A 57,671-nucleotide genomic window follows, 5' to 3' on the forward strand; every position below is an offset into this window, starting at 1 on the left:
GCGAGCGCGAGCTTGCCGTCGGCGCAGCCGGCCGCGGCCGCGCAGCAGGCCGTCCCTGGCGCGGCTAGCGAGCGTGCGGGCGCCGACGCCCAGGGCGCCACCGGCGGAAACGCCGCGCAGGCCCCTGAGGCCGGCATCGGCATCGCCGCGCCTTCCGCTTCTTCGGCTCCCGCAGCGGCGCGCGACAGCGGCACGTTGACACTGTCCGGCCCGCCGACCGCATGGCGCCAGAGCCTGCAGGAAGCGCTGGGCGACCGCCTGAACCTCCAGCTCGGCAAGAACGCCGAGCAGGCCGTGATCCGCCTCGATCCACCGATGCTGGGCCGGGTCGAGATCTCGATCCGTCACGCTGCCGGCAGCCTGGAAGTGAACATCACCGCCACCCACAGCGAAGTGCTGCGCCAGCTGAACACCGTCAGCGACAACCTGCGCAACGACCTGGCGGGCCGCCAGTACCTGGATGTCTCCGTGAACGTGAGCCAGGCGCCGCGTGCACAGGCGAGCGCGCAGGCGGGCGCCGGCTCTAACGCCGATGCACAGGGCCGCGAGCGCCAGCAAGGCCAGGACCAGGACGAGCGCACCCCGGGTGCGGCCCTGGCCGAAGCCAACCATTCAACCACCGCGTTTTCCCTGAGCGGACGCGCATAAGATCCGCACACTGAGCCATGAACAGCAAAGCCAAACTGATTGCCGCCTTCCTGGGCGTTGCCCTCCTCGCCGCCGGCGCCGCCGGCGGTGCGATGTGGTACCTGGCGCCGGCCCAGTCCGCCGGCTCGGCAGCGGCCGAAGCCCCGAAGAAAGCCCTGGAAAAGAAGCCGACCAAGTATGTCACCCTCGACAAGGTGATCGTGATGCTGCGCCGCGCCCCGAACGAGGCGGCGGCCCACTACCTGTCGGTCGACCTGGTGCTGGCCACCACCACCGAGCAGGAGAAGGAAGCAAAGGAACACCTGCCGCTACTGCGCAGCATCGTGGTGTCCGCGCTGTCCACCCACACGCTGGCCGAGGCCAACGCCATGACCGTGGACCAGTATGCCGGGCTGCTGAACAAGACCTTCAATGCCAATTATGAAAAGGAAAGCCACGAGAAGCCGTTTTCCGAAGTCATGATCGGCAAGCTGATCATCGAGTGAATCATCGAGTGAGAGCGCCGGGGACACCGTGGCCTATCTAGCTGACTATACCGATTCCAGTGGCGCCGCCATGTATGGCGAGGCGCCCGCCAACGCCGGGATGACGCCGGCCGAGGAGCAGCGCCACCTGCTGGCCTATGCGCCACTGGTCAAGCGCATCGTGCGCCAGCTGAATTCGCAGGTGTCGGGTGCGGTGTCGCGCGAAGACATGGAGCAGATCGGCCTGATGGGCCTGCTGGAAGCGCTGCGCCGCTACGGCGTGCCCGACACCGGTTTCGGCAGCTATGCGAGCCTGCGGGTGCGCGGCGCCATCCTGGATGAGCTGCGCCGCCAGGACTGGCGCCCGCGCGCGGTGCGCCAGGACAGCCACCGCGTGCGCGACGCCTTGCGCGACCTCACCCGCAAGCTTGGCCGCGAGCCGAGCGAGAAAGAGGCCGCAGCCGCGCTCGGCGTCACGCTGGAAGAATTCCGCCAGCACGTGCTGGACGACTGCGCCGAAGAGATGCTCGGCTTCGACGAAGTGCTGATGGAAGCCACCGAGCACGCGCACAGCACACCAGGCCCGGAAGAAGCCTTCCTGATGCGGCGCAGCCTGGAGCAAGTGCTGGGCAGCCTGAACGAAAAGGAACAGCGCGTGATCCAGATGATCTACGAGTTCGAACTGAGCTACAAGGAAATCGCCGCCGTGCTCGACCTGTCGGACGCCCGCGTCTGCCAGCTCAACAAGAGCGCCCTGGCGAAGATGAAGGCCGCGCTGCAGCGCGCCTGACCAACTAATAGATAAGCAACAAGAAAGGCAGCAAGCCATGCAGCAATTACTCGGTTTAGCGATCGTGCTCGGCGCCGTGTTCGGGGGCTTCACCCTGATGGGCGGCACCTTCGCCTCGATCTTCCACCCGATCGAACTCCTGATCATCGGCGGCGCCGCCTTTGGTGCGCTGGTGCTGGGCAATCCGAAGCACGTGCTGGGCGAGATGGCCCACCAGCTGAAGAAGGTCGCGGCGCGCAAGAAGCACGATTCGGAATTCCAGCGCCAGCTGCTGCTCTTGATGTACGAACTGCTGCAGACCGCCGCCGGCGGCCTGAAGGCGCTCGACGCCCACGTCGAGGCCCCCGCGGAGAGCCCGCTGTTCCAGCGCTATCCGCGCATCCTGGACGAGCCGAAGCTGCTGGCTTTCATCGTCGACAACTTCCGCCTGATGGCCATGGGCAAGATCAACGCCCACGAACTGGAAGGCGTGCTGGAGCAGGAACTGGAAGCCATCCACGAAGAACTCACGCAACCGGCCAAGTCGCTGCAGAAAATCGCCGAAGCGATGCCCGGCTTCGGCATCCTGGCGGCGGTGCTCGGCATCGTGATGGCGATGTTCTCGGTGTCGGGCGGCGCGGACTCGGGCGAGATCGCCGAGAAGATCGGCGCAGCGATGGTCGGCACCTTCATCGGCATTTTCGCCTGCTACGGCCTGCTGGAACCGCTGGCCAACCTGATGAAGCAGTCGGTCAATTCCGAAGCCTCGACCATGGAAACCGTGAAGGTGGTGCTGTGCACCCACGTGGCCGGCAAGCCGGCCCTGCTGGCGATCGACGCCGGGCGCCGCCTGATTCAATTGAACACCAAGCCCAGCTTCGCCCAGCTGGAACAGTGGATCAATGCCATGGGCGGCGAAGACGAATCGCAGAACAAGCGGCGCCGCGGCAGCGACCGCATGGCGGGTTGATCGTGTCCAGCATGTCGAGCCAAAAAGACAAGCACCACGAAGCCACCATCGTCAAGCGCGGAGGCGGCAAGCACGCGCACGACGAACACGGTGGCGCCTGGAAGGTGGCCTTCGCCGACTTCTGCCTGGCGCTCATGGCGCTCTTCCTCGTCTTGTGGCTGATTGCTTCGCGCGAACAACAGAACCTCAAGAAAATCGTGCGCGACATCACCGACAGCGGTATGCTCGAGGGCATGGGCCAGAAGCCCGAGATCGCATCGGAACCCAGCGGCAGCATGATCGAACGCTTCCAGCTGCCGACCTCCGGCCGAAGCGGCAGCAACGACCCGGGCGCCCCCAGCCAGCCGCGCGTGGCCTACGAATCGCCGGCCGAACTGGCGGCACTGTCGAAGGCGCTGGGCGAAATGAGCCGCGAGGCCGGCCTGGCCGCCAACCTCGACGCCATTGTTACCCCGTACGGCCTGCGCGTGATGCTGCACGATACCGACAAGCAGGGCATGTTCATGCGCGGCAGCGCCCTGCCCACCGGCCGCTTCGTGAAGCTGCTGCAAAAAATGGGGCCGCTGTTCGCGCAGATGGAAAACCAGATGCTGATCGTCGGCCACACCGACTCGTCGCGCTTCGCCGGCCCCGACAAGGGCGGCTATTCGAACTGGGCGCTGTCGACCGACCGCGCGCTGTCCGCCCGCGCCGAGCTGCTGGGCGGCGGCATGCGCAGCGCCAGCGTGCTGCAGGTGGTCGGCATGGCCGACCGCGGACCGATCGATGCAGGGCAGCCGCTGGCGGGCGTGAACCGCCGCATCGAACTGCTGATCCTGACCAGCACGCAGTCGCGCCTGGTGGCAAACATGTTCGGCAAGCCCGGCGTCACGACCCCGCTGGGGAAAGAGGCGTCGATCGAGATGCCGGACGCGGCCGCCCTGGAGCGGCTGCGCGGCCAGTTGCCGAAATAGGGCCAGCGTATGAGCATTCAATCGAAAACCCGAGGTACCCGTATGAAAATCACCGGCGCGACTACCCCCACCGCTTCCACTGTTAGCGTCGGCACCCAGCGTGTCGCGGTGCAGGCGCCAAGCGAAGCTGCCTCCGGCACGGCCGCGCCCTTGCAGTCCGAGGTGCTGCAGCCGGCCGCCCAGGCCCTGCGCGCGATGCCGGACTTCGACGCCGCCCGCGTGGCCGAGCTGCGCGACGCCCTGGCCAAGGGCGAGCTGCCTTTCGATGCGGGCCGCCTGGCCGGGCTGATCCAGCGCTTCCACGGCGGAGGCCGCGGATGAGCCGGGAGTTGCCACGTATTAGCCGCCAGCAGGCCAACCTGCTGCTTGCCGACGGCGTGCAGGCCGACGTGCGCGACAGCGCCGAAGTGCTGGCCCTGCTGGAACGCCAGTTCGAGGCCGCGCTGCGCCACCGCAGCAGCGAGCTGACCGCGCTCGCCGACCAGCTCACGCCCCTGTTGGATGCCATGGAAGCACGGCGCCAGCAGCGCGTGTCCCTGGTACGCGCCCTGATGGGCGACGACGCGACCATGGCCGGGTTCATCGCCAGCCTGGCGCAACCGGCGCAAGCCGCGCTGGCGGCCGCCTGGGCCACCCTGGAAAGCACCGTACAGGCCTGCCGTGCGGCGACCAGCCGCAATGGCGGCCTGCTGGCGGAACAGTACACCGTGATGCAGCGCGTGCTGCACGGCGAGGACGATACCTATGCGCCACGCTGATTTCTCGATGCCGTCCATGCAGCCGACCGCGCCGACCGCCGGCACCCGCCCTACCGCCGACATCGGCGCGGGCAGCGGCGCCGGTGCCGGCTTCAGCAGCATGTTCAGCGAGCTGCAGGGCGAAGTGGCCGCCTACATCCAGAACGGCGATCGCGGCGAGGCCGCCGGCGCGGCCAGCTTGAGCGCCGAAGGCGCCATCTGGCGTGCGCGCGCTGCCGGCTTGATGGGCGGCGAAGCGGACGTCGACGGCGTCGACGGCATCAGCGGCGCGAACGGCGCCGGCACGCCGGAGCAGCAGGCCTTTTTGGAAAGTATCGCTCCGTGGGCGCAGCAGGCCGCGCGGCAGCTGGGCGTGGCGCCGGAACTGGTATCGGCCCACGCCGCCCTCGAATCGGGCTGGGGCCAACGGCCGCTGCGCAACGGCAGTGGCGAGTCGAGCCACAACCTGTTCGGCATCAAGGCTGGCGGCAAGTGGGATGGCGCGGTGAGCGAGTCCAGCACCACCGAATACGTGGGCGGCGCGGCGATCAAGACGCGCGAGCGCTTCCGCTCCTACCCGGACGCCGGCGCCGCCTTCCGCGACTATGCGCAAATGCTGACCGATAACCCGCGGTACAAGGATGCACTCGGCGCCGGCGGCGACGCGCGCGCCTTTGCCCAGGGCCTGGTCCGGGGCGGCTATGCGACCGACCCGGCCTATGCGGCCAAGCTCGAGCAAATTGCCACGAAACTGCAGCGTACCAAGGAGTGAGCTCAGCGACCGATTCAGCGGCTGATACCGGGCGCCATGTCGACCGGCTCGACGGTGCCCGCGCCCGCCACGCGCATCCGCACCACCTGCCCGCTGCCGGCGTTGCGTACGCGGACCACGGTGCCGCGCGCGCCTGCATCCAGCGCCTCGCCCGCCATGCTCACCTCGATGCCCTCGTGGCGCGCCACCATCAGCACCTGGTCGCCGCGCTTGACCAGGATGGGTGCGTTCAGCTGGCCGGAGCGCAGCACCTCGCCGCTGCGCAGGCTGCGGCGGCTGGTCTGGCCCAGCGCCAGTTCGGGGGCGCCGATGGCGTCATTGATGAGGGTAACGTCGCGCCGCTCGAGCGTGATGTGCTCGTCCAGCAGCGCTTCGCCCGCCTTCAAGGGCATGGCGGTGACCGCCACCACCGCGCTGACGCGGGCGCGCACCACGAAATCATGGCGCCAGCCCTTCGGAACAGGGCAGCGGGCGACGAAACGCATGCGCGCGAACTGGCGGGTGTCGAGGGCCTCGATTTCGACCGGGGCGCTGCACGGCGGGGCCGCACGCGCGCTGACCACCGTCAGCTCGACTTGTGGTTCGGATAAGCCGCTGCTTAGCAGTTGTTTATCAATTTGTCCACGGGCAGCTTGTTCTATCGCTAAGGAAATAGCTTGCGCAGCGTCGACTGTGGCGCATAAAAGACAGGTTACAATGCCGATGGTTGCCGTACGGAAAGCAATCATTGTTAAATAGAGGGTGGCGATCGAAACAAACGAATTGCCATTCTACAGAAACTCCGCCGAAACAAACTGCAGACCACCGACAGAGGATCGATATGACGATTAATTTCAAGGAAGCTCTCGGCGTGCACGCCGACGCGCTGCAAGTGCGCGCCGAACGTACCCGCGTGCTTGCCGCCAATATCGCCAACGAGAGCACGCCCGGTTATACCGCGCGCGACATCGACTTCGCCTCGGCCCTGCAGGAGCAGATCGATGCCGAAGCAGGCGAAGCGAGCCTCTCGAGCGACGGCCCGCTGTACCGCGTGCCCTTCCACCCGAGCGCCGACGGCAACACCGTCGAGATCGGCGTCGAGCAGGCCGCGTTCTCGCAGAACGCATCCGACTTCCAGACCAGCCTAACCTTCATCAACATGAAGCTGCGCGGCCTGGCCAAAGCCATCAATGGCCAGTAATGCGGGTCAATAACAAGGACGAATAGCATGGGTTTCAAGGACATCTCGAATATCGCCGGTTCGGCCATGGCGGCCCAGACCGTTCGCCTGAACACGATCGCCAGCAACCTGGCCAATGCCAACGCCGTGGCCGGATCCGACACCGAAGGCTACCGCGCGCGCAAGCCGGTGTTCGCCTCCGTGATGGGCGAGGACGGCGGCGCACGCGTGCAAGTGCTGGACGTGGTCCAGTCGAGCGAGCCGCTGCGCAAGATGTACGAGCCGGATAATCCGGTGGCCGACGCCGATGGCATGGTCTATTACGCCAACGTCAACGAAGTGGCCGAGATGGCGGACATGATGGCCGCCTCGCGCGCCTTCGAGACCAACGTCGAGGTCATGGGGCGCATCAAGAACATGCAGGCTTCCCTGCTCAAGATGGGCGAAGGCTGAACATGGTCACCACCACCAACAACTCTTTCGGCTTCCCGGCGTCCACGACGCCTGCGAGCGACAAGATCGCGACCGGCGTCACCACCAGCGAGAACAAGGACATGTTCACCAAGCTGCTGGTCGCCCAGATCCGCAACCAGGACCCGCTCGCGCCGTCGGACCCGAGCCAGTTCGTCAACCAGCTGTCGCAGCTGTCGCAGACCGAAGCGCTGCAGGGGCTGGCCCAGACCACCAGCGCCAGCGCCAGCGTGCTGCAAAGCCTGCAGGTGCTGGCGATGGGCGCCCAGGTCGGCAGCGAAGTCGCGGTCGAGACCAGCCGCGTGCGCCTTGCCGAGGACAAGGTCTCGGGCAGTGTGCAGCTCAGCGGCGCCAGCAGCGTGACCAACCTGGTCCTGACCGGCATCGACGGCAGGCAGACCCGCGTCAGCCTGCCCTCCCACGGCGCCGGCGCGCTGCCGTTCACGATCGATCCGGTGGCGCTTGGCCTGGCCCCGGGCAACTACAGCATCAGTGCCGAAGCATCCGACGGCACCAAACCGGCCGTCGAAGTCTCCGGCCGTCTCGACAGCGTGCGCATGTCGGCCGCCGGCGGCATCGTGCTGCAGGTTGCGGGCATCGGTGAGGTCGACCCAAGCATGATCAACGGCTTCAACGGCAAGGCACAGACCCTGGCCGCCACGGACAACTGAAAGGAATTCTCATGAGCTTCAATATCGCACTGTCGGGCATCAAGGCCATCAACGAAGAGTTGGTCACCGTATCGAACAACATCGCCAACGCCGGCACCTACGGCTTCAAGAGCAGCCGCGCCAACTTCGCGTCGGTGTATGCCGGCGAACAGGCCAACGGCGTCGAAGTCGGCTCGCTGACCCAGAACATCGGCCAGAACGGCAGCCTGGTCACCACCGGCCGCGGCCTCGACGCCGCGATCCAGGGCCGCGGCTTCTTCACCAGCCGCGACGCCCAGGGCGTGATGCAGTACACCCGCGTCGGCATCTTCAACGCCAACAAGGACGGCAACCTGGTCGACGCCTCCGGCCGCAACGTGCAGGGTTACGGCCCGACCGTGGGCGGCGTGCTCGGTACGATGGGCGACATCAAGATCCCGACCGGCCAGATCGCGGCCAAGGCCAGCACCGGCGTCGCATACGTGGGCAACCTGTCGTCGGACTGGAAAGCGCCGGCCGCCGCCTTTGACCCTGCCAATGCGGCGACCTATAACATGGTCAAGCAATCGGTGCTGTTCGATTCGCTCGGCAACCAGCACACCGTGTCGCAGTACTTCGTCAAGGCCGCGGCCCCGGCCCCGGTAAATACCGTGGACGTGCACTACGCCTTCGACGGCGCCGCGCCGATCGCGGCCACGACCCGCCTGACCTTCGATACCAACGGCAACCTGCCGCTGGCCTCCTCGAAGAGTGCGCCCATGACCGTGCCGGCCCCGGGCGCTGCCGCCCTGGCCTTCACCGTCGACTACACCGGCACCACCCAGTTCGCCGGCGAAGCCACCACCACCACCAACCGCAGCGACGGCTACGCCTCGGGCAGCTTCGTGGGCGTGGAACTGGCCGAAGACGGCTCGGTCGTGGCCAAGTACAGCAACGAACAGCAGCAGGTAGTGGGCACCCTGGCGATCGCCACCTTCCCGGACGAAGGCAGCCTGGTCCAGACCAGCGACACCAGCTGGTCGGCCAACACCACCTCGGGCGCGCCGCTGTACAGCACCCCGGGCATCGGCCTGGCCGGCAAGCTGAACAAGGGCACGCTGGAAGGCTCGAACGTGGACATCACCTCGGAACTGGTCGGCCTGATGACCTCGCAGCGCAACTACCAGGCCAACTCCAAGGTGATCACCGCCGAGAACCAGATGATGCAGGCCCTGATGCAGGCCCTCTAAGCTGAGCCATGGATAAACTGATCTTCACCGCCGTCAGCGGCGCCGAGCGCACCATGCGTGCCCAGCAGGTGCACGCCAACAACCTGGCCAACATCGATACCGCGGGCTTCCGCGCCAACCTCGAAGTGGCCGCGACCCAGTCCCTGCAGAAGGGCTATGGCTACGACAGCGCCCACCTGGCCAAGACCGAGGCCGACACCATCTCGACCCGCGCCGGCGCGGTGCGCGAGACCGGTCGTCCGCTCGACGTCGCCATCAACGGCAACGGCTACCTGGCGGTGCAGTACGGCGACGGCGAAGCCTACACCCGTGCCGGCGCCATCGACATCAGCGCCGATGGCGCGCTGTCGGTGAATGGCCATCCCTTGATGGGCGAAGGCGGCCCGATCACCCTGCCGCCGCACCAGGCGGTCGAGATCGGCCTGGATGGCACCATCTCGGTGCTGACCGAAGGCGCGACCACCATGCAGGCGATCGACAAGCTGCGCCTGGTGAACGCCGAAGGCGCGGAACTGACCAAGAACGAAGCCGGCCTGATCGTGTCGCGTACGGGTGATCCGCTCGAGGCGGACCCGAACGTCAGCGTGCGCGGCCGCGCCCTCGAGGGCAGCAACGTGTCGGCGGTGGAAGAAATGGTCGCCGTGATGAGCCTGAACCGCAGCTTCGAGATGCAGATGAAGCTGTTCAAGGCCAGCGACAGCATGAATGAAACCGGCAACCGCCTCATCGGCGCTTAAGCACGCCACTCACCATATTTAAGGAGCAATCATGAATCCAGCAATGTGGATCAGCAAGACCGGCGTGCAGGCACAGGATGCCAAGCTGCAGGCGATCGCCAACAACCTGGCCAACGTCAACACCGTCGGCTTCAAGCGCGACCGCGTCGTGTTCGAAGACCTGTTCTACCAGGTCGATGCCCAGCCGGGCGCCCAGAGCGCGGACAACACCGTATCCAACGGCGTCCAGCTCGGCAACGGCACGCGCATCGTCGGTACCCAGAAGGTATTCACCAACGGCAACATGCAGACCACCAGCCAGCCGCTCGACGTCGCCATCAACGGCGCCGGCTTCCTGCAGGTGCGCCGCCCGAACGGCGAACCGGCCTATACCCGCGCCGGCCAGCTGCAGGTCGATGCCAACGGCACCCTGACCAATGCCCAGGGCCTGGCGCTGGTGCCGCAGATCACGGTGCCGCAGAACGCCACTGCCATCACCATCGGCGAAAACGGCATGGTCTCGGCCACCGTCGCCGGCTCCACCACGCCACAGGAACTGGGCCAGCTCACGCTCACCAGTTTCGTGAACCCGGCCGGCATGCTGGCGCTGGGCGAGAACCTGTTCCAGGAAACCGCCGCCTCGGGCAACGCCAACGAAGGCCGTCCGGGTGACGGCGCGTTCGGCAAGCTGAAACAGGGCGCGCTGGAGGGCTCGAACGTGCAGGTGGTCGAAGAGATGGTCGACATGATCGCCGCCCAGCGTACCTACGAGATGAACACCAAGGTGCTGTCGGCTGCCGACAATATGCTGCAATACCTGGCACAGGCTGCACGCTGATGAAATTTGTTACCGCGGCGCTGTGCGCCACGCTGTTTACCTCCCTTCTGGGCGGCTGCGCTTCCGCGCCGCCGCGCCAGGTTGTGAACGACGACGATGTCGTGCCAATGGCACGCGCGGCGTCGCGCGGCGTCTCGGGCGGCGTCTTCACGGGTGAAGCCGTGTCGCTGACCTCGGACAGCCGTGCCTACCGCGTGGGCGACGCGGTCACCGTGATTCTCCAGGAAACCACCCAGGCCAGCAAACGCGCCGGCACCAGTTTTTCAAAAGGCTCGTCGGTCGCGGTCGACCCGATCACGGCGCTCGGCAAGGTCTACCCCAAGACCGAGATCGGGATCTCGGCCGACCGCAACTTCGAGGGCGACGCCACCAGCACCCAGCAGAACGCCCTGTCGGGCGCGCTGACCGTGATCGTGCAGGAAGTGCTGCCGAACGGCCTGCTGCGCGTGGCGGGCGAGAAGAACCTGACCCTGAACCAGGGCGAGGAATTCGTGCGCCTGAAGGGTTTCATCCGGGCCCAGGACATCGACAACGACAACCAGGTGTCGTCGCTGCGCGTGGCCAATGCCCGCATCGCCTATTCGGGCAGGGGCGCGCTGGCCGACGCCAACAACCCGGGCTGGCTGACCCGTTTCTTCACCAGCCCGTGGATGCCGTTCTGAGGACAACATGATTCATATTTCAAAGGCATCGCGCTCGATTCGAATCATGTTGTGCGCCGCCATGCTCGGCGCCGGCGCCCTGCCCCTGTCGGCTAGCGCGGCGCAGGCGCTGCGCAACCTGGTCAGTGTCGAGGGCGTGCGTGAAAACCCCCTGGTCGGTTACGGCCTGGTGGTGGGCCTGAACGGCAGCGGCGACTCGACCCAGGTCAAGTACGCCAGCCAGTCGGTCGTCAACATGCTCAAGCAGTTCGGCGTGCGCCTGCCGGATGGCGAGGACGCCAGAAACAAGAACGTCGCCGCCGTCATGGTCTCGGCGGTGTTCCCGCCGGGCTACCGCCGCGGCCAGGCGATCGACATCACCGTGTCCTCGCTGGGCGATGCGAAAAGCCTGCGCGGCGGCACCCTGCTGCTGACCCAGCTGCGCGCCGCCGACAACGAAATCTATGCGCTGGCCCAGGGCAACCTGGTGGTCGGCGGACTGAACGCCACGGGCAAAAGCGGCTCGTCGGTGACGGTCAACACCCCGACCACCGGCCGTATCCCGAACGGCGCCATGATCGAGCGCGAGATCGCCTCCGACTTCTCGACCCGCCCGCAAGTCATGCTGCGCCTGCGCCAGCCGCATTTCGAGACCGCCACCAACGTGGTCAATGCGATCAATGCCAGGTACGGCAAGATCGCCACCACCGCCGACGGCACCAGCGTCGAAGTGGTCGCACCGAGCAATCCGACCGAGCGCGTGGCCTTCATGGCCAAGCTGAACAACCTGTCGATCGAATCCGGCATCGAAGTGCCGAAGGTCGTGTTCAATTCGCGCACCGGCACCGTGGTCATCGCCGACGGCCTGCGCGTGAAAGCGGCGGCGGTCACCCACGGCTCGCTCAAGGTGATCATCTCGGAAAGCGCGCGCGTGTCGCAGCCGGCGCCGTTCGGGCGCGGCCAGACCGCGGTGACGCCGGAATCGAAGCTGTCGGTGGACCAGGGCTCGGGCCAGATGTTCCGCTGGCCCGCCGGCGCCAAGCTGCAGACCATCATCGACGTGGTCAACAGCCTGGGTGCCTCGCCCGACGACATCATGGCGATCCTGCAGGCGCTCGACCAGGCCGGCGCGATCGAAGGCGAACTGGTGGTGATCTGATGAAGATCGACCAGAACCAGCCGATTCCCCTGGCGCCGGACGCGCAGCCACCCGTGGCTGCCGCCCAGCCGGACCCTGCTTACGTTGCCAAGGCCACCAAGGCCGCCGTCGAATTCGAACGCTTTTTCGTCTCGCACATGCTCAAGGAAATGCGCTCCTCGACCCGCGCCATGGCCACCGAGGACAGCGTGTTCAACAACAAGGTCAACCAGGACATGCAGGACATGGCCGACGACCTGCTGGCCGGGAACATGGCCAACAACCGCGCCTTCGGCATCGCCGACGCCATCCTGCGCCAGCTGGTCCCCGCCAGTGCCCCGGTCCGCAAGCCTGAAGAAAAAGCTTAATAAACGGCAATAAACGGTCGCCTGTATCAGGTGTACCCCGTTCGAGGAAGAATCCGCACCATGGCCATCATCAATAACGCACTGTCGGGCGCACTCGCCGCCCAGGTGGCGCTGAGCGCCAGCAGCCAGAACATCGCCAACCTGCAGACCAAGGGCTACACCCGCCAGGCCGCCCTGCTCACCGCCCTGGGTCCGGACGCCAGCCCGCGCTCGAGCGGCAACGGGGTGCAGGTGAGCGCCCTGTTGCGCTTCTCGGACAACTACAAGAGCCAGGCCATGTGGCGCGCCGCCGCGGAGCTGGGCGCGCATTCGCAGACCCAGCCCTACCTGAGCCAGCTCGAGAACGTCATGGGCGACGAGACCGCCAGCCTGTCGGCCGGCCTCGACCAGTTCTTCGGCGCGCTCAACGCGGTTGCCGGCGACCCGGGCTCGACCCCGCTGCGCCAGCAGGTCCTGACCTCCGCCGGCCTGATGGCGGAGCGCTTCAACGGCTTGAACAACGTGTTCAACGCCCAGCTGCAGTCGGTGCGCAACCAGCGCGGCGCGATCGTCGATTCGGCCAACGCCCAGATCGCCACCATCGCCAAGCTCAACCAGAAGATCAGCGAAGCCCAGGCCGGCGGCCTGAGCGCCTCGGCCATGATCGACGCCCGCGACCAAGCGATCGACGAGCTGTCCAGCAAGATGGCGCTGGAGGTCTCGGACAATGCCGACGGCACCCGCGACGTCTCGCTCAAGACCGGCCAGGCGCTGGTGCTGGGCAGCATGCACGGCAGCCTGAAGGCGGCCCCGACCGCGACCTCGCCGCAGGAATTCACGCTGAGCTTCGCCGGCACCTCGTATGTGCTCGACGCCGGCAAGCTGGGCGGCCAGCTGGGCGGCCTGAGCAAGTACGAAACCGAAAAACTGGTGCCGCTGCAGACCGGCATCGCCGACATCGCCAACCAGATCGCCACCAAGGTCAATGCCCAGCTCGGCGTCGGCCGCAAGCCCGACGGCTCCCCGGGCACACCGCTGTTCGTCTACACCCCGGGCAGCAATGCCGACATGCTGAAGGTGGCCGGCGGCTTCGTGGCCGCCGACCTCGCCTTCTCCGCCGACGGCACCCCGGGCGACACCGGCAACCTGCAAAAGCTGCTGTCCATCAAGAGCGAGCCGATCACGGTCACCACCATCGGCAGCGTGCTGCTGAGCGACGCCGACGCCCAGCTGGTCGGCAAGCTCGGCGTCGACAGCCAGCTCAACAAGGCTGCGCTGAAGACCACCCAGACCGTGCGCACCCAGTCGGTGGACGACTGGCAGTCGACCAGCGGCGTGAACCAGGACGAGGAAGCGGTCAATCTCGTCGAGTACCAGAACATGTACCAGGCGAACATGAAAGTGATTGCCATCGCCAACCAGTTGTTCGACGCCACCCTGGCGATGATGGGCTAAAGGAATCACCATGCGTATCGCGACCACCCAGTACCAATCGACGATGAACCAGTCGCTCCAGACCAACCAGGAGCGCATTACCCACCTGACCCAGCAGCTGGCGGCCAACAAGCGCATCCTGGTGCCCTCGGACGACCCGGTCGACAGCGTGCGCCTGGCGCGCCTGGCGCGCGAGGAAGCGACCGTGCAGCAATACCGCAACAACATCGCCTCGATCAAGATCCGCCTGACCAAGACCGAAGGCACGCTGAGCAATATGTCGGACGAGATGATCCAGGGACGCGACGTGCTGGTCTGGGCGGCCGACGGCAGCAACGCGCCGGACGACCTGAAGGCCATGGTCTCCCCGCTCGAAGCGCTGCGCGACAGCCTGTTGTACAGCTCCAACTCGATCGACCAGGAAGGCAACTACAACTTCTCGGGCACCCTGACCAAGACCGCGCCGATCGCCTACGATGCCACCGCCGCGCTCGGTTCGCGCTACACTTACGTCGGTAATACGAATGCGCAGAACGTGGTGGTCGGCACCGGCATCACCCAGCCGGGCAACCAGAACCTGCAAGGCATCGAAAAACTGCTGAATCATCTCGACCAGGCCATTGCCACCCTGAAGTCGCCCGGCGCCTCGGCCAACGACCCGGCGGTGCGGTCGGTGCTGGCCGATGCCCTGGGCGGTTTCGACGAAGCGCTGAACCTGGTGGCCAGCAAGGTGGCCACCCTGGGCGGGGCCCAGAACATCATGAAGACCCTGGACGCCAACCACGCCAACGTCAGCCTGTCGAACAAGATGGCGATCACCGATATCGGCACGCTCGACGTCGGCGAGGCGGCCACCGCGCTCAACGGCTACTCGACCGCCCTGCAAGCCACGTACAAGGCCTATAGCCGCATCGGCACGATGTCCCTGTTCTCGGTGTTGTAACTCGGTAATTTGCTATGGACGCAGCCCTTCGCCCCACCAATCCCGCAGCCAATCCCACCGGCGCATCGATCGCCGGCGCCTCCTCGACCGCCTCGACTACCCGCGCCACCGCAATCAAGCCGGCGGACCCCGACAGCCGCGTGGTCACCCGAGCTGCGCCCGCATCAAGCCCGCTCCAGCGCGGCATCAAGTGGGATACCCGCCTGCAGGGCGACGTCGCACGCGCCCAGCAGGCGCTCGACTACCTGGAACGCGTCGCCTCGCAACTCGAAGCCCTGAAGGCCGACCTGAGCGCCAAGATTTCCGGCCGCAGCGACCCGGCGCGCCAGATCGAAGCGCGTTCGCAGCAGCTGGCCAGCACCCTGGCCGCGCGCAGCCGGCAGGCCGGCGGTGGCGTCGATGCCCAGCTTGATTTTCGCGACGGCCAGACCGCCACGACCCGCTTCCGCATCCGCGGTTTCGACATCGCCGCGCTGCAATCCGGCGGCCAGCAGACCTATGCCTTCTCGGTCGGCAGCAATGGCGGCCCGCAGCTGAGCGCCACCATCGAACCGGGCATGACGCCCGAAGAAATCGCCGCACGCCTCGACCGCACCCTGTCGCCCGTGAAGGTGCGCGTCGCGCTGGATAACAAGGGGCAGCTGGTGTTCGGTGCGCCCGAATCGGAATGGGTCGGCATCAAGGATGCGATCGCGATCTCGGGCCGCGGCCGCGTGGACGTGGCGGAAGATCCAGCCGGTCTCGCGCCAGAGCAATGGACTGTCGGCAACCCCGACGCCCTGCGCCAAAGCCTGCGCGAAGTGGTGCAGGCACTGGCCCGGGTCCGCCGTTCGCAGGACGCGGCCAGCGCGGCACTGAGTGCGGCCATGATGCGCACGCCCGTGTCCGATACGCCGGACGCGGAACTGGCCGTCATCACCGGCGATTTCGCGGCGACGGCGGCCAGCCACGACTACCAGTCGCTGCTGGCGATCACCTCGGCCCTCGTCGGCGTGAGCCGGGACCGGGTTCAGGCACTGCTCGGCCTGCGCTGATCTGTTTCGCCCATAAAAATAGCTCTCCCGCGCCACGCGCCGGAGAGCTTTTTTGTTGACCTAGCGTTGTTTAGAAGCCGTCGCTTCAGAAGCCATCGCTTTAGAAGCCGTACTTCAGGCCAGCACTCCACACATTGGCGCTGGCGCCGAAGTCCTTGGACTTGCCGTAGCGCTCATATTCGGCCACCAGCGCCGTGTTCTGGTTCAGCTTGTACTCCACGCCGAGACCGGCGTAGCCGCCCGTGTCGCTCTGCTTGAAGTCTCCCACGTTGGTGCGCATTTCACGGGTGCTGTGCGAGACGCCCAGCTTGCCATAGGTCGACACCTGCTCGTTGACCGGCATGGTGTACTTGGCGGCCACGTAGGAACCCCAACCTTCAACGTCGCCGCGCACGGCGCCGTTAGCGAAATCGGTCTTGTGGTGGTTGGTCGCGCCTACTTCAAGGCCAACACGCTCGTCGAACTGGTACCCGCCGAACAGTTTGCCATCAGCCTTGTTGGCGTCCAGGGTCGAGTTTTTCGCGGTCACGGCGGAGGCGCCGACATAGCCCTTCCCGGCCATGGTCTGGGCTTGGGCGGTACCGGCAACGGCGGCGGTGGCGATCAGTGCAATCATCAGCTTTTTCATACGAACTCCCTTTAATCGACTTCATCTGTGTCGCAATTCCCAATGAATCGCGTTAATGTCACAATAGCAAACGATCCCGCTCACGCCCAGCCGGAATCTCGTAAGAACTGTAACAAGATGCAAAATGAAGACCAGATCCGTACTTATGTTCGGCAGATGACCGACGATCGTTTATTGAAGCAGTGACATCACCATTGACGACATGCTGTTCGACTGTTTCAGCATGGCGGTGCCCGCCTGCATCAGCATCTGAGTCGCCGTCATCGTGGCACTTTCGCTGGCGAAGTCGACGTCCATGATCAGGCCGGCCGCTGCCTTGGTATTGGTGCTGACGTTCGACAGGTTGTTATAGACATGCTCGAGCCTGTTGGCCGTGGCGCCCAGCTTCGAGCGGATCGCGCTGACGCTGTCGATGGCCCCATTCAGGTCCGCGATGCGCAGGTTGGCCGATCCCGCCGCGGTCAGCTCGGTCCCGACACCGGGAATGATCAAACCGTTGCCGGTGTATTTCGCGCTGACCGGGATAAACGCGGTGTTCATCGCGGAGATTTCAGGAAACAGATCCATGCTCATGGTTTCCGACGCACTGGCGCCGATTTGGAAAACCGCCGGGTCCATGAAGATGCCGCGTATCGGTCCGGGGACCGAAATATTGAACACGTTTTTGCCCGCGAACGTGGTATTGCTGACGATATTTCCCATCTCCCGCGCCAGCGCATCGTACTCGGCCTGCATGGCATTCTTGTCGGCGGCGGTGGACGAGGCATCCGCGGCCTGGGTCGCCAGGTCCTTCATGCGCACCAGCACATCGTTCAGCTCGTTCATCGCGCCTTCCCCGATCTGCAGCAGGGACGTGCTGGCCTGGGTATTTCGCATGGCGACCGCCATGCCGCTGGCCTGGGACTTCAGGCGCGAGGCGATCTGCAGTCCAGCGGCATCGTCCATCGCCGAGTTGATCCGGTAGCCGGTCGACAGGCGGGTCATCGAGGTCGACAGGGTCTGCTGATTGCGCGTCAACGAATTTTGTGCCGACAGGGCGGCGTGGTTGGTATGTAAGCTGAGCATGCGATGGCTTTCGAGAGGGATACATGTATCAGGCGACCAAAAAGCGATGCTTATTAACCGGAAATAAAAAAACCCGCTGCCAGCAGCGGGTTTTTTGTTAGCACGAGAAGCGATTACGCTTCGCGGCTGGCCTTCTTGCGCTCGTGTTCCTTCAGGTGGCGCTTGCGCAGGCGGATCGACTTCGGGGTGATCTCGACCAGCTCGTCGTCCTCGATGAACTCGACGGCGTATTCCAGCGACATCTGGATCGGCGGCACCAGGCGCACCGCTTCGTCGGTACCCGACGAACGGACGTTGGTCAGCTGCTTGCCCTTGATCGGGTTGACGACCAGGTCGTTGTCGCGCGAGTGGATGCCGATGATCATGCCTTCGTACACCGGGTCGTTGTGCGACACGAACATGCGGCCGCGGTCCTGCAGCTTCCAGATCGCGTAGGCGACGGCGGCGCCGTCGTCCTGCGAGATCAGCACGCCGTTGCGACGGCCGGCCATTTCACCCTTGGTGTTGTCGACCGGTGCGTACTCGTGGAACACGTGGCTCATCAGGCCGGTGCCGCGGGTCAGGGTCATGAATTCGCCCTGGAAGCCGATCAGGCCACGCGCCGGGATCAGGTACTCGAGTCGCACGCGGCCCTTGCCGTCCGATTCCATGTTCTGCAGGTCGCCACGGCGGCGGCCCAGTTCTTCCATCACGCCGCCCTGGTTGACTTCTTCGACGTCGACCGACAGGCTCTCGAACGGTTCCTGGCGCACGCCATCGACCATCTTGAACACGACACGTGGACGCGACACCGCGAGCTCAAAGCCCTCCCTGCGCATGTTTTCCAGCAGAATGGTCAGGTGCAGTTCGCCACGGCCCGAGACTTCGAAGATCGTGTCGTCGTCGGTCGGTGCAACGCGCAGTGCGACGTTGGCCTTCAGCTCGCGTTCCAGGCGCTCGCGCAGCTGGCGGCTGGTGACGAACTTGCCTTCGCGGCCGGCCAGCGGCGAATTGTTGACCATGAAGTTCATGGTCAGGGTCGGCTCGTCGACGGTCAGCATCGGCAGTGCATCCGGCGTGTCCACGGCGCAAACGGTCGAACCGATGCCGATGTCTTCGATACCGTTGATCAGGCAAATGTCGCCGGCGACGGCTTCGTCGACCAGCACGCGCTCCAGGCCCTTGAAGTTCAGCACCTGGTTGATGCGGCCCTTGATCGGGGTCGAATCAGGACCGTTCAGGACGATCACGTCCTGGCCGGCCTTGACGCGGCCGCGCGAAATACGGCCGATGCCAATCTTGCCGACATACGACGAGTAGTCGAGCGAGGTGATCTGCATCTGCAGCGGACCGTCCGGATTGTCGTCACGGACCGGCACGTGCTGCAGGATCGCTTCGAACAGGGGCTTCATGTCGCCGCTGCGGACATCTTCGCTCAGGCCGGCGTAGCCGTTCAGGCCCGACGCGTAGACGATCGGGAAGTCGAGCTGCTCGTCATTGGCGCCCAGCTTGTCGAACAGTTCGAAGGTCTGGTTGATGGCCCACTCGGCGCGCGCGCCCGGACGGTCGACCTTGTTGACCACGACGATCGGCTTCAGGCCCAGGGCCAGCGCCTTGCGGGTCACGAAACGGGTCTGCGGCATCGGGCCTTCCTGCGCATCGACCAGCAGCAGCACCGAATCGACCATCGACAGCACGCGCTCGACCTCGCCGCCGAAGTCGGCGTGGCCAGGGGTGTCGACGATGTTGATGTGGGTGCCTTCGTACTCGACCGCGCAATTCTTCGACAAAATCGTAATGCCGCGCTCTTTTTCGAGGTCGTTCGAGTCCATCACGCGGGTATCCACCGCCTGGTTTTCACGGAAGGTACCGGATTGGCGCAGCAGCTGGTCGACCAGGGTGGTCTTGCCGTGGTCAACGTGGGCGATGATTGCGATATTACGAATCGCGCGTTTGGTGTCTGACATGTATATTTTCAACAGTGAATGTTGCGTGATGGATGGAGGCGGCGACGATGCAGCGCATTACCGATTTCCGTAACCCGCTACTATAGCACGCTTATCGGCGCTTGCTGCGCCGCAGCGTGGGAAAGCTCAGGAATTTCTGCACTACCGACCAGTATAGCGGCACACTGTTGAAGTTCAATGACAGCGCCGCCGGGCTCGGGCACGTTGTTTTACTGCTGTGCCGCGATCAGGCGTTCCGGCGCCAGCACCGCGTATTCCTGCAGGTTGGCCGTGCCGAGCAGCTTGCCGTCGTGATACACACGCACCCTGCCCAGCTCGGCCGGCACCTGCACCGCTTCCTTGCCGAGCGCCAGGCGCTGCCCGTTCAGGAAGCGTTTTGCCAGGTCCTGCGTCAGCTCGACCGACGGGAAGCTCGACAGCAGCGCGTCGACCGGGGCCAGCAGCGCGTGCGGATCCGGATGCGCCTGCAAGTCTTCCAGCGAGATCATCCGGTCGGTCGACAGCGCCCCCACCTGCACGCGGCGCAGCGCATTCAGGTGCGCGCCACAGCCGAGCGCGGCGCCGATGTCCTCGCCCAGCACGCGCACATAGGTGCCCTTGCTGCAGGTCACCAGGATTTTCAGGAAAGGCGCCGCGTACTCGACCAGCGACAGGCCGTGGATGGTCACCGGGCGCGCTTCGCGCTCGAGCGTGATGCCTTCGCGCGCGTATTCGTACAGCGCCTTGCCGTCGCGCTTGAGTGCGGAGTACATGGGCGGCACCTGGAAGATGGGGCCGCGGAAACGCGCCAGCACGGCTTCGACCTGCTCACGCGTCACATCAACCTCACGCTGCTCGATGACCTCGCCTTCGGTGTCGCCGGTGGTGGTCATGATCCCGAGATGAACGGTCGCCTCGTAGGTCTTGTCGGCCTCCAGCAGGTCTTGCGAGAACTTGGTCGCTTCGCCGAAGCACAGCGGCAGCAGGCCGGTGGCGAACGGATCGAGGGTGCCGGTGTGGCCGGCCTTTTTCGCATTCAGGACGCGCTTGGCCTTGATCAATGCGTCGTTCGAGGACAGGCCGACCGGCTTGTCGAGCAGGAGGACGCCGTCGACCAGGTCGCGCGGCTTTTTCGGCGGACGTGCGTTCACTCGGAATCCGCGTCTTCGTCACGATGTGCCGGCTCGTCCTCGGCATCGGCGGCGCGCACCGCGTTGGCCTGGTCGATCAGGGCCGACATGGCCAGGCCGCGGGTGGTCGAGGTGTCGTGCACAAAATGCAGCTGTGGCAGCGTGTGGATGTGCAGGCGCTTGCCCAGCAGGTTGCGCAGGTAGCCGGCGGCTTTCGACAGGCCTTCGAGGGTCTGCTTGATCTCGTCCGGGCTGTCCTTCAGCAGGGTGAAGTAGACCTTGGCGTGGGCATAGTCAGGGGTCAGCTTGACTTCGCTGATCGTGACCATGCCGACCCGCGGGTCCTTGAGTTCGAAGGCGATCAGTTCCGACAGGTCTTTCTGGATCTGGTCGGCGACGCGCAGGCCGCGCTGGGGGATGCTTTTGCTGTGTTTTGCCATGATGGTGCTGGTGTTCTTCTTTTGTTGGTACCGCTCAAAAAACAAGGGCCAGGCCCCCGCGGCTTTCGCCGCGAAGCGTCCTGGCCCCATCGTACTCCCAAGCGGGAAATTACAGCGTACGCGCCACTTCGGTCACTTCGAACACTTCCAGGACGTCGCCGACCTGGATTTCATTCATGTTCTTCAGCGACAGGCCGCACTCGAGGCCGGCGCGGACTTCTTTCGCATCGTCCTTGAAGCGCTTGAGCGAGTCGATCTCGCCGGTCCACACGACGATGTTGTTGCGCAGCAGGCGAACCGAAGAGGAACGCTTGACGACGCCGTCGGTAACCAGGCAGCCCGCAATCGCGCCGACCTTCGACACCAGGATGACCTGGCGAATCTCGACCTGGCCGGTGATGGTCTCGCGCTTCTCCGGCGCCAGCATGCCCGACAGTGCCGTCTTGATCTCGTCGATCGCATCGTAAATGATGCTGTAGTAACGGATGTCGACGCCGTTGGCTTCCGCCAGCTTGCGCGCCTGGCCGTCGGCACGGGCGTTGAAGCCGATGATGACCGCCTTCGATGCGACTGCCAGGTTGACGTCCGACTCGGTGATGCCGCCGACCGCCGCGTGGACGATCTGGACGCGCACTTCCGAGGTCGACAGCTTCTGCAGCGAACCGACCAGCGCTTCCTGCGAACCCTGCACGTCGGTCTTGACGATGAGCGGCAGGTTCTTGACTTCGCCTTCGGCCATCTGGTCGAACATGTTCTCCAGCTTGGCGGCCTGCTGCTTCGCCAGTTTGACGTCGCGGAACTTGCCTTGACGGAACAGGGCGATTTCACGCGCCTTGCGCTCGTCGGCCATCACCATCACTTCTTCGCCGGCGCTCGGCACTTCGGTCAGGCCCTGGATCTCGACCGGGATCGACGGACCCGCGGCAGCGACCGGCTTGCCGTTTTCGTCGAGCATCGCACGGACGCGGCCGAACGAGGAACCCGCCAGCACGACGTCGCCGCGCTTCAGGGTGCCCGATTGCACCAGGATCGTCGCGACCGGGCCCTTGCCCTTGTCGAGGCGGGCTTCGACCACCAGGCCACGGGCCGGCGCTTCCGTCGGCGCCTTCAGTTCCAGCACTTCGGCCTGCAGCAGGACTTGCTCCAGCAGGTCGTCGATACCGGTACCCACCTTGGCCGACACCGGCACGAATGGCGATTCGCCACCGTATTCTTCCGGCACCACGCCTTCAGTGACCAGTTCCTGCGTCACGCGGTCGGTATTCGCACCCGGCTTGTCGATCTTGTTGATCGCCACCACCAGTGGAACGCCAGCAGCTTTTGCGTGAGCAATTGCTTCTTTCGTTTGCGGCATCACGCCGTCGTCCGCCGCCACCACCAGGATGACGATGTCGGTTGCCTTGGCGCCGCGGGCACGCATGGCGGTGAACGCCTCGTGGCCCGGGGTGTCCAGGAAGGTGATCATGCCGCGCGGGGTGTCCACGTGGTATGCACCGATGTGCTGGGTAATGCCGCCGGCTTCGCCCGACGCCACCTTGGCGCGGCGGATGTAATCCAGCAGCGAGGTCTTGCCGTGGTCGACGTGACCCATGACCGTGACCACCGGAGCGCGCGAGGTCGATTCGAACTCGGCGTGCTCGCCCTGGTCGGCCAGCAGCGCTTCCGGATCGTCCTCGGCGGCAGCGAAGGCCTTATGGCCCATCTCTTCCACCAGGATCATCGCGGTTTCCTGGTCCAGCACCTGGTTGATGGTGCACATCTGGCCCAGCTTCATCAGCTGCTTGATGACTTCCGACGCCTTCACCGACATCTTGTGGGCCAGTTCGGCCACGGTGATGGTTTCCGGCACGTGGACGTCCTTGACGATCGCCTCGGTCGGCGCCTGGAAATTGGTTTCACGGTCGTCGCCGTGCGAACGACGGCCACCGCTGCGGCCACCGGCACGCCAGCCGTCACGGCCGCTGCTGGTGCCTGGACCGCCACGGCCTTTCGGGCCGCTCGGTGCGCCGCGCTTCTTGGCGTCGTCCGACCAGGTCGAGGACACGTTGGCCGACTTGATCGACTTCTTGTCGCCCGGCTTCTTGTCGCCCGGCTTGGCGTCTGCCGGCTTCTTGTCCGCCGAAGCGGCAGGCTTGTGCAGCGTGCCGGCCGGTGCTGCGGGAGCCGCCGGCTTGGCGACAGGTTCCGGCGCCTTGATGACGCGGCGCGGCTGGCTCATCATGAGCTTGATCTGGGCCACTTCGTCGGCCACGGCCTTGCGTGCACGCTCGGTAGCGGCCGCACGTTCGGCCGCTTCCTTGGCGGCTTCCTCGGCGCGCTTCTTGGCTTCAGCGGCAGCAGCCTGGGCTTTCTCGTCCACGGCAGGCGCGGCATTCGCATTCGCGCTTGCGGCAGAGCTCGCAGCAGCGGCGGCAGCAGCAGCCTTGGCGGCGGCGGCCTCGCGCTTGGCCTGCTCGGCCGCTTCGCGCTTGGCTTCTTCTTCCGCAGCCTTCGCGTTGGCGACTTCCTCGGCTTCGAGCTTGGCCAGGCGCTCCTGCTTTTCACGCAGGTCGGCTTCCTGACGAGCGATCAGCTCGGTCTGGCGGCGCGCGTCTTCTTCGCGGCGTGCCTGTTCGGCGGCGTCAATGACCGGCTCGGCCTCGACCTTCGGCGCGGTGACCAGGTCGTCGCGCTGCACGAAGGTGCGCTTCTTGCGGACTTCGACCTGGATGGTGCGCGACTTGCCGCTCGAATCGGCCTGCTTGATCTCGGTGGTTTCCTTGCGGGTCACCGTGATTTTCTTCTTCTCGCCGGTGTCGGCGGCGCCGTGGGTACGGCGCAGATGGTTCAGCAGCTTGTCCTTATCATCTTTTGACAAGGGATCTGACGTCGAACTTTTGTCGACGCCGGCCGAGCGCAGCTGTGTCAGCAGCAGGTCTGCAGGCATCTTCAGTTCGGTGGCAAATTGGGCTACGTTGTTACTCGCCATTCAGTCCTCTTTTCTATGTGTCGCAGAGATGATAAAGATTTGCAAATTACGCCTTGGCCGTTTCTGCCAGGCTCCAGGCTTTCGCCTGCAGCGCCTTGGCGCGGTCATCGTATTTACTGTCGACCAGCTTCATCTCATCGTCGGTCACATCATTAAATTCGTTCTTGATCAGTTCACCGGCACGCTCCGACGACAGGGCCAGGATGGCGCCGAATTCGTCGTAGGCGAGTGCCGAGAAGGCTTCGACCGTCTTGATGCCAGCCAGGCCAAGCTTGCCGGCCGTGGTGCGGTCCATGCCTTCCAGGTTTACCAGGGCTTCTTCCATCCCTTCGAGGCCTTCTTCGGAAGCGATCGCCTCCGTCACCAGCGCATCACGGGCACGGGTGCGCAGTTCGTTGACGGTGTCTTCGTCGAAGGATTCGATTTCCAGCATTTCGGAAATTGGCACATACGCGATTTCTTCAAGGCTGGAGAAACCTTCGTCCACCAGGATGTCGGCCACTTCCTGGTCGACGTCCAGTTTTTCCATGAACAGCACGCGGATCGCGGCGGTTTCCTGCTCCACCTTGTTGGCCGATTCCTCGGCCGTCATGATGTTGATCTTCCAGCCGGTCAGTTCCGACGCCAGGCGCACGTTCTGGCCCGAACGGCCGATCGCGATCGCCAGGTTTTCCTCGTCGACCACCACGTCCATGGCGTGCTTGTCTTCGTCGACCATGATCGACGAGACATTTGCCGGAGCCAGTGCGCCGATCACGAACTGGGCCGGATCATCCGACCACAGCACGATGTCCACGCGCTCGCCGCCCAGCTCGCCGGTCACGGCCTGCACGCGCGAACCGCGCATGCCGACGCAGGTGCCGATCGGGTCGATGCGCTTGTCGGCGGTGAACACCGCGATCTTGGCGCGCACGCCGGCGTCGCGGGCAGCCGATTTGATCTGCAGGAGACCCTGCTCGATTTCCGGCACTTCCAGCTCGAACAGCTTCATGATGAATTCCGGCGCGGTACGCGACAGGATCACCTGCGGGCCGCGCATATTGCGGTCCACGCGCAGGATGTAGGCACGGACGCGGTCGCCGATACGCAGGTTTTCCTTCGGGATCATCTGGTCGCGCGGCAGGCGCGCTTCGATCTTGCCCGATTCCACGATGGCATCGCCGCGCTCCATGCGCTTGATGGTGCCGGTCACGAGCGAGTCGCCGCGCTCGAGGAAGTCTTGCAGGATCTGCTCGCGCTCGGCATCGCGCACGCGCTGCAGGACGACTTGCTTGGTGTCCTGGGCGAAACGGCGGCCGAACTCGACCGATTCGATCGGGTCTTCGATATATTCGTCGACTTCGATGTCCGGAATCTGTTCCATGGCTTCGAAGTGCAGGATTTCCTGGTCGGGCAGCTGCAGGCCGGCTTCGTTCGGCACGACGTGCCAGCGGCGGAAGGTCTCGAATTCGCCGGTGTCGCGGTCGATGCTCACGCGAATGTCGACCTCGCCTTCATAGCGTTTTTTCGTGGCTTGCGCGAGCGCGAACTCGAGCGCTCCGAAGACCACTTCTTTATCGACATTTTTTTCGCGCGCAAGCGCATCCACCAGCAATAAAATTTCGCGACTCATGCTTTGCGACTCCTAAAATCCACCTGTGGCACCAAGCGTGCCTTGTCCAATTCGGCCAGCGTAAATTCCAACAACGCCGCACCATCTTTATTATCAAATTCCAGACCGACCTTGTCGCCTTCGACGCCGCGCAGGATACCGGTAAAGGTTTTCCGGTTCGCGCTGCCGGGCATGGCGACGCGCAGCTTCACCGTGCACTCGTGCCCGGCAAAACGCGCAAAGTCGGCCAGGGTCCGCACCGGGCGATCGAGGCCCGGCGACGATACTTCCAGCCGTTCGTAATCCACATTCTCGACGGTGAACACGTGCGTCAACTGGTGGCTGACCGTGGCACAGTCTTCGACCGTGATCAGGCCCTTCTCTTCCACGACGTCGGCGGGGAAATCGATGTACACGCGCAGGATGCCGCGCTCGCCCCGTTCGACATCCACGAGTTCGTAGCCGAGGCCACCCACTGTTTTGGCGATGAGTTCAAACTGCTGCACGACGTTTCTCCACGACTCGAAATCGAAATTACAAAAAAAAAATGGGCATCTGCCCATCTTTTTGTATTCACAACCCAACCAGATGAAAGCACTTGCACCAAGAAAATACTGGGAAGAACTTTGATTAGGCTGCAAATTATACAGGTTTCCTGCATCCCTCGCAATCGCCGGCCAAAAATGGCAGGCGACTAGAGCAAAAAGCAACAGTTGGCAGGATGACCACAGCAAGGCATGGGCGCCATTCTACGGCATTGCAGCATTGCGTGGCCCACGGCGAAAGAAAATTCCCGCCGTGCCGCCGAACTTAACCGCGGCGACCGCGTCGCGGCAGTCCGTGCTCCGAGCCGCGCGGACCCTGGCCGCCGCGGCGTCCGCCGCCGGTGCCGGCGAAGCCGAAGGTGGTCTGCAGCGGATCCGGCTGCTTCGGACGGCTGCTGCCGGCCTTGCCGCCAGCGCCACCGAACGGGCCGGCTTCCTTGCCGCCGCGACCCTTGCCGCCACCGCCACCCTTCGGCCCCTGGCCTTGCGGACGGCCACCCGCGAAACCACCCTGGCCCTGGCCACCCTGGCGCTGGGCCCCGACCCGCGCCACCGGCGGGCCGAACGGATCCACGTTGCGGTTGGCGTCGGCACGGTCGATCCGGTTGCCGTCGGAACGGCGATTGTCGTCACGCTGCGGCTTGGCGCCGGCCTTGCCCTTGGGCGCGTCGCCGCCCTTCTTCTCGACGCCGAAGGCGGCCATCAGGGAGCGCACGTCGTTTTCCTCGAGCTCTTCCCAGCGGCCGCGCTTGAGGGCGGTCGGCAGGGTCATGGCGCCGTAGCGGGTACGGATCAGGCGCGAGACGGTCAGGCCGACCGCCTCGAACATGCGGCGCACCTCGCGGTTACGGCCTTCGCCGATCACCACCCGGTACCACTTGTTGATGCCTTCGCCGCCGCCGTCCTGGACCTTCGAGAACGAGGCCAGTCCGTCGTCGAGCTCGACGCCGGCCAGCAGCTTCTGGCGCATGCCCTCTTCCAGCTCGCCCAGGGTACGCACCGCGTATTCGCGGTCGATGTTGTAGCGCGGGTGCATCAGGCGGTTGGCGAGGTCGCCGGAAGTGGTGAACAGCAGCAGGCCCTCGGTATTGAAGTCGAGGCGGCCCACGGCCAGCCACTTGCCGGTCTTCATGGTCGGCAGGCGGTCGAACACCGACGGACGGCCTTCCGGATCGTCGTGGCTGACGATTTCGCCGGCCGGCTTGTGGTACACCAGCACGCGCGGCGGCTTGCTGTTGTTCACGCGGCGCTGGATCAGCTTGCCGTTGATGCGCACCGCATCGGTCGGCAGGATGCGCTGGCCGATGTGAGCCGGCTCGCCGTTCACCGACACGCGGCCGGCGACGATCAGGTCTTCCATGTCGCGGCGCGAACCCAGGCCGGCCTCGGCCAGCACCTTGTGCAGCTTCGGTGCGTCGTCGTCCGCGGTCAGGTCGCGGCGCACGGGCTTGGCCACCCCTTTGCCACGGCCGCCTTCGTTGGCGTCGAAATCGTCCGAGGTGACGAAGGAGAATACGGCGTCGGCTTCATTGCCCTTGCCGCCCTGCTGCGGCTTGCCTTGCTGCTTGCCTTGTTGCTTGCCGTGCTTGCCCGGCTGTGGCTTGCCCTGCCTGCCCGGCTGCCCGTCCGCCCCCTGCTGCGGACGCTGGCTTTGCTGTCCGCGCGGACCCTGCCCGTTGCGCTGCTGGTTGCGGCCGCGTCCTTCGCGCTTGGCGCCAAGCTGCAAGCCCTCGCCCTCGCCCGCCGCCTCGGATTGCATCGGCGCCTGGTCCTCTTCGGCAGGCGCCTGGGCGGCGGCCTGCTCGTGCTGGCGCGCTTCGCGCTCCTGGCGCTTCTCGCGCATCTGGCGCGGGCCGCGCGGCTTGCGCTGCCCGACTTCCGGCGCCGCAGCGGATGCTTCAGCCACCGGCGCCGCCGGCGCATCGGCTGCCACCGGCGCTTCGGCCGGCGCGGCCTTGGCGGCACGCGGCTTGCGCGGCTTCGCCGCCGGCTCCGCCGCGCCTGCGGGCGTAGCGGCTTCGGCGGCCGGCGCTGCGGCTTCAGCTGCGGCCGCCGGAGCGGCTGCTTTGCGGGTGCGCTTCGGCTTGGCGGCCGCCGGCTGTTCGGACTCGGTCACGGGCGCGGCTTCGATTGGGGCGGCTGCGGCAGCCGGCTTGCGGGTGCGCTTCGGTTTGGCGGCAGCGCCTTCGGCCTCGACGGGCTTGTCGTTCGGTTCAGTTGGATTCATCGTTCGTGTCTTTATTGTGCTGTTCCGGCCCAGCGGCTGTCGCCGTCTCCCGGTTTAGTATGGGGACTTCGACAGGCGTGGCGCCCGTCTCGGTATCTGTCTCGTCGGCGCCCGCTGCGGCGGCCGCCCTGTCAAAGTTGTCATTCAGTGCCGCTTCCAGCGCGGCGAGGCTGCGGCTGTCGGGCCCGTCGCTCACCGCCTGCAGCGGCGGCAATTGCGACAGCGACGCCAGGCCCAGGTCGTCAAGAAACTGCTTGGTCGTGCCCAGCAGCGCCGGGCGCCCCACCACTTCGCGGTGGCCAAGCACGTCGATCCAGCCGCGGTCTTCGAGCAGCTTGATCGTCTGCGAGTTCACGGCGACGCCGCGGATCTCCTCGATGTCGCCGCGCGTGACCGGCTGGCGGTAGGCGATGATCGCCAGTGTTTCCAGCGTCGCGCGCGAATACTTCGGCGGTTTCTCGGGCGACAGGCGGTCGAGATAGGGTTTCATCTCGGGCCGGCTCTGGAAGCGCCAGCCGGACGCCAGGCTGACGATCTCGATGCCGCGTCCCTGCCAGTCCTGGCGCAATTCTTCCAGCAGAATCTTGATCGTGTCGCTACCGACGCCGGCATTGAGCTGGCGGCCGCCCGCGTCGACCTCGGCAAATAGCTTTTTCATGCCGTGGATCGTCATCGGCTCGCGCGCGCACAGCAAGGCGGTCTCGAGAACGCGCTTGGCCTCGTCAGTATTCATGTCGCGGTGTCGTCACACGTAGAATGCAAGAAATCAAATCCGATTTAGCGGATGCCAGCCACGAACCGAAACCGGCCGCGGTGCGAAGGTACTGCGCGCAAGACTCTGGAATCCGTGGCCCGGGCTGGAATGCGCCGGGCTGACAAAGGTGACAGGCATGGTGCCGGTCACGGCTGCCCGCGTGCCAGGCGGGCGGTAGCTGTTGGTCTTTCAAGCGAAACGCGGGACCCGTGAACCGCCTGGATGGTCAAGGGAGACTGGCTTCCCGAAGCAGGTCGCGGGCGCTACAAACGATAAACGACGAACGACAGCGTTTCTGACAACTGGCGGCCATTGTAACCGATAAAACACGGTAACGGACAAGGGCAGGAGCCCACACCGTGCAGAAAGCGTTTTATATCAAGCGGAGGCCAGTTTTTCCGACAGAATCGCCGACACCCCGAGGAAGGCCGGGTATTGCGCCGTGATCACATAGGTCGGGACCTGGGCCAGGTAGCCGCTGAAACGCCCCTTCTGCTCGAAACGGCGGCGGAACGACGACGCGGCGAAGCGCTCGCCCAGGCGCGGCACGATGCCGCCGCCGATGTAGACGCCGCCCTGGGCGCCAAGGGTAATGGCGAGGTTGCCGGCGGCGGTGCCGAGCATCCCGCAGAAGGCTTCCAGCACTTCGTCGCAGAGCGCGCACTCGCCGGATAAGGCGCGGCGCGAGATCTCGGGCGCCGGCAGGCTGCCGGGGCGGCCGGCACGGTCGCTGAGCGCGCGGTAGATCAGTTCCACGCCGGCGCCGGACAGCAGGCGCTCGCTGGAGACGTGCTCGAACTCGCGCCAGGCGTACTGGAGGATGGCGACCTCGAGTTCATTGACCGGCGAAAAGCTGACATGGCCGCCTTCGCTGCGTAAGGCAGTCCAGCCGGCCTTGGCGCCGGCCGGGGCCGGAACCAGACCCGACACGCCGAGACCGGTGCCGGCGCCCAGCAGGCCGAGCGGCGAGTCAAACACCGGAGCACCGCCGCCGATCTGCTGCTTTTGCTCGCCCAGGTGCGGCAGCGAACGCGCCAGCGCCGAGAAATCGTTGACGACCACCAGGGTATCGAAACCGCACTCCTGGCGCAGCGCCTCGATCGAGAACGCCCAGTGGTGGTTGGTCATCCGTACCTGGTCGCCGGTGACCGGGTTGGCGATCGCGATCGCCGCGTGACGCACACCCTGACCGTGGCCGGCGGCCTGCGGCAGCGCCAGGTAGGCGCGCACGGCCGCGGCCAGCGTCGCGTGCTCCTGGCAGGAGAGCACTTCGATCGCCTCGACTCGGCCAGGCCCGGTTTCAAGCGCAAAGCGGGCATTGGTGCCGCCGATGTCGGCGAGCAGGCGCGCGCCGCCGGCATGGGGAAGGAGTGCGGAATCGAGGCTGGAAGAAAAGGCAGTCATTGCAGCTAATAAAGAAGCGATGACCAAGCTTACACAAGTTTGTAGTAGTCTTACAAGTACATTTGTAGTTTAGGTACAGCGCATGAATGATGCCGCTGTCTGTCTGCCACAACTCCACCCCTTTTGAAGTAGTCGAACTACCTCAGCAGGGCGCAGGCTGGAGTTCCGTATCGGGATCGCGGTGCGCATTCCAGGCGTCCAGGCCGCCGCGCAGCGGCCGCGCGCGGTGGAAGCCGTTGGACACGAACTGCCTGGCTACCTGGGCCGCCGTCACGTCGTTCGGGCAGCTGCAATAAATGACGATGTGGCGATCCTTGTCGATGCTCGCCATCAGCTGGTTCGGCACGCAGGACTGGAACACCACGGCGCCGGGGATGGCCGCTTCCAGCTCCAGGGCCGTCAGGCTGCGCGCGTCGATGATGATCGGGTCGTGGCCGCCGTCGATCAAGGCCTTCAGTTCGGCGATCTCGATGCGCGGCACCGCAGTGCGGGCACGGTGACGCCGGCGCTCGACATACTTGACCGCGATGAACAGCGCCAGCAGCGTGGCCAGCACCATGAGGGCGGTGCCACCCATGGTCTCGAGCCAGCCCAGCACGTCTTCGACGCTGTCGTGGAACAGGATGCCGAGCAGGATGCCGGTACCGCTCCAGAGCGTTGCGCCGGTACCGGAGTAGGCGACGAACTGCCGGGTTTGGGTGCCGATGGCGCCCGACAGGGGCGCCGCGATGGTATTGAAGCCGGGGACGAACTTGGACACCAGCAGCGACTTGGCGCCGAAGCGGCGGAAACGGTCTTCGGTCTGGTTGACGCAGGAATCGGGCGACAGCGAGATCTTGCACAGCAGCCGCAGGATGCGCTTGCCGTAGAAGCGCCCGGCGCGGAACCAGAACATGTCGCAGATGAGGCAGGCGACGACCGCTGAAACCAGGCACAGCTGCCAGCTGAGCGAACCGTCGACCGACAGCGCGCCGGCCACGATCAGTATCGGGAAGGCGGGAATGGGCAGGCCGAACTGTTCGACAAGGACGATGCCGAACACGATCAGCACACCATACACCTGGAGCAGGTCGACGAGCTGGGGCATCGCGCTAGTGTAGCGGAGTTTGAACGACACCGCTGCCGGTGGGTGTTGTTTTTCGTAGGGTGGGCGGGTCCCCCGCCCGCGCGTTCAAATCCCTCATGAACCGACGCTGCCACTGCTCATCATCGGTTTGCACGCGCGGACGGCAAAGCCGGCCACCCTACGAGGCAGGCATGTTCATGCACCGCGTGGAATGGCGGCAAGCAGGCTGCGCGTATATTCATGCTTTGGATCGCGATACAGCACATCCGAATCCGCCATCTCGACCACGCTCCCGCGGTGCATCACCATCACCTGGTCGGCGATGTACTTCACCACCGACAGGTCGTGCGAGATGAAGATGTAGCTCATGCCGTACTCGTCCTGCAGGTCCTGCAACAGGTTCAGCACCTGGGCCTGCACCGACACGTCCAGCGCCGACACCGATTCGTCACATACCAGGATCTCCGGCTTCATGGTCAGGCAGCGCGCGATCGCGATGCGCTGGCGCTGGCCGCCGGAGAACTCGTGCGGATAGCGGTGGAAGGCCTGCGCCGGCAAGCCGACCCGCTTCAAGAGCTCCTGCGCCATGCCGATCCGCTCGCCGTCATCGGCGCTGATCCGGTGGATGCGCATCGGCTCGAGCAGGATCTGTCCCACCGTGAAACGCGGATTGAGCGAGGCATACGGATTCTGGAAGATGATCTGGATGCGCCGCTTCCAGGCCTGGAATTCGCGGTCCGGCATTGCCAGCAGATCCTTGCCGTCGAACATGGCGCTGCCGCCGGTGGCGCGGTGCAGGCGCAGCAGGGTCAGGCCGACCGTGGTCTTGCCCGAGCCGGACTCGCCCACCACGCCCAGCGTCTTGCCGCGCGCCAGCGTGAACGACACGTCCTTCACCGCCGTGAATTCGCGCTTCCTGAACAGGCCGTCGCGCAGCCAGAAGCTCTTGGCCAGGTTGCGCACCACCAGCACCGGTTCGTCGCCGGGCGCACTGCCGCGGCTGCGCTGCGGCGGCGTTTCGCCCGCGACGGGTTTGAATCCATCGTTGACGCCGAGGTAGTCGTCGATCACGGGCAGGCGCAGCGGGCGCTCGTCCAGCTTCGGGCGGCAGTGCAGCAGGGCTCGGGTATACGCGTCGGCGGGCGCGCCGAACACCTGGGCCGCCTCCCCTTCCTCGCGCACCTCGCCATGGCGCATCACGATCACGCGGTCGGCGATCTCGCCCACCAGACCGAGGTCGTGGGTAATGAACAGCACCGCCATCCGGTGCTTCTTCTGCAGGGCCGCGATCAGCTCCAGGATCTGCTTCTGGATCGTTACGTCGAGCGCGGTGGTCGGCTCGTCCGCGATCAGGAGCTTGGGCTCGCAGGCGATCGCCATCGCGATCATCACGCGCTGCTGCTGGCCGCCCGACATCTGGCTCGGGTAAGCGTCGATCTTGTGCGCCGGATCGGGAATGCCGACCTCGGCCAGCAACTCCAGGGTGCGGGCGCGCGCCTGCCTGGCGCTCATGCCCATGTGCCGGCGCAGCACTTCGCCCACCTGGAAGCCCACCGTGAACACCGGATTAAGCGAGGACATCGGCTCCTGGAAGATCATCGCGATGTCCTTGCCGCACAGCTTGCGCCGTTCGGCCAGGGGCAGCCCCAGGAGCTCGCGGCCCTCGAAGCGCGCCTGCGAGCCGGGATGGACGATCGTGGTGTCCGGCGGCAGCAGGCCCATCACGGCCAGCGAACTGACCGACTTGCCGCTGCCGGATTCGCCGACCAGCGCGACCGTGCTGTTCCGCGGCACGTCGAAGGAGATGCCCTTGACCGCTTCGACCGTGTTCTTCTTGTCGAGGCGGAAGGAGATGCGCAGGTCGCGCACTTGCAGCAGGGGTTCCAGATCCATCTCCATCACTTCAGCTTCGGATCGAGGGCGTCGCGCAGGGCATCCGCGAACAGCGAAAAGGCCGTCACCAGCAGCGCCATCGCGCTGGCGGCCGCCGCCAGTTGCCACCACTTGCCCAGGATGAGCTCATTTTGCGCCTCGTTCAGCATGCTGCCCCAGGACACCACGCCGACCGGTACGCCGAAACCCAGGAAAGACAGGATCACCTCGGCCTTGATGAAGCCGACCACCAGGATCGACATCTGCACCAGGGCCACGTGCGAGACGTTGGGCAGGATGTGGCCGAACATCCGGCGCGCGCTTGAAGCGCCGATGGCGTCGGCCGCCATCACGTATTCGCGCGCCTTGTGCTTGATGTACTCGGCGCGCATCAGGCGGTACGGCCCGGTCCAGCCGGTCAGCCCGAGGATCAGCACGATGGTCGCCACGCCTTTCTGCTGCAGCACCGCGGCCACGGTCAGGATCATCAGGATCGATGGAATCGACGTGAAGATACTGTAGAACCAGTTGAACAGGTCGTCGACAAGGCCGCCGTAGAACCCCGACAGCGCGCCGAACAGGGTGCCCAGCGCCACCGCGACCAGGGCCGCCACCAGGCCCACCACGATCGAGGTCTCGCCGCCCTTGATGGTTTTCTTGAGGATGTCGTGGCCCCACTTGTCGGCGCCGAAGGGCAGCGTGGTCGCCTTCGCGGCAGGCGGATTGGTGGCGCGGACCTGCGCCTTGAGCTGCGCCAGTTCGCTTGCTAACGGGTCGAAGGCGTTCGGCGGCGTCTCCATCGTCGCACCGCGCAGCTGGGCCGCGGCCAGCGCGCGGGCACTCGCATCGGCGCCGATGAAGGTCGGGGGCGCATAGTTGACCGCGACCTCCTCTTCCCAGTCCCCGGCCACCAGGCCGGCAGAGGACAGCAGCAGCATCACCAGGAAACCCGCCACCACCGCCAGCGCGGCCATGGCGACGCGGTCGGCGCGCAGGCGGCGCCAGGCCAGCGCCCACAGGCCAGGGGAATGCAAGGCCGCGTCCATCATGTGAGCTGCACCCGCGGATCCACCGCCTGGTACAGCAGGTCGGCGAGCAGGTTGAACACCATGGTCGCGGCGGCGACGTACACCGTGATCGCCTTGATCACCGGGAAGTCGCTGCGTTCGACGGCCAGGATGACTTCGCGTCCGATGCCCGGGATGCCGAAGAAGCGCTCGAGCAGGAAAGCGCCGATCAGGAGCGCCGGCAGGTTGGCCATGACATGGGTGATGATGGGAATCGCCGCATTGCGCAGCACGTGCACCCAGACCACGCGCCGCTCGCTCAGGCCCTTGGCGCGCGCGGTACGCACGTAGTCCTGCCCGACTTCGTCGAGGACAAAACTACGGTACAGGCGCAGGGTGGGCGCGATCGACACCGCCAGTCCGATGATGATCGGCAGCAGCGCATAGCGCAGCAGGTTCTCGCCCAGGCTATTGCCCCAGCCCTGCACCGGGAACAGGCCCAGCTCGTAGGCGAACACGTACTGGAACACGATGATGTAGACCAGGATCGAGATCGACATGCCGACCGTGCACGCCACCATCACCGCGCGGTCGGTGAGCGAGCCGCGCACGAAGGCGATCGCCAGCGCCAGGGCGATCCCCAGCACGGTTTCCAGGATCGTGAGCGGCACCAGCACCGTCAGCGAGGGCCCGAGACGGCTGGCGATGATCTGCGACACCGGCTCGCCCGTGCTCCAGGCATTGCCGAAGTCGAAAGTCAGGATCTGCTGGATGAAGATCCACAGCTGTACCGGGTAGGGCTGGTCGGTGCCGAGCTGGCGCCGGATGTTCTCGATGGCCGCGGTATCGGCCATTTTCCCGGCCAGCAGGTAGGCCGGGTCGCCGCCGACCCAGTTGAACAGCACGAACACCAGCACCACCACCCCGAGCATGGTCGGCAGCATCTGCCACAGCCGGCGGATGATAAAGCGAAGCATGGAACTCCTGGATGAGTGAAGCGCCTATTCTGCCGCCTTGCCGGCCTGCCATGGCGGGTTCGGCCATTCCTTTTCGTCGCCTCCTTATAACTGTAGGGTGGGCGGATCTACCGCCGACGCGTTCAAATCACGTTTCCCGGCTCGCTCCGTAGCGTGCAAGCCTGCGTTGAACGCGCGGGCGGAATCTGCCCACCCTACGCACTTTCAGTCCTGCCGGACGCGGCGCTGCTTCACCGCCTCCGCCAGGCCTTCCAGCACGCCGATGCTGGTGTTCCAGTCGATGCAGCCGTCGGTCACCGACTGCCCGTAGACCAGTTCCCGGCCCGGCACCAGGTCTTGCCGGCCGCCCACCAGGTGCGACTCGATCATCACGCCGACGATGCGGTCGTCCCCGGCCGCGATCTGCGACGCAATGTCGGCGCAGACCGGCACCTGGTTCTGCGGGTTCTTGCTGCTGTTGGCGTGCGAGGCGTCGATCATCAGGCGGCTGGCCAGGCCATTGGCGGCCAATTGCTTGCAAGCTTCTTCGACGCTGGCCGCATCGTAGTTCGGCGCCTTGCCGCCGCGCAGGATGATGTGGCAGTCCTCGTTGCCGGCGGTCGACACGATCGCCGAATGCCCGCCCTTGGTCACGGACAGGAAGTGGTGCGGCTGCGAGGACGCCTTGATCGCATCGGCTGCGATCTTGATGTTGCCATCGGTACCGTTCTTGAAACCCACCGGACAGGACAGGCCCGACGCCAGCTCGCGGTGCACCTGCGATTCGGTGGTGCGCGCGCCGATCGCACCCCAGCTGACCAGGTCGGCGATGTACTGCGGGCTGATCACGTCCAGGAACTCGGTGCCGGCCGGCAGGCCCAGCTCGTTGATGTCGCGCAGCAGCTCGCGCGCCATGCGCAGGCCGTCGTTGATGCGGAAGCTGTTGTCCATGTACGGATCGTTGATCATGCCCTTCCAGCCGACCGTGGTGCGCGGCTTCTCGAAGTACACGCGCATGATGATCTCGAGCTCGCCGGCGAAGCGGCGGCGCAGCTCGGCCAGGCCGCGCGCATATTCGAGCGCCGCCTTCGGATCGTGGATCGAGCACGGGCCGACCACCACCATCACGCGGTCGTCCTGGCCGTGCAGGATGCGGTGCAGGGCCACGCGCGCGCCGGCGGCGGTCTGCTCGGCCGCCGGGGTGACCGGGAACTCCCGGATCAGGTGCGCGGGCGGCGTCAGTTCCTTCATTTCGCGGATGCGTAGATCGTCGGTGCGAGGCATGCTGTACTCCGTATCGTGTCGTGTTGAGCTGGGGCTGAAAAACAAAAAACCGCCATCGCTGGCGGTTTGTCTGGATTGCGTCGGACTGTTCTGATATCGCGTGAACCTGCCGCTACTCCACCGCCAAGGGGCTGGAATGGCTAAAGTAAAAGTAGCAGGTAAAGAAAACGTGCTGGCGCATGAGAAATCCGGGTTAGAGCGGCTAACAAAAATTGTTAGTCGCGGAGACCTTGTTCGACTGACTATAACGCCATTTTGTAACGGTTGGCAAGCCTTTTCCGGACGGCGCTATCCGACACATGCAAACCACACGACGCCGGTTTGCAGCAGGAGCATTTGGCAAGCGGTTGCGGGAACCCCACAGCTGTTCCCCTCCTTTCCGCGCACCTTGCGCCGGATCAGCCGCCGCTCAACCAGCGGTGCAAAAGTCGCTCCAAGCCCCGACCGCTCTGACCCGTTTTTGTGTTCTCACAAGAAATGTTTTCTAGATTCATGCTTGGAGAACACGAGACGGCGCGGACGCTGCGGGATCAATCCCAACCACTGGAGTCCGGACATGACTGAAACCCTGCTTTCGCGCGCCCTGCGGCGCGTTTTCGCCGGCGGCGGCGCCGTCGGCATCTTATCCGTCGGCCTTCCCCTGCTGGCGGCGCCTCCCGCCCTGCTGGCGCAGGAGGTGGCGCCCAAGCCCGCCCGCGTCGAAATCACCGGTTCGAACATCCGCCGCGCCCAGGCCGAAACCGCCTCGTCGGTGCTGACCGTGAACCGCGCCGACATCGAGCGCTCGGGCAAGACCAGCGTCGCCCAGCTGCTGCAGACGCTCGCGGTCGACAACCAGGGCTCGGTGCCGGTCACCTTCGGCAGCGGCTTCGCCGCCGGCGCCTCCGGCATCTCGCTGCGCGGCCTTGGCACCTCCTCGACCCTGGTGCTGCTCAACGGCCGCCGCATGGCGCCCTATGGCCTGGCCGACGACGGCCAGAAAGTGTTCTCCGACCTCAACGTCATCCCGACCGACGCCGTCGAACGCATCGAGATCCTGAAAGACGGCGCCTCGGCGATCTACGGCTCCGACGCGATCGCCGGCGTGGTCAACGTCATCCTGCGCCGCGACTTCACCGGCACCACGGCGCGCGGCACGGTCGGCACCTCCGAGGCCGGCGACGGCCAGCACCAGAACCTCGCCCTCACCTGGGGCAAGGGCGACCTCGACAACGACAAGTACAACGTGCTGCTGAACTTCGAGTGGAAGAAGAACGACGAGATCTGGAACCGCGAACGCGGCAACCGCGACTACATTGGCAAGGCCGACCTGCGGCCCTGGGGCTTCTCGGCCCAGGAAGCGCTGGGCGGCACCGGCGCCATCACCGGCAACAACGCCTCGGGCAACGCCATCAACGGCAATGTGCGCAATCCCACCACCTTCGACTACTACAACCGCGGCAACCTTGGCGGCCTGGGCTTCACGCGCCAATTCCCGGGCGCCGCCTGCAGCAACTTCACCAGCCATCCGCAGGGCGACCCCGGCGGCGGCTGCCTGGTCGACGCCGCCTTCCTGTACAACCAGATGCAGCCCGATACCGAGTACCTGTCCCTGTACGGGCGCGCCACGACCATCCTGCGGCCGGGGCTCGAGGCCTATGCCGAGATGAACCTGTACAACAACTACACCCGATCGTCGGCCACGCCGTCCTCGATCAGCGCCTCGGTCGGCTATCCGGGCGGCCCGGTCAGCAACGCCGCCGTCCAGTTCGGCCCGACCCACCCCGACAATCCCTACTTCGGCACTGCGGCGCGCCTGCGCTACCTGGCGGCCGACGTCGGCCCGCGCGAGTCGAACATCGACTCCAATTTCCAGCGCGCCCTGATCGGCGTGCGCGGCACCAACTACGGGTGGGAGTGGGACACCTCGCTGCTGTACTCGCACAACAAGGTGAGCAACGAGCGCTTCGGCTACCTGGCCCGCGACGCCGTCTTCGCCATGCTCGACCCGAGCGTGGCGAACATCGCCGCGGCCATCGCCACCAATCCCGCCTATCGCGCCCTGCCGGTCGGCACCGTGTGGCGGATCGGCGAGAATGCCGGGCTGAATTCGCCCGCGGTCTATAACGCGCTATCGCCGACGATCAGCAGCGACGCCGACACTGAGATCGCCCAGCTCGACTTCAAGGCCACGCGCGAGTACGGCCAACTGGCCGGCGGGCCGCTCGGGGTCGCCATCGGCGCCGAGTTCCGCCACGAGAGCGCCGAACTGGAGCCGACCACCGGCACCGAGCGCGGCAACATCATCGGCCTGGGCTACTCCGCCTACGACGGCCAGCGCAACGTCACGGCGCTCTACGGCGAAGTGCTGGCGCCGGTATGGAAGGGCGTCGAGCTGACCGGCGCCATGCGCTACGACCACTTCACCGACGCCGGCGACGCCTGGACGCCGAAAGCAGGCTTCAAATGGACGCCGGCGAGCAACTTTGCGCTGCGCGGCACCTTCGCCAAGGGCTTCCGCGCGCCGAATCCGGCCGAGAACGGCGTCGGCGGCCTGGCCGCGTTCTCGACCGCCAGCGACCCGCTGCGCTGCGGCCTCGGCGTGGCCGCCGCCTGCAACCCGGCCTCGGTCGCGATCATCACCTCGCCCAACCAGGACCTGGCACCGGAACGCTCCAAGAGCTATAACATCGGCCTGATCTGGGACCCGCTGCCGCGCACCAGCATCTCGCTCGATTTCTGGCGGATCAAGCGCAAGGACGAGATCAACCAGGAATCGATCGACGCGGCCATCGCGGGCGGCCGGGTGGCGCGCGACCCGAGCACCGCGGTGCCGACCATCCCGGGCGATCCGGGCGCGATCATCGCGGTGCAGGCGACCTACGTCAACTCGGCCTCGACCGAGGTGCAGGGCATCGACCTCGATGCGCGCCAAAGCTTCCCGCTGTCGGGCGGCTGGGGCAACCTGGTGTTCGATGCGAAGTACACCTACCTCGACAAGTGGGAACGCAACGAGCAGGACGGCACCTCGCGCGACTACGCCGGCACCCACGGCAACTGCGATGTCAGCAACTGCGCCGGCACCCCGGACCACAAGGTCAACCTGCGCGCCACCTGGGAACGTAACGCCTGGCGCGTCTCGGCCAACCTGAACTACCGCGGACGCATCGACAACACGCTGTTCAAGGACGACCCGGCCGGCTGCGCTACCCACTTCGCCAACGGCAACGACGCGCCGACCGATTGCGAACTGGCTTCGTTCACGACCGTCGACCTGGTGTTCCGCTGGAAGCCGCAGCCGCGCTGGGAAATCTTCGGCTCGATCCAGAACGTGTTCGACAAGCAGGCCCCGCTCGATCCGCTGACCTACGGCGCGGTGTCGTACAACCCGGGCGACTACTACGGCGCGATCGGGCGCTTCGCCACCCTGGGAGCGCGCTACACGTTCTGATGCAGGCAGTGGCCACAAACGACAATGCCCGGCAGCAGCCGGGCATTGTCTCGTTACAGCGGCGAGGGCAAGCTGCGATCAGCCGGTGCCGCCCACGGTCACGCCTTCGATGCGCAGGGTCGGCTGGCCGACGCCGACCGGCACGCTCTGGCCTTCCTTGCCGCACACGCCGACGCCCGCATCCAGGCGCATGTCATTACCGATCATCGAGATGTTGTTCATCACTTCCGGACCATTCCCGATCAGGGTCGCGCCCTTCACCGGGTAGCTGATCTTGCCGTTCTCGATCATGTAGGCCTCGCTGGCCGAGAACACGAACTTGCCGTTGGTGATATCGACCTGGCCGCCGCCGAAGTTCACTGCATACAGGCCGTTCTTGACCGATGCCAGGATTTCTTCCGGATCTTTATCGCCGGCCAGCATGTAGGTGTTGGTCATGCGCGGCATCGGCAGGTGGGCAAAGGATTCGCGGCGCGCGTTGCCGGTGACCGGCATCTTCATCAGGCGCGCGTTCATCGTGTCCTGGATATAGCCCTTCAGGATGCCGTCCTCGATCAGGGTCGTGCACTGGGTCGGGTTGCCTTCGTCGTCCATGTTGAGCGAGCCGCGGCGGTCCTGCAGGGTGCCGTCGTCGACCACGGTGACGCCCTTGGCCGCCACGCGTTCGCCGATGCGGCCAGCGTAGGCCGAGGAGCCCTTGCGGTTGAAGTCGCCTTCAAGGCCATGGCCCACCGCTTCGTGCAGCAGCACGCCGGGCCAGCCCGGGCCGAGCACGATGGTCATCGGGCCGGCCGGGGCCGGGCGCGCTTCCAGGTTGACGCAGGCCGACTTGACCGCTTCGGTCGCGTACTTGTCGAGCAGTTCGTCGCTGAAGTAGCCGTAGTCGTAGCGCCCGCCGCCGCCCGAGGAGCCGACTTCGCGGCGGCCGTTCTGCTCGGCGATGACGGTGACGGACACGCGCACCAGCGGGCGGATGTCGGCCGCCAGCACGCCGTCGCTGCGCACCACCAGCACCACGTCGTATTCGCCGGCCAGGCCGGCCATCACCTGCACCACCCGCGGATCCTTGGCGCGCGCCATTTTCTCGACGCGTTCCAGCAGCTTCACTTTCGCAGTGGCGTCGAGCGAGGCGAGCGGATCGTGCGGCAGGTAGAGCGAGCGGCCGCCGGTCGGGCGCGCCGCGGTGGCGATCTTGATCTTGCCGCTGCCGGCGCGGGCGATGGTGCGGGTAGCGGCCGCCGCGTCCAGCAGCGCCGCTTCGGAAATCTCATCGGAATACGAAAAGGCCGTGCGCTCGCCCGACACGGCGCGCACGCCGACGCCCTGGTCGATCGAGAAGCTGCCGGTCTTGACGATGCCCTCTTCCAGGCTCCAGCCTTCGCTCTTGGTAAACTGGAAATACAGGTCGGCGTAGTCGACCTTGTGCGTGAACATCGAGCCCAGCGCGCTCAGCAGCTTGCCTTCGTCCAGGCCGAATGGCGTCAGCAGCACGTCGCGTGCGACCGCCAGGGAAGAAAGGTTCGGTTCGAATGGTTTCATTGTGCGTCCGGTCGTTCGTATGGAGAAGGCATTGTGCCATATCCGCGCGCCGCGTACCGGCACGCAGCCGGGTCACTGCACGGTCTGGCGCAAGTTCCCTGCCGGGCACTGCCGCACTTGCAACATAGGCAACAATAGGAGAAGATCGGGGATCGCCCAAGGGAGCCGGCATGGCCAGACTTCAGCATTTCTTCTCGGCGCATTGTCTCGCAGCGCATGCCCTGCTGCTCGCCGCCGTTCCGTCCGCCCATGCCGAGCGCGCGCCCGAACGGGTCGTCATCGTCGAGCTCTGCACTGCGCAAGCAGGGCCGGAGCGCGTCGAAGCCATGCTGACGAATCCGGTGGAGAAACTGCTGATCGCCCTGCCCGGGGTGGCGACCATGAACAGCGTCACTGGCCATGGCGGCGCCCGGTTCGAGATCGCCCTCAAGGGCGGCGCAAGCGAGGACGATGCCGCCAGCGTCGCGCAGGCGCTTGATCGCAGTGACGCCGGCCAGCGCGCCACGATCCTGTCACGTTCGGTTCAACTTGGCCAGGCGCTGCCGCACGAGCAGGCGTTCGGGCATGCCGTCTGCACCGAGGCGAAGCGGCGCTGAGGCACTTGCGAGCGGTGCGTGGGCGGCGCGCGAATGCCTGCAGCGTCGGCGTCGCTGCGCCCTGTGCCTTACAGCTTGCGGTGCCTCAGCGCCGGCAGGCTTTCGCGCACGCTCGCGAGAAACGCGTCGTCGAGCGTGCCGCTGATGACGCCCTCGCCTTCACGCAGCACGGCCTTCACTTCGCCCCAGGGGTCGACCAGCATGCTGTGCCCGAAGGTGCGGCGGCCGTTCGCATGCAGGCCGCCCTGGGCCGAGGCCAGCACATAGCACTGGTTCTCGATCGCGCGCGCGCGCAACAGCACTTCCCAGTGCGCCAGGCCGGTGGTGTGGGTAAAGGCGGCCGGCACGATGATCAATGCGCACTCGCCCATCGCCCGGAACAGCTCCGGAAAACGCAGGTCGTAGCACACCGACAAGCCGACGCGGCCGAACGGCGCCTCGAAGCTGCCGACACTTTCCCCCGGCACGATGGTGCGCGCCTCGTCGTAGGATTCGCTGCCCTTGTTGAAGCCGAACAGGTGGATCTTGTCGTAGCGGCCGACCTTCTCGCCGTGCGGATCGTATACGAGGGTGGTGTTGAGCACCTTGCCGTCCTGTTGCGACACCAGCGGCAGGGTGCCGCCCACCAGCCAGATGCCGTGCTCGCGCGCCAGGTTCGCCATGCAATCCTGGATCGGGCCGGCGCCCTCAAGCTCGGCCAGCGCCACCTTGTCGCCGTCGCTCATGCCCATGATCGGCCAGTATTCCGGCAAGGCCACCAGCTGCGCGCCCTCGCCCACCGCTTGCGCCACCAGCCGGCGCGCGGTCGCCAGGTTGTCTTCCACCCGCGGGGTGGACACCATCTGCACTGCGGCTACGATTGTCATATCACTCCTTCTTGGCTTTGGGGCGCGCCGCCGGAGGAGCCGGCGGCGGTGGCGGATTGTCGATCTTGGTGATGGTCGGGGACTTCCACGGCCCGGAAATCTGCATCTGGTAGGTCAGCGCCTTCATCACCGGCGCGCGCAGGAACAGCTGCGCCAGGTAGCTGCCGATCCCGATGATCGGGTTGACCGCCAGGCCGTAGACCAGCGGCCCGGTGCCGAGGTTGAATTCCGGGATCACGACCACGCGCAGGTTGGTCGTCTCGTGGGCGATGTCGGCGCTGCCGTCCATCAGGATGGTCGCGGCCACCCCGTGCATCTTGAGGTTGTCGGTGCGCAGCACGCCGCGCTGGATCATGGCGTTGGCGCTGATCCCGTCGAAGGCCAGGCCTTCCGAGAACACGTCGTGGAAATCGAGTTTGAGCAGGCGCGGCAGCGCCTGCAGGCTCAGCACGCCGAGCAGCTTGGCCGCGCCCGGGTCCTGTTTCAGGAACTGGCCCGATTCCACGTTCATTTCGATCTGGCCCGACAGGCTCGGGATGTCCAGGTCGTACGGCAAGCCGCTCCAGGAAATGTCGCCCGACATCTTGCCTTTGCCGCGGCGCAGGGTTTCAGGGAAGCCGAGGCGGTCGAGCAGCTTGCCGGCATCAATGATGTCGAGAACGAAGTTCAAGCTGGTATTGCTGCGCCCATCCTTGGTCAGCCAGCGCCCGTTGGCTTTTAATTGGCCATCCGGGTTGTCGAGGGTCAGCCGGTTGATGCGCCATTCGCGCCCGGCCAGCGCCTGCACGTTGTTGGCCTGCAGTTCGAGGCGGCCGAGGCGCTTGTCGGCCAGCTGGAACTGTTCGGCGACGATGTCGAGCGCGGGAATGGTGGCCCCGGCGCCGCGGTTCGATTCCAGCAGGTTCTTGACCTCGGCTTCGCTGGACTCCGGAATCACCAGCGAGGCCAGCCGGGCAGTGACCTTGCCCATGCCCTGGCCGCCGCCGCTGGATTCGGCCCAGGTCACGTAGCCGCTCGCATGGCGCGAATGCAGGTTGGCCTGCCAGGTGTCGCGCAGGTGGGTCGCGCCCAGCACCACGTCGGCCAGGCGGCGCTCGCCGATGGTCAGTTCGCCCACGCGGCCGCCGATCAGGTTCGGCATCACGTACTGGGTGAACTCGCCGCCGGTGGACACCGCGCCGGCGCTGCCGGAAGCTTCGCCGCCCTCGCCCGCGATCGCCTTGCCGGCCGCGATCCAGCCGTCGGCATTCAGCGCGCGCATGTTCACGTGGATCATCATGCCGCTGTCCGGGGCCGGCGCCGGCACGTTCACGCCGATGCCGCCGCGCAGCACGCTCCAGGGCGCGCGCCCCTGCTTCTCGCGCAGGTAGCGCGCGGCCACGCCCTCGCCCAGCGCCACCCGGATCTCGTCGCGCGCCACCCCGCCCACGGTGGGCTCACCGAGCAGCACGAAGTGCAGCGGCAGGCTGTCCGCCTGCGGCTTGTTCAGCGGCGCCGGCAATTCCAGGCCCAGGCCGGCCAGGGTGGAGTCGAGGGTCACGGTGCGCCGTCCTTCGCGCACCACCACGCTGCCGGTATAGGGCGTGCTGCCCGACAAGCGCTGCGCCAGGCGTCCCAGCGCCGGGGCCGGCGCGGTGCGGCGCATGCCCTCGGCCGACAGGGTGCCGTTCAGGCGGATCGCGATGCTGCCGTCTTTCTGGGTGCCGCCGGACATTGCCAGCGGCCCGCCAAGGAAGCTCGCGCCCACGCCGTTCAGGCCGACGCCGCGCTCCGAGAATTCGATGCGGCCCTCCGCGCCCTGCAAGGTCGGCAGTTCCGGAAACAGGCTGATGTCGTTGCCCAGCAGCTGCAGGCTGCCCTGCACCTTGGTGTCGGGCAGGTGCGCCAGCGGCATGCGCAGCTTCAAGGCCAGGCGCGCATTGCCGCTGGCGCGGGTATCGTCGGTGAAGTGGCCGATCCACTCCGGCACCGGGCTGGCCGCCACGTAGCGCAGGAATTCCTGCATCGGGGCGGCTGCATTGCCGTCGATCTCGAGCATCTTGTCGTGCACGCCCAGGTCGGGGATCACGGCTTTCACGTTGGACAGCGCCACGCCCATGGTGCGCAGGGTGTCGCCGCGGATTTCCATGCGCGCGCGGTCGAATTCGATATGGCCGTTGATGTTCTCGGCGAGCGGCCAATGCGGGGCGCCGTCGGGGTGGCGGTGACCCGGCGCGTATTCGAGGCGCGCGTTCTCGAGCCGGCCGGCGACCTTGAACTCGCCGCGCGCGCGCTCCAGCACCGCGTTGACGCCTCCCGTGGTACGGAAGGGGAAGCCGGCCAGGTCGCCGCGCAGGCGCAGGCGCGCGTCGCGCAGCGTGCCGCCCTGCAGGGCCGTGTCCAGCCAGTGCGCCAGGTGCTCGGGCGTGGCCAGCGGCAGGAAGCGTCCGACCGAGCCGATCGCGAAACCGTCGAGCGTGCCCGTGATGTCGGCCGTGCCCGGGCCCGCCTTGCTGCCGTCGGGCAGCAGCGGCAGGCTGTGGCGTCCGGACAGCGAACCGTTCAGGGCGCCTTGCGCGAAGCCCATGCGTTCCACCTCGACCAGCAGCTGCTTGCCCGGATCGTAGTTCCAGCGCGCCTTCAGGTCCAGGCGGTCGAGCGGCAGCGCGCCTTGCGCGAACCAGGCCGGCATGTGCAGCACCAGCGCGGTCGAGTCGATCGCGATGCTGCCGCCGTTCTGGCTGGCGTCAATGCTGCCGTTCAGGTTCTGGAAACCGGGCGTGGCGGGACGGCCGGGCATTGCCGGCTGGCCGACGCGCGCGGCCTGCGCCGGGCGCGCCGGCTGGGCATTGATCGACAGGCCGGCCACGTCGCCGCGCAGGCGGAAACTACGCAGTGCCGGATAGCGCCCTTCCCATCCGGCCGCCACGTCGAGCAGGCGCCCGCGCGGCGCGTAGTCGAGCAGCATTTGCCGCTGCTGCGGCGGCAGCGGCAGGTAGCCGGCCAGCGCGGCCAGGGCGCCGATGTCGAGCTGGCGCGCGCGCAGTTCGCCCTGCTCGGGTTTGCCATTGCGGGCCGGGCGCCAGGTTTGCTGGAGGGTGGCCGGCGGCAGCGCCTGGCCGGCGCGGGTACTGACCGAGAAATCGGTGAGGGCGATGGTGTGGCCGTGGGCGCCGAAGGTCGGCTTGCCTTCGTCCTGCCCCGGCAGCATTTCCTCGCGCGCAGCCAGGCGTCCGGAGACGCGCGCCAGCGCAAGCGGCGCCAGGCTTGGGTCGAGGCGCGCGTTGACGTCGGCCAGGGCCAGGTCGGCGGTGAAGCCGGCGATCCTGGCCTGGTCAACATTGAGCCAGGCGCGCACCGAACCGCGCCCGCTGGCCAGCTGGAAGGGCAGATCGACATGCTGTTTCCAGGCCACCAGGTCGGCGCCGCGCAGGTCGGCGTAGAGTTCGCCCTTCCAGCGCCTGATATCGGAGGGACGCGCGCCGAAACGGTGGCGGAAGCGCGCCCGCACGTCCAGCGGCTGGCCGAGCGCACGCGGCGGGGTGGCGCGCAGCGCGAACCGGTGGCCGCCGCCGAAGCGGTTCAGCAGCGCCATGGTGACCTCGGTCAGGGCCAGGGTCGGCCTGCCGCGCAGCTCGTCGGTCCAGTCGACCCGGCCGCCGCGGATCACGATCTCGCGCTGGCGCAGCAGCCAGTCGGCGCCGCGCCCGTCGTCTTTCTTGTTGGGGTCGAGGCGCACGCCGGCCACGCTGAGGACGCCGTCGCGGCCGCGCCGTACGTCCAGATGCGCGCCGCGCACCTCGAGCGCATGCAGGCGCGGCTCCAGCGTAGCCAGGCTCCACCAGGACAGCGCGGCCGACACCGCGGGCAAGGCCAGTACCTGGCGCCCGCCACGGTCGATCAGGCGCACGTCGCCCAGCGTCAATACCGGATGAATGCCCTGCCAGCCCGCTTCCAGGCGCCCGATCGTGACGCGGTTGCCGAGCGCGCGCCCGGCGGCGGCTTCGATGTCGCCTTTATACAGGTCGATGTTGGGCAGGATGGCGTAGCGCAGCGCCAGGAACAGGAGCGCCAGCGCAAAATACAGCAGCAGCACCAGCTTGATGGCGAAGCCGAGGAAATGGTACGAAGCCAGGTTCGCATAGCGATAGCATGCACGCACCCGGTGCCAGCGCACACGGGCTTGCTCGAGCGACGGCAGGTGCCCTGCGGCCACCTGGGGGTCCTGGTTGTCCATCAAGGTGCTCAAAAAGGCTCGCCGAAAATTGATTCTCTAATAACAGATCGCTTGCAACAGTCGCGGCGTCTACCTTACCATCGTGCTGACTCCAGGTTCCCATGGAGCACGGCGGGCAATTCTACCGCACCAACGCCTGCCGGACGGCAAAACCCATACCGGATCCACATCATGACTCCTGCTTCCCTGGCTTCCGGCTCGCCGGCCGGCACATCGCGGTTCCTCCAGCGATGGCTCGGCGCCGATCCCGCCCGCCCCGCCCTGCTCGACGGGCTATGCGAATTATCGCTGGCCGACGTCGACCTCGGCGCCTTGTTGACCCGCGAGCTGGACGCTGGCCTGCCCCTGCCGCGCGCCATGCGCCGCCTGCGCAACCTGCTCGTTTGCGGCCTCATCCGGCGGGACCTGGAAGGCCTGGCCGACCTGGACGAGGTGGTGAGCGCCATGACCCGCTTCGCCGACTTCGCCATCCAGACCCATGCTGGCGCCCTCAGCGCCGAGCTGGTCGCCGCCCACGGCGTGCCGACCGGCGAGGAATCCGGCCGGCCGCAAGGGCTCATGGTGCTGTCCATGGGCAAAGGCGGTGGCGGTGAGCTGAACGTATCGTCGGACATCGATCTGATTTTCGTCTACCCCGAGGATGGCGAAACCGCCGCCGGCCCGGGCCAGCGCCAGCTGTCCAACCATGAATTCTTCGTGCGCCTCGGCCGCCGCCTGAATGCCGCGTTGTCGGAAGTCATCGAGGATGGCTTCACCTTCCGGGTTGACATGGCGCTGCGTCCCAACGGCAACTCGGGCCCGCTCGCGGCCAGCCTGGCGATGGTCGAGGAATACCTCATTGTGCAGGGCCGGGAATGGGAGCGTTATGCCTGGGTCAAGGCGCGCGCGGTCACCGGCGCACCAAGCGACATCGCGGCGCTGGAAGACATCGTGCGTCCCTTCGTGTTCCGGCGCTACCTCGACTTCGGCGTGATCGACGCGATCCGCAACATGCACGCCCAGATCCGCGCCGAGGTCAAGCGCCAGGAGCGCCTGCACCCCGAACGCAGCCACAACGTCAAACTCGGGCGCGGCGGGATCCGCGAGATCGAGTTCCTGGCCCAGGTGTTCCAGCTGATCCGCGGCGGCCGCGACCCGGCGCTGCGCGAGCGCTCCACCCGGATCACGCTGCGCCTGCTGGCCGAACGCGAGCTGCTGCCCGCCGACACGGTGGCGCGCCTGCTCGAGGCCTATACCTTCCTGCGCAACCTCGAACACCGGCTGCAATACCTGGACGACGCCCAGACCCACACCCTGCCGGCCAGCGAGGAAGACCGCCTGGCGGTGGCGCGCATGATGGGCCTGCCCGACGTCGCCACCCTGCTGGCCCGCCTGGAAGAGCAGCGCAGCTACGTGGCGGCCCAGTTCGACGCCATCTTCGCCGACAAGACGGAAAGCACCGATCCCGAGGCCGCCACCCTGGCCGACGATCCGGAAAACCGCGAGGCGATCGCGGCCCGCCTGGCGGAGCTGGGCTACGACGACCCGCCGGGCGCGGCTGCACGCCTGGTCGCCACCCTGCAGGGCCCGCGCCTGTCCAGCCTGCCCGAAGCGAGCCGCGCCAGGCTGCTGGCGCTGGGCGACGCCGCCCTGGCCCAGATCGCCACCGTGGTGCGCGAGGCCGGGGTCGGCAGCCACGCCGCCACGCTCGGGCGCCTGCTCGACTTTTTTGAAGCGATCGCGCGCCGCTCGGCCTATCTGTCGCTGCTGACGGAATACCCGCACACGCTCGAGCGGGTGATCCGAATGATCAATGCCAGCGGCTGGGCCGCCACCTTCCTGACCCAGCACCCGATCCTGCTCGACGAGCTGCTCGACGACCGCAACGAGGGCGCCGGCAGCCCGGGGCAACTCGTCCAGCTCGCTGCCGAGCTGGACGAGCACCTGAACGCCGCCGCCGGCGACACCGAGCGCCAGCTCGACATCCTGCGCGAAGCCCACCACGCCCAGCTGTTCCGGCTGCTGGCCCTGGACCTGGCCGGCGAACTCTCGGTCGAGCGCCTGGCCGACCACCTGTCCCTGCTGGCCGACACCATCGTCGGCGCCACCATCCGCCACGCCTGGCGCACGGTGGCCAGCCGCCATGTCGACGAACCGCGCTTCGCCGTCATCGCCTATGGCAAGCTGGGCGGCAAGGAACTCGGCTACGTGTCCGACCTCGACGTGATCTTCCTGTTCGACGACGAGGATGACATGGCGCCCTCCAACTATGCCAAGCTGGCGCAGCGCTTCATCACCTGGAACACCGCCCATACCGCGGCCGGGATCCTGTTCGACATCGACACCGCGCTGCGCCCGGACGGGGCCAGCGGCATGCTGGTCTCATCGGTGGCCGCCTTCGAGCGCTACCAGCACGCATCGGCCTGGATCTGGGAACACCAGGCCCTGACCCGGGCCCGCTTCTGCGCCGGCGACGCCGCCATCGGCGAGCGCTTCGAGCGCATCCGCGACGCCGTGCTGCGCAAGGACAGGAGCGGCCAGGAACAGGAATTGAAGGATGAAGTCCGCGCGATGCGCAAGCGCATGCGCGATGCCAACGTCAACCCCGGCGTCCTGTTCGACCTCAAGCAGGACGAAGGCGGGATGATCGACATCGAGTTCATCGTCCAGTACCTGGTGCTGCGCCATGCCGCGAGCTATCCGCAACTGACCGCCAACGCCGGCAACATCGCGCTCCTGAAGCTATCCGCCGAGCTCGGCCTGATCGACGCAACGCTGGCGGCGGCGGTGGCCGACGCCTACCGCACCATGCGGCGCCTGCAGCACCAGGTGCGCCTGCAGGGCCAGGAAAAGGCCCGCGTCGATCCCCACCTGCTGGGTGCGCATCCGGACGCGGTGCGGCGCCTCTGGCAAGCCTGCTTCGGCGACTGATCCCCATCCCGCATGTCCCGCACCGGCCTGGTGCAGGCGCTCCTTTCTCAGGCAAATTCCCTTCGCGGCGCACGGTCTTCGTGCGCCGTTTTCCTACTGACTTCCAAGTCATAAATTTACACCGAGTAACTGTTGTTTTTTGCACAGTTTTGACCCCTGGATACATTGACACTGATCAACACGCAATGGTCATATACAGATGTGTATGCACATCAGCAAACACCGTTTACCGACGGTGCGCCGGGTCCGCACAAGTTGCCTCTTTTAAAACATAGAATCGCGTCTCATCGCTGACGCAAAGATGGAGAACACATGCAACAACGAACCAAGATCGCGCTGGCAGTCGCCGTCGCCCTCCAGTCCATGGTTTCCGTGGCGCAGGCTCAAGAGGTCCTGCAGCGCGTGGAAGTCACCGGCTCGCGTATCCGCCAGGTCGACCTGGAAACCGCACAGCCGATCCAGGTGATGACCCAGGAGCAGATCCAGAAAACCGGCCTGGTCACCGTGGGTGACATCATTGCCAATATGTCCTCGGCCGGCTCGCCAGCCTTCAGCAAGGGTGGCACGCTGACGTCGAACCGCGAGAACGGCGGCCAGTACGCCAACCTGCGCAACCTTGGCTCGCAGCGCCTGCTGGTGCTGGTCAACGGCAAGCGCTGGACCCAGACCGTGGCCGGCTTCACCGACATGTCGACCATCCCGTCGTCGATGATCGAGCGCATGGAAATCCTGAAGGATGGCGCTTCGTCGATCTATGGTTCCGACGCGATCGCGGGTGTCGTCAACATCATCCTGAAGAAGTCGATGGAAGGCGGCCAGGTAAGCCTGTACACCGGTCGTAACGAAAGCGTCGCCGACGGCCGCAACAAGGATTTCTCGCTGAGCTACGGCGCCGCCAATGACAAGGCCTCGCTGATGTTCGGCTTGTCGCACACCGAGTCCGGCGTGGTGTGGTCGCGCGACCGTGAATTCACCGCTTACTCGCGTACCAGCGAATTCCCGCTCGAAGGCCTGGGCGGCGGTCCATGGGGCCGTATTCGCCAGGTCAGCGCCAGCGGCGGCGCCACCGGCTTCGACCGCATCCTGAACCACACCGGCGACCAGAACAACGTCGGCGTCGGCCAGGATTCGCGCAATCCGGCGAACTACCACAACGTCGTTGGCGGCGCGCCGATCGCGGCCGACAACTTCAACACCACCAGCCAGATGATGTTCGCGATGCCGTCCAAGCTCGACACCATCTTCACTAAGGGCGAGTTGCAGTTGCCTTATGACATGCGCTTCGTGACCACTGCGATGTATGCGCAGCGCAAGAGCCTGTCGACCGTGGCCGGCTACCCGCTGAGCTCGACCTCGCAGAGCAAGTATCCGGTCTACATCGACAAGGACAACTACTTTAATCCTTACGGCAACCAGGTGGCCGGCGCCGGCCTGGGCCAGGACCTGTTCTTCTACCGCCGCACCATCGAAGTACCGCGCGAGACGCGCAACAGCAACCGCACCCTGCACATCGACGCCACCCTCGACGGCAGCTTCGAACTGCGCTCGCTGCCATGGAACTGGAGCGTGGGCTACAATCACAGCAAGGTCGATGGCGACACCCAGAACACCGGCAACATCAACCTGCTGAACCTCAAGCGCGCCCTCGGCCCATCCTTCCGTAACGCTGCAGGCACGATCCAGTGCGGCACGGCCGCTACTCCGATCGCGCTCGCCGATTGCGTCCCTTTCGACATTCTGGGCGGCCCGACGGCAGCGACCCCGGCGGCATTGAACTACATCATGTCGGTCGGTGGCTATAACTACGGTAGCAAAGTCGACAGCGCCACCGCCGACATCAGCGGCGAAGTGTTCCAGCTCCCAGCCGGCGCACTGGGCATGGCGGCCGGTATCGAACACCGTACCGTGGAAGGCGAAGACCTGCCGGGCCAGTTCAACCGTTCAGGCTACTCGACCGACCTGGCCGGCAATCCTACCAGCGGCCGCTACACCGTGCGCGAGGCTTATGCCGAGCTCAACATCCCGGTGCTGAAGAACATGCCCCTGGTCGAATCGCTGTCGTTCAACCTGGCTACCCGTTATTCGGACTACAGCAACTTCGGTTCGACCAACAACAGCAAGTTCAGCTTCACCTACCGCCCCATCAAGGACCTGCTGTTCCGCGGCACCTGGGCTGAAGGCTTCCGTGCACCGACCGTGGGCGACAGCTTCGGCGGCGGCCAGCAGAGCTTCGACAGCTACCTCGACCCGTGCGATACCGTGTACGGCGACGCAGCGCGCAACCCGACCGTGCTGGGCCGCTGCAACAGCGGCTTCGGCGGCGTGACCGGCACGCCGTCGAGCTTCCGCCAGCGCACCCAGACCGGCGCCAACATCACCTCCAGCTCGAGCGTGCAAAGTTCGGTCCCGTTCAACGTGGGCGCCGGTAACGCCACCCTGCAGCCGGAAACCGCGGTGACCCGCACCCTCGGCACGGTGTTCAACCCATCGTTCGTCCCGGGCTTCTCGGCGGCGGTCGACTGGTACAGCATCCAGATCAACAACCGTATTGTGGGCGTGTCGTCGAACTACATCCTGGGTGAATGCTACAACCAGGGCCAGGCCAACTTCTGCTCGCTGATCACGCGTGATGCAACCGGCATGGTCGTCGACCTGCGTCGCGGCAATGCCAACCTGGGCCAGATCAAGACCGAGGGCGTGGACGTCGAACTGCGCTACCGCATGCCGCGCTTCTCGTGGGGTCAGATCAACCTGCGCAGCGAGACCACCTACCTGGACGAGTACTCGACCAAGAGCGGTCCGACCGCACAGTGGATCGACTACTCGGGTGACTACGACCTGCATCGCTGGAAGTCGAACTTCACGACCGACTGGGCACTGGGCAACTTCAGCGCGACCTGGGGCGTCCGTTACCTGAGCGACGTCACCGACAGCTGCCTGAGCATCCCGAACCGCTGGCAGTGCAACGAGCTGACCACCGTGCGTCCGGGCGCGACGTCGCCAGGCGCCAACCGTCTCGGCTCGCTGGTGTTCCATGACATCAGCGTCGGCTACAAGTTCGCCTGGAACAGCAACGTGCGCGTCGGCGTGAACAACGCTTTCGACAAGAAGCCGCGCTTCACGGTCCTGGGCGCAGCATCCTCGACCTACGTGGATGCCGATCTGCCGATCGACCGTTTCGTCTACGTCCGCTACAACCAGGCGTTCTGATAAAACACCTCTACTAGCTGCTTTAGCGCAATTTAATTGCGTAGCGAGCCCGTCCGGCGCAAGCCGGGCGGGCTTTTTCACATTTGAACAACACATACACATGTGTCAATAGTGAATTCAATCGTGCGCGTAAGTACACAATTTAGCAACAATTGAGCGATTGGCAACCCTGATTCCATTGACAGCCATGCATACGGGATGCTTTGATTGCTGACTTGAAAGTAACTTCACCTTAACAATTGACTACTTTCATGTGGTCGATTAGACCCTTCCCGGTAGCTGCGCTGCACAACGGCGTGGCTGCGTTTTCACCCAAGGAGTTTGGCAACATGATGGAAAAAATCTTGTCCCAGTCGATCCGCGCGATCTGCCTGGGCGGCATGACCCTCGGCATGACCGCCGCGATTGCACAGGAGACTGCGCAGACGCAGGCCCCGGCACGCGTCGAAGTGACTGGTTCGCGTATCCGCCAGGTCGACCTGGAAACCGCTCAGCCGGTCCAGATCCTGAACCAGGAACAGATCCAGAAAACCGGCCTGGTCACCGTCGGCGACATCCTGAACAACCTGTCGTCGGCCGGCGCGCCTGACTTCAGCCGCAGCGGCTCGCTGACCTCGAACACCGAAGCCGGCGGCCAGTACGTCAGCCTGCGCAACCTGGGTTCGAACCGCCTGCTGGTGCTGGTGGACGGCAAGCGCTGGACCCAGACCGTTGCCGGCTACACCGACCTGTCGACCATCCCGTCGGCCATGATCGAGCGCATGGAAATCCTGAAGGATGGCGCATCGTCGATCTATGGCTCGGACGCGATCGCAGGCGTGGTGAACATCATCCTGAAGAAGAACATGGAAGGCGGCCAGCTGAACCTGTACACCGGCGCTTTCGAAGAAGGCGACGGCCGCAACAAGGACTTCTCGCTGACCTACGGCGCCGGCAACGACACCGCGTCGCTGATGTTCGGCCTGGCACACACCGAGCAGGGCCGCGTCGGCTCGCAGACCCGCAAAATCACCTCGACCTCGTATGGTCCGGATCACTTCAGCGACGGTTTCGGCACTTCCCCATGGGGCCGCATTCGCCAGCTCACCGCTCCGAACGCCAGCGGCGCACGCAGCCCGACCGGCTTCAACCAGATCATCAACCACACCGGCACCTATGACGGCGTGGGCACCAGCTCCCCTTCGCGCAACCCGAACAGCTACCACCCGTATGCCGGCGCCGTCGCGGACACCTACAACTCGACCCAGGACATGGACATCCTGTCGCCGAACAAGCTCGATACGCTGTTCGTCAAGGGCGAGGTCGCACTGCCGAAGGACATGCGCCTGAAGACGACCGCGATGTACTCGCAGCGTGAGTCGATCCGCCAGATCGCAGGCTACCCGCTGCAATCGGCCAGCCAGGCCAAGTACCCGGTCTACATCGACAAGGACAACTACTTCAACCCGTACGGCAACCAGGTTGCCGGCGCCGGTCTGGGCCAGGACCTGTACTTCTACCGCCGCACCATCGAGCTGCCGCGCATCACCGAGAACGAAAACCGCACCCTGCACATCGATGCCACCCTGGAAGGCGAATTCACCTTCCGTGACACGGCATGGAACTGGGACATCGGCTACAACCACAACAAGGTTTCGGGCATCTCGCGCGACAGCGGCAACATCAACCTGATCAACCTGCGTCGCGCCCTCGGTCCGTCGTTCATGAACGCTTCCGGCCAGGTACAGTGCGGTACCGCCGCATCGCCGGTCCCGCTGGCTGATTGCGTGCCGTTCGACATCCTGGGCGGTCCGTCGGCATCGACCGCGGCAGCACTGAACTACGTCAACACCTCGGGCGCCAAGACCTACGGCTCGACCATCAACAGCGCCACCGCCAACATCGGCGGCGAAGTGTGGCAGCTGCCAGCCGGCGCGCTGGGCGTGGCAGTCGGCGTCGAACACCGCGAAGTCAAGGGTTCGGACGTGCCTGACCAGTTCTCGCAGTCGGGCTACTCGACCAACCTGTCGGGCCTGCCGACCTACGGCCGCTACACCGTGCGCGAAGCGTACGCTGAAGTGAACATCCCGGTGTTCAAGGCCCAGCCTTTCGCTGAGCTGCTGAGCTTCAACCTGGCCACCCGCCACTCGGACTACAGCAACTTCGGCGTGACCAACAACAGCAAGGCCAGCTTCATGTACAAGCCGGTCAAGGACGTGCTGGTCCGTGGTACCTGGGCGGAAGGCTTCCGCGCACCGACCCTGGACGACCTGGCAGGTGGCGGTTCGCAATCCTTCGACACCTTCCTGGATCCATGCGACACCCGCTTCGGCGAGGCATCGCGTAATTCGGCAGTGGCTGCACGTTGCGCCAGCGGCTTCGCAGGCGTGCGCGGCACCCCGGCCAACTATCGCCAGCTGCTGCAGGCAGGCACCCCGATCACCAGCACCAACGGCACCCAGTCGCTGGTGGCCTTCAACTCGGGCGCGGGCAATTCCTTCCTGTCGCCGGAAACCGCGGTCACCAAGACCGCCGGCTTCGTGTACAGCCCGTCGTTCGTGCCTGGCTTCAGCGTGGGCCTGGACTGGTACAACATCAAGGTCGACAACCGCATCACCGCGATCGGCGCGACCTATGTGGCCAACCAGTGCTTCATCGAAGGCAATGCGAACTTCTGCAGCGTGATCCAGCGTGACCCGCTCACCGGCCAGATCAACCAGCTGTCGCGCGGCAACGCCAACCTGGGCGAGATGGAAACCGAAGGCCTGGACCTGGCAATCAACTATCGCTTCCCGCGTAGCGCCTACGGCCAGTTCTCCCTGCGCAGCGAAACCTCGTACACCGACAAGTTCCGCACCCGCAGCAGCTCGGCCAACGACTGGAACGAATACGCCGGCGAGTACTTCTACAACCGCGTGAAGTCGAACAACTCGATCGATTGGGCGATGGGCAACTGGAGCGCCACCTGGGGCTTCCGTTACTTCAGCCCGGTGCAGGACCAGTGCTGGGACGTGGACGTCGAGTGCAACCAGCCTAACGCCGACACCACCTTCGGTACCGGCGCCAACAAGCTGGGTTCGGTCACCATCCATGACCTGAGCGTCGGCTACAAGACCTCGTGGAACGGCCGCATCCTGCTGGGCGTGAACAACGCCTTCGACAAGAAGCCGCGCATCGCGTACAGCACCCAGGCTGACGCCGCCGCAGTGGACGTCGACCAGCTGCTGGACCGCTTCATCTACGTCCGCTACACCCAGAACTTCTAATGGTGTAGCGCGCGGGACCCGCAAGGGTCCTCGTGACGACAATGCCCGCCAGGTTTGCCTGGCGGGCATTTTTCATTGGGGACGGTTATCATGGCGGATTACCCAGACAGCAGAGCAACACGATGGCAATCAAACTCAAGAACGACAAGGACGTCGCCAAAATGCGCGTCTCCGGCCGCCTCGCGGCCGAGGTGCTGGCGATGATCAAGGAATACGTGGTGCCCGGCGTCTCGACCGAAGAGCTCGACCGCCGCTGCCACGACTACATCCGCAAGGTGCAGAAGGCAACGCCGGCCAACGTCGGCTACCATGGCTTCCCGAAGACCCTATGCACCTCGCTCAACGGCGTGGTCTGCCACGGCATCCCGAGCGAGAAGGACGTGTTGAAGGACGGCGACATCGTCAACATCGACGTCACCGTGATCAAGGACGGCTGGCACGGCGACACCAGCCGCATGTACTTCGTGGGCGAGCCCGCGCCGCAGGCGAAGAAGCTGGTCGACACGACCTATCAGGCGATGATGGCCGGCATCCGGCAAGTACGCCCGGGTGCGCGCCTGGGCGACGTCGGCCACGCGATCCAGAAGCTGGCCGAAGGCGCCGGCTTCTCGGTGGTGCGCGAATACTGCGGCCACGGCATCGGCCGGGTCTACCACGAAGACCCGCAGGTGCTGCATTACGGCCGGCCCAACACCGGCCTGCTGCTCAAGGAAGGCATGACCTTCACCGTCGAACCGATGATCAACCTGGGCGGCGCCGACGTCGACCAGCTGGAGGACGGCTGGACCGTGGTCACGGCGGACGGCTCGCTGTCGGCCCAGTGGGAGCACATGGTGGCGGTGACGAAGAACGGGTTCGAAATCCTGACGCCCTGGCCGGACGCG

The 57,671-nt window shown here is 65.8% G+C and carries 46 protein-coding genes (1 of these 46 running past the window's edge); 26 read left to right on the top strand and 20 right to left on the bottom strand.

Annotated elements, in window-relative coordinates; genetic code table 11:
• The 8 genes from AC56LU_RS23070 to flgJ form a co-directional block, all read left to right on the top strand.
• The coding region (locus AC56LU_RS23070) for a flagellar hook-length control protein FliK (RefSeq protein ID WP_497177936.1) at positions 1 to 648 on the top strand (648 nt) is incomplete at its 5' end.
• A gap of 17 nt (positions 649 to 665) precedes the next feature.
• Entirely contained in the window at positions 666 to 1,133 is a 468-nt protein-coding gene (locus AC56LU_RS23075) for a flagellar basal body-associated FliL family protein (protein ID WP_497177937.1), read from the top strand.
• A gap of 28 nt (positions 1,134 to 1,161) precedes the next feature.
• The gene (locus AC56LU_RS23080; RefSeq protein ID WP_497177938.1) at positions 1,162 to 1,902 is read left to right on the top strand and encodes a FliA/WhiG family RNA polymerase sigma factor; all 741 of its coding nucleotides are present in this window, start codon (positions 1,162 to 1,164) and stop codon (positions 1,900 to 1,902) included.
• A gap of 37 nt (positions 1,903 to 1,939) precedes the next feature.
• A complete protein-coding gene (motA, locus tag AC56LU_RS23085; protein WP_497177939.1) occupies positions 1,940 to 2,851 on the top strand; it encodes a flagellar motor stator protein MotA in 912 nt (303 codons plus the stop codon).
• A gap of 11 nt (positions 2,852 to 2,862) precedes the next feature.
• The gene (locus AC56LU_RS23090) at positions 2,863 to 3,804 is read left to right on the top strand and encodes a flagellar motor protein MotB (protein WP_497177940.1); all 942 of its coding nucleotides are present in this window, start codon (positions 2,863 to 2,865) and stop codon (positions 3,802 to 3,804) included.
• Positions 3,805 to 3,846: 42 nt separating this feature from the next.
• Entirely contained in the window at positions 3,847 to 4,125 is a 279-nt protein-coding gene (flgM, locus tag AC56LU_RS23095) for a flagellar biosynthesis anti-sigma factor FlgM (RefSeq protein WP_497177941.1), read from the top strand.
• Positions 4,122 to 4,562, top strand: a complete 441-nt coding sequence (gene flgN / locus AC56LU_RS23100; protein WP_497177942.1) for a flagellar export chaperone FlgN — start codon at positions 4,122 to 4,124, stop codon at positions 4,560 to 4,562. The genes flgM and flgN overlap by 4 nt, the downstream gene beginning before the upstream one ends.
• Positions 4,549 to 5,313, top strand: coding sequence for a flagellar assembly peptidoglycan hydrolase FlgJ (gene flgJ, locus AC56LU_RS23105; protein ID WP_497177943.1), 765 nt, complete (start codon positions 4,549 to 4,551; stop codon positions 5,311 to 5,313). Before flgN ends, flgJ begins: the two co-directional genes overlap by 14 nt.
• Before the next feature lie 14 nt (positions 5,314 to 5,327).
• Here the strand turns inward: flgJ and flgA are convergent, their stop codons facing one another.
• Positions 5,328 to 5,876, bottom strand: a complete 549-nt coding sequence (flgA, locus tag AC56LU_RS23110) for a flagellar basal body P-ring formation chaperone FlgA (RefSeq protein WP_497177944.1) — start codon at positions 5,874 to 5,876, stop codon at positions 5,328 to 5,330.
• A 257-nt stretch (positions 5,877 to 6,133) separates the two neighbouring features.
• Here flgA and flgB point away from each other — a divergent pair, with 257 nt between their 5' ends.
• The 12 genes from flgB to AC56LU_RS23170 are packed head-to-tail and all read left to right on the top strand — an operon-like array spanning position 6,134 to position 15,913.
• The gene (gene flgB, locus AC56LU_RS23115) at positions 6,134 to 6,493 is read left to right on the top strand and encodes a flagellar basal body rod protein FlgB (RefSeq protein WP_497177945.1); all 360 of its coding nucleotides are present in this window, start codon (positions 6,134 to 6,136) and stop codon (positions 6,491 to 6,493) included.
• 27 nt (positions 6,494 to 6,520) lie between these two features.
• A complete protein-coding gene (flgC, locus tag AC56LU_RS23120; RefSeq protein WP_497177946.1) occupies positions 6,521 to 6,925 on the top strand; it encodes a flagellar basal body rod protein FlgC in 405 nt (134 codons plus the stop codon).
• 2 nt (positions 6,926 to 6,927) lie between these two features.
• Positions 6,928 to 7,614: a flagellar hook capping FlgD N-terminal domain-containing protein gene (locus AC56LU_RS23125; RefSeq protein WP_497177947.1), complete on the top strand. Its 687-nt coding sequence runs from the start codon at positions 6,928 to 6,930 to the stop codon at positions 7,612 to 7,614.
• An 11-nt stretch (positions 7,615 to 7,625) separates the two neighbouring features.
• Complete coding sequence (locus tag AC56LU_RS23130; protein WP_497177948.1) at positions 7,626 to 8,822, top strand: flagellar hook protein FlgE; 1,197 nt, start codon at positions 7,626 to 7,628, stop codon at positions 8,820 to 8,822.
• An 8-nt stretch (positions 8,823 to 8,830) separates the two neighbouring features.
• Entirely contained in the window at positions 8,831 to 9,559 is a 729-nt protein-coding gene (locus AC56LU_RS23135; protein WP_497177949.1) for a flagellar basal body rod protein FlgF, read from the top strand.
• 31 nt (positions 9,560 to 9,590) lie between these two features.
• Positions 9,591 to 10,376, top strand: coding sequence for a flagellar basal-body rod protein FlgG (flgG, locus tag AC56LU_RS23140; protein WP_497177950.1), 786 nt, complete (start codon positions 9,591 to 9,593; stop codon positions 10,374 to 10,376).
• Positions 10,376 to 11,038 (top strand): flagellar basal body L-ring protein FlgH, encoded by a 663-nt coding sequence (flgH, locus tag AC56LU_RS23145; RefSeq protein ID WP_497177951.1) that lies wholly within the window; start codon positions 10,376 to 10,378, stop codon positions 11,036 to 11,038. The genes flgG and flgH overlap by 1 nt, the downstream gene beginning before the upstream one ends.
• A gap of 7 nt (positions 11,039 to 11,045) precedes the next feature.
• Entirely contained in the window at positions 11,046 to 12,176 is a 1,131-nt protein-coding gene (locus tag AC56LU_RS23150) for a flagellar basal body P-ring protein FlgI (RefSeq protein WP_497177952.1), read from the top strand.
• Positions 12,176 to 12,523 carry a rod-binding protein gene (locus AC56LU_RS23155; protein WP_497177953.1) on the top strand — a complete coding sequence of 116 codons (348 nt, stop codon included), beginning with the start codon at positions 12,176 to 12,178 and terminating at the stop codon, positions 12,521 to 12,523. Before AC56LU_RS23150 ends, AC56LU_RS23155 begins: the two co-directional genes overlap by 1 nt.
• A 60-nt stretch (positions 12,524 to 12,583) precedes the next feature.
• Complete coding sequence (flgK, locus tag AC56LU_RS23160) at positions 12,584 to 13,957, top strand: flagellar hook-associated protein FlgK (RefSeq protein WP_497177954.1); 1,374 nt, start codon at positions 12,584 to 12,586, stop codon at positions 13,955 to 13,957.
• Positions 13,958 to 13,967: 10 nt separating this feature from the next.
• Positions 13,968 to 14,879 (top strand): flagellar hook-associated protein FlgL, encoded by a 912-nt coding sequence (gene flgL / locus AC56LU_RS23165; RefSeq protein ID WP_497177955.1) that lies wholly within the window; start codon positions 13,968 to 13,970, stop codon positions 14,877 to 14,879.
• A gap of 14 nt (positions 14,880 to 14,893) precedes the next feature.
• Positions 14,894 to 15,913, top strand: coding sequence for a hypothetical protein (locus tag AC56LU_RS23170; protein ID WP_497177956.1), 1,020 nt, complete (start codon positions 14,894 to 14,896; stop codon positions 15,911 to 15,913).
• A gap of 100 nt (positions 15,914 to 16,013) precedes the next feature.
• Here AC56LU_RS23170 and AC56LU_RS23175 read toward each other — a convergent pair whose 3' ends face one another.
• The 16 genes from AC56LU_RS23175 to aroG form a co-directional block, all read right to left on the bottom strand.
• Complete coding sequence (locus AC56LU_RS23175; RefSeq protein WP_497177957.1) at positions 16,014 to 16,541, bottom strand: porin family protein; 528 nt, start codon at positions 16,539 to 16,541, stop codon at positions 16,014 to 16,016.
• Positions 16,542 to 16,712: 171 nt separating this feature from the next.
• Positions 16,713 to 17,606 carry a flagellin N-terminal helical domain-containing protein gene (locus AC56LU_RS23180; RefSeq protein ID WP_497177958.1) on the bottom strand — a complete coding sequence of 298 codons (894 nt, stop codon included), beginning with the start codon at positions 17,604 to 17,606 and terminating at the stop codon, positions 16,713 to 16,715.
• A gap of 113 nt (positions 17,607 to 17,719) precedes the next feature.
• A complete protein-coding gene (gene typA / locus AC56LU_RS23185; protein ID WP_497177959.1) occupies positions 17,720 to 19,552 on the bottom strand; it encodes a translational GTPase TypA in 1,833 nt (610 codons plus the stop codon).
• Positions 19,553 to 19,761: 209 nt separating this feature from the next.
• Positions 19,762 to 20,682 (bottom strand): tRNA pseudouridine(55) synthase TruB, encoded by a 921-nt coding sequence (gene truB, locus AC56LU_RS23190; RefSeq protein ID WP_497177960.1) that lies wholly within the window; start codon positions 20,680 to 20,682, stop codon positions 19,762 to 19,764.
• The gene (rbfA, locus tag AC56LU_RS23195; protein ID WP_497177961.1) at positions 20,679 to 21,101 is read right to left on the bottom strand and encodes a 30S ribosome-binding factor RbfA; all 423 of its coding nucleotides are present in this window, start codon (positions 21,099 to 21,101) and stop codon (positions 20,679 to 20,681) included. Before rbfA ends, truB begins: the two co-directional genes overlap by 4 nt.
• A gap of 109 nt (positions 21,102 to 21,210) precedes the next feature.
• Positions 21,211 to 24,069, bottom strand: coding sequence for a translation initiation factor IF-2 (gene infB / locus AC56LU_RS23200; RefSeq protein WP_497177962.1), 2,859 nt, complete (start codon positions 24,067 to 24,069; stop codon positions 21,211 to 21,213).
• 46 nt (positions 24,070 to 24,115) lie between these two features.
• Positions 24,116 to 25,681, bottom strand: coding sequence for a transcription termination factor NusA (nusA, locus tag AC56LU_RS23205; RefSeq protein WP_497177963.1), 1,566 nt, complete (start codon positions 25,679 to 25,681; stop codon positions 24,116 to 24,118).
• Positions 25,678 to 26,166, bottom strand: coding sequence for a ribosome maturation factor RimP (gene rimP / locus AC56LU_RS23210; RefSeq protein ID WP_497177964.1), 489 nt, complete (start codon positions 26,164 to 26,166; stop codon positions 25,678 to 25,680). Before rimP ends, nusA begins: the two co-directional genes overlap by 4 nt.
• 304 nt (positions 26,167 to 26,470) lie before the next feature.
• Positions 26,471 to 28,432: a 23S rRNA pseudouridine(2605) synthase RluB gene (gene rluB / locus AC56LU_RS23215; protein ID WP_497177965.1), complete on the bottom strand. Its 1,962-nt coding sequence runs from the start codon at positions 28,430 to 28,432 to the stop codon at positions 26,471 to 26,473.
• The gene (gene scpB / locus AC56LU_RS23220; protein ID WP_497177966.1) at positions 28,419 to 29,165 is read right to left on the bottom strand and encodes an SMC-Scp complex subunit ScpB; all 747 of its coding nucleotides are present in this window, start codon (positions 29,163 to 29,165) and stop codon (positions 28,419 to 28,421) included. The genes rluB and scpB overlap by 14 nt, the downstream gene beginning before the upstream one ends.
• Positions 29,166 to 29,564: 399 nt before the next feature.
• Positions 29,565 to 30,590 (bottom strand): glucokinase, encoded by a 1,026-nt coding sequence (locus AC56LU_RS23225; RefSeq protein WP_497177967.1) that lies wholly within the window; start codon positions 30,588 to 30,590, stop codon positions 29,565 to 29,567.
• Positions 30,591 to 30,732: 142 nt separating this feature from the next.
• Positions 30,733 to 31,677, bottom strand: coding sequence for a rhodanese-like domain-containing protein (locus AC56LU_RS23230; RefSeq protein ID WP_497177968.1), 945 nt, complete (start codon positions 31,675 to 31,677; stop codon positions 30,733 to 30,735).
• Between the two features lie 174 nt (positions 31,678 to 31,851).
• Positions 31,852 to 33,549: an ABC transporter ATP-binding protein gene (locus AC56LU_RS23235; RefSeq protein ID WP_497177969.1), complete on the bottom strand. Its 1,698-nt coding sequence runs from the start codon at positions 33,547 to 33,549 to the stop codon at positions 31,852 to 31,854.
• Between the two features lie 5 nt (positions 33,550 to 33,554).
• Positions 33,555 to 34,577 carry an ABC transporter permease gene (locus tag AC56LU_RS23240; RefSeq protein WP_497177970.1) on the bottom strand — a complete coding sequence of 341 codons (1,023 nt, stop codon included), beginning with the start codon at positions 34,575 to 34,577 and terminating at the stop codon, positions 33,555 to 33,557.
• Complete coding sequence (locus tag AC56LU_RS23245; protein WP_497177971.1) at positions 34,574 to 35,512, bottom strand: ABC transporter permease; 939 nt, start codon at positions 35,510 to 35,512, stop codon at positions 34,574 to 34,576. Before AC56LU_RS23245 ends, AC56LU_RS23240 begins: the two co-directional genes overlap by 4 nt.
• Before the next feature lie 204 nt (positions 35,513 to 35,716).
• Positions 35,717 to 36,775, bottom strand: coding sequence for a 3-deoxy-7-phosphoheptulonate synthase AroG (aroG, locus tag AC56LU_RS23250; RefSeq protein WP_497177972.1), 1,059 nt, complete (start codon positions 36,773 to 36,775; stop codon positions 35,717 to 35,719).
• Between the two features lie 556 nt (positions 36,776 to 37,331).
• Between aroG and AC56LU_RS23255 the strand changes: the two genes are divergently transcribed.
• Positions 37,332 to 40,205 carry a TonB-dependent receptor gene (locus AC56LU_RS23255; protein WP_497177973.1) on the top strand — a complete coding sequence of 958 codons (2,874 nt, stop codon included), beginning with the start codon at positions 37,332 to 37,334 and terminating at the stop codon, positions 40,203 to 40,205.
• Positions 40,206 to 40,283: 78 nt separating this feature from the next.
• Here the strand turns inward: AC56LU_RS23255 and tldD are convergent, their stop codons facing one another.
• On the bottom strand, positions 40,284 to 41,744 hold the full coding sequence (gene tldD / locus AC56LU_RS23260) for a metalloprotease TldD (RefSeq protein WP_497177974.1): 1,461 nt from the start codon (positions 41,742 to 41,744) through the stop codon (positions 40,284 to 40,286).
• A gap of 170 nt (positions 41,745 to 41,914) precedes the next feature.
• Here tldD and AC56LU_RS23265 point away from each other — a divergent pair, with 170 nt between their 5' ends.
• Positions 41,915 to 42,340, top strand: a complete 426-nt coding sequence (locus tag AC56LU_RS23265; protein WP_497177975.1) for a hypothetical protein — start codon at positions 41,915 to 41,917, stop codon at positions 42,338 to 42,340.
• A 68-nt stretch (positions 42,341 to 42,408) separates the two neighbouring features.
• Here the strand turns inward: AC56LU_RS23265 and AC56LU_RS23270 are convergent, their stop codons facing one another.
• Both AC56LU_RS23270 and AC56LU_RS23275 read right to left on the bottom strand, forming a co-directional pair.
• Positions 42,409 to 43,206 carry a carbon-nitrogen hydrolase family protein gene (locus AC56LU_RS23270; protein WP_497177976.1) on the bottom strand — a complete coding sequence of 266 codons (798 nt, stop codon included), beginning with the start codon at positions 43,204 to 43,206 and terminating at the stop codon, positions 42,409 to 42,411.
• Position 43,207: 1 nt separating this feature from the next.
• On the bottom strand, positions 43,208 to 47,422 hold the full coding sequence (locus AC56LU_RS23275) for a YhdP family protein (RefSeq protein WP_497177977.1): 4,215 nt from the start codon (positions 47,420 to 47,422) through the stop codon (positions 43,208 to 43,210).
• A gap of 171 nt (positions 47,423 to 47,593) precedes the next feature.
• On the opposite strand from AC56LU_RS23275, the gene glnE reads away from it, so the two are divergent.
• The 4 genes from glnE to map all read left to right on the top strand — a co-directional run.
• Positions 47,594 to 50,332: a bifunctional [glutamate--ammonia ligase]-adenylyl-L-tyrosine phosphorylase/[glutamate--ammonia-ligase] adenylyltransferase gene (gene glnE / locus AC56LU_RS23280; RefSeq protein ID WP_497177978.1), complete on the top strand. Its 2,739-nt coding sequence runs from the start codon at positions 47,594 to 47,596 to the stop codon at positions 50,330 to 50,332.
• A gap of 312 nt (positions 50,333 to 50,644) precedes the next feature.
• Positions 50,645 to 53,542 carry a TonB-dependent receptor plug domain-containing protein gene (locus tag AC56LU_RS23285; protein WP_497177979.1) on the top strand — a complete coding sequence of 966 codons (2,898 nt, stop codon included), beginning with the start codon at positions 50,645 to 50,647 and terminating at the stop codon, positions 53,540 to 53,542.
• A 329-nt stretch (positions 53,543 to 53,871) separates the two neighbouring features.
• A complete protein-coding gene (locus tag AC56LU_RS23290; RefSeq protein ID WP_497177980.1) occupies positions 53,872 to 56,787 on the top strand; it encodes a TonB-dependent receptor domain-containing protein in 2,916 nt (971 codons plus the stop codon).
• A gap of 122 nt (positions 56,788 to 56,909) precedes the next feature.
• Positions 56,910 to 57,671, top strand: partial view of a type I methionyl aminopeptidase gene (gene map, locus AC56LU_RS23295; protein ID WP_497177981.1) — the 5' portion only. The gene runs 3 nt beyond the window's last position; only the first 762 of its 765 coding nucleotides appear in the window; it begins with the start codon at positions 56,910 to 56,912; its stop codon lies beyond the right edge, outside the window.

Source organism: Telluria sp. PB2R4 (genome assembly GCF_059685695.1).

Coding starts and splice junctions, on each gene's coding strand:
- AC56LU_RS23090 (WP_497177940.1), top strand. CDS start 2,863: ATGTCGAGCCAAAAAGACAAGCACCACGAAGCCACCATCGTCAAGCGC.
- typA (WP_497177959.1), bottom strand. CDS start 19,552: ATGTCAGACACCAAACGCGCGATTCGTAATATCGCAATCATCGCCCAC.
- AC56LU_RS23175 (WP_497177957.1), bottom strand. CDS start 16,541: ATGAAAAAGCTGATGATTGCACTGATCGCCACCGCCGCCGTTGCCGGT.
- flgB (WP_497177945.1), top strand. CDS start 6,134: ATGACGATTAATTTCAAGGAAGCTCTCGGCGTGCACGCCGACGCGCTG.
- aroG (WP_497177972.1), bottom strand. CDS start 36,775: ATGCCTCGCACCGACGATCTACGCATCCGCGAAATGAAGGAACTGACG.
- AC56LU_RS23285 (WP_497177979.1), top strand. CDS start 50,645: ATGCAACAACGAACCAAGATCGCGCTGGCAGTCGCCGTCGCCCTCCAG.
- AC56LU_RS23150 (WP_497177952.1), top strand. CDS start 11,046: ATGATTCATATTTCAAAGGCATCGCGCTCGATTCGAATCATGTTGTGC.
- AC56LU_RS23245 (WP_497177971.1), bottom strand. CDS start 35,512: ATGCTTCGCTTTATCATCCGCCGGCTGTGGCAGATGCTGCCGACCATG.
- AC56LU_RS23235 (WP_497177969.1), bottom strand. CDS start 33,549: ATGGATCTGGAACCCCTGCTGCAAGTGCGCGACCTGCGCATCTCCTTC.
- scpB (WP_497177966.1), bottom strand. CDS start 29,165: ATGAATACTGACGAGGCCAAGCGCGTTCTCGAGACCGCCTTGCTGTGC.
- AC56LU_RS23290 (WP_497177980.1), top strand. CDS start 53,872: ATGATGGAAAAAATCTTGTCCCAGTCGATCCGCGCGATCTGCCTGGGC.
- motA (WP_497177939.1), top strand. CDS start 1,940: ATGCAGCAATTACTCGGTTTAGCGATCGTGCTCGGCGCCGTGTTCGGG.
- AC56LU_RS23180 (WP_497177958.1), bottom strand. CDS start 17,606: ATGCTCAGCTTACATACCAACCACGCCGCCCTGTCGGCACAAAATTCG.
- flgK (WP_497177954.1), top strand. CDS start 12,584: ATGGCCATCATCAATAACGCACTGTCGGGCGCACTCGCCGCCCAGGTG.
- AC56LU_RS23170 (WP_497177956.1), top strand. CDS start 14,894: ATGGACGCAGCCCTTCGCCCCACCAATCCCGCAGCCAATCCCACCGGC.
- AC56LU_RS23125 (WP_497177947.1), top strand. CDS start 6,928: ATGGTCACCACCACCAACAACTCTTTCGGCTTCCCGGCGTCCACGACG.
- flgG (WP_497177950.1), top strand. CDS start 9,591: ATGAATCCAGCAATGTGGATCAGCAAGACCGGCGTGCAGGCACAGGAT.
- AC56LU_RS23130 (WP_497177948.1), top strand. CDS start 7,626: ATGAGCTTCAATATCGCACTGTCGGGCATCAAGGCCATCAACGAAGAG.
- glnE (WP_497177978.1), top strand. CDS start 47,594: ATGACTCCTGCTTCCCTGGCTTCCGGCTCGCCGGCCGGCACATCGCGG.
- AC56LU_RS23155 (WP_497177953.1), top strand. CDS start 12,176: ATGAAGATCGACCAGAACCAGCCGATTCCCCTGGCGCCGGACGCGCAG.
- flgM (WP_497177941.1), top strand. CDS start 3,847: ATGAAAATCACCGGCGCGACTACCCCCACCGCTTCCACTGTTAGCGTC.
- flgC (WP_497177946.1), top strand. CDS start 6,521: ATGGGTTTCAAGGACATCTCGAATATCGCCGGTTCGGCCATGGCGGCC.
- tldD (WP_497177974.1), bottom strand. CDS start 41,744: ATGAAACCATTCGAACCGAACCTTTCTTCCCTGGCGGTCGCACGCGAC.
- flgH (WP_497177951.1), top strand. CDS start 10,376: ATGAAATTTGTTACCGCGGCGCTGTGCGCCACGCTGTTTACCTCCCTT.
- flgL (WP_497177955.1), top strand. CDS start 13,968: ATGCGTATCGCGACCACCCAGTACCAATCGACGATGAACCAGTCGCTC.
- flgJ (WP_497177943.1), top strand. CDS start 4,549: ATGCGCCACGCTGATTTCTCGATGCCGTCCATGCAGCCGACCGCGCCG.
- nusA (WP_497177963.1), bottom strand. CDS start 25,681: ATGAGTCGCGAAATTTTATTGCTGGTGGATGCGCTTGCGCGCGAAAAA.
- AC56LU_RS23270 (WP_497177976.1), bottom strand. CDS start 43,206: ATGACAATCGTAGCCGCAGTGCAGATGGTGTCCACCCCGCGGGTGGAA.
- AC56LU_RS23230 (WP_497177968.1), bottom strand. CDS start 31,677: ATGCCCCAGCTCGTCGACCTGCTCCAGGTGTATGGTGTGCTGATCGTG.
- AC56LU_RS23135 (WP_497177949.1), top strand. CDS start 8,831: ATGGATAAACTGATCTTCACCGCCGTCAGCGGCGCCGAGCGCACCATG.
- flgN (WP_497177942.1), top strand. CDS start 4,122: ATGAGCCGGGAGTTGCCACGTATTAGCCGCCAGCAGGCCAACCTGCTG.
- AC56LU_RS23075 (WP_497177937.1), top strand. CDS start 666: ATGAACAGCAAAGCCAAACTGATTGCCGCCTTCCTGGGCGTTGCCCTC.
- AC56LU_RS23240 (WP_497177970.1), bottom strand. CDS start 34,577: ATGATGGACGCGGCCTTGCATTCCCCTGGCCTGTGGGCGCTGGCCTGG.
- AC56LU_RS23225 (WP_497177967.1), bottom strand. CDS start 30,590: ATGACTGCCTTTTCTTCCAGCCTCGATTCCGCACTCCTTCCCCATGCC.
- infB (WP_497177962.1), bottom strand. CDS start 24,069: ATGGCGAGTAACAACGTAGCCCAATTTGCCACCGAACTGAAGATGCCT.
- AC56LU_RS23275 (WP_497177977.1), bottom strand. CDS start 47,422: ATGGACAACCAGGACCCCCAGGTGGCCGCAGGGCACCTGCCGTCGCTC.
- rluB (WP_497177965.1), bottom strand. CDS start 28,432: ATGAATCCAACTGAACCGAACGACAAGCCCGTCGAGGCCGAAGGCGCT.
- rbfA (WP_497177961.1), bottom strand. CDS start 21,101: ATGGCAAAACACAGCAAAAGCATCCCCCAGCGCGGCCTGCGCGTCGCC.
- AC56LU_RS23265 (WP_497177975.1), top strand. CDS start 41,915: ATGGCCAGACTTCAGCATTTCTTCTCGGCGCATTGTCTCGCAGCGCAT.
- AC56LU_RS23255 (WP_497177973.1), top strand. CDS start 37,332: ATGACTGAAACCCTGCTTTCGCGCGCCCTGCGGCGCGTTTTCGCCGGC.